This window comes from Flavobacterium sp. JAS, from assembly GCF_020991455.1.
GTDB lineage: Bacteria > Bacteroidota > Bacteroidia > Flavobacteriales > Flavobacteriaceae > Flavobacterium.
Map to the genome: position 1 here is coordinate 1 of NZ_JAJMOX010000019.1, position 57,605 is coordinate 57,605.

Genomic DNA, 57,605 nt, shown 5'->3' on the forward strand with positions numbered 1-57,605 from the left:
ATACTCCTCCAGTGAAACTTCCGTTCGATACACTTTGGAAAGCACTCCTCCTAGTGATATAAATACTTCCTTGTATTTTTTATCAGGGTCATTGGATTTATTTACCGACAGCACTAGGGCTTTTTCCTTTTCAGTGAGACCGAGCAGTTCTTGAATCTGATCAAACTTATTTTGATACTTACTTTGATCCAGCAAGATCTTACAGTCACTATTATTGATAATCGCCTGCTTCACAACTGGTGAAGAAATAATATCTTCAACCTCCTGGGTTACTACAATCGCTTCTCCAAAGAACTTCCTCACGGTCTTAAACAAGTACTTAAGGTATTCCGCCATTCCCTCTCTGGCTATAGCTTTCCAAGCCTCTTCTATCAATATCATTTTACGGATACCTTTAAGCTTTCGCATTTTACTGATAAACACTTCCATGATGATTATTGTCACAACCGGAAAGAGTATAGGGTGATCTTTGATATTATCCAATTCAAAAACTATAAACCGCTCTTTTAAAAGGTCTAGATTTTCGGTCGCATTTAGCAGATAATCAAACTCACCGTTCTTGTAATAAGGACGGAGCACGTAGAGAAAATTATTGACATCAAAGTCTTTTTCTTTTACCTTATCACTTTCCAATATGGGAACAAAGTCATCTTTCAAAAATTCATAAAAGGTGTTGAAACAGGGAAAAATATCTTTATTAATCTCCAATTTCTCATAATACAATTGAAGTGAATTGGACAAGGCCACGTACTCACTTCTATTAAAAGTTTCGTCATCTTTTTTCCACAGCGCCAACAGCAATGTTTTAATACTTTCCTTTTTCTCAGTATCAAGACTATCGCCTTCACTGATGTAAAAAGGATTAAATCTGATGGGATTCTTTTCATCATAAGTAAAATAGTAGCCGCCAACCATATCACATAACCCCTTGTAACTGTGCCCGACATCTACAAGTACGATGTGCGTTCCTTGCTCATAATAGCTCCGCACCATATGATTGGTAAAAAAAGATTTCCCGCTTCCCGATGGCCCCAGTATAAACTTATTACGGTTGGTACAGATGCCCATCTTCATTGGTTCATCACTGATATCAACATGAACCGGTTTTCCTGTCAGCCTATCCCCTAGCCGGATTCCCATGGGACTCAGAGAAGATCTGTAACCTGTTTCCATATTTAAAAAACAGACAGCCTGCTCTGTGAACGTATCAAAGGTGTCATTCATTGGGAAGTCTGCAGCGTTTCCCGGTATTCCTGCCCAATAAATTTGTGGAGCCCCTACAGTTTCCTGTTTCGCAGCAGAATCCATTTGAGCGAGCGCAGATGATATTTTGTTCTTGATATCCTTTAATTCTTCCAGGTCTGAAGTCCATGCCAAGACATTAAAATGAGCTTTAACTGGCAGTCTCTGCTGAGAGATAGCCTCATTTAAAAAATCGTTTGTGGCATCACGGGCTATCATATTTTCCCTGCTGTAAGCAGATAATGACTGTAATCTCAGTCTTTTGCTTTCGAGTTTTTGAATGGTCTTCTGCGCGTCTTCAATAAATATGTACTGGTTATAGATATGATTACACGATAATAACTGTCCAAGAGTCGAGGCAAATCCCACACTGAATTTTGTTTTATCTGTGGAATACCTGTCATAATTGATTCTTGACCCGCAAAGAGCTGGCAAGTCAGCTGCATCACCCAAGGTAAATAATTGACAATGCTTGTCTCCTATCTGTAGTCCTTCATTAAATTTAATGTCCTGATATACAAATGAGGTTTCACTTTCAGATAAAAAACAATATTTCTCCACAAGTCCAATATTTCTGCTCTGGCTTTTAAGTTTGTCGTTTCTTAAGCGGGTAAGTTTTACAAAACCGCTGTCTTCCATAATTCTCTTAAACTGGCCTGTGCAGTCAAGAAAGTCCTGAAGCAATTGTTTTTTCAGGGTTTCTTCAGGGGCTATTGAACTCCTGATCAGATTAGAAAACAGGGAACTGGAGTTTTTTCTTCCAGTCGGTTTTTTAGTGATTATAATATAGCAAGAATGATCCAAAAACGGTCTTTCGTTAAAAAACCGTTCACTACTTCTTGTTAAAAAACTGCTGTCATCCCTTGTAAAATCGGCCTTATATTGACTCTCCATAAACCAGTCCTGCTTGTGGAAAACACAAAACTTGGGAAGTATTTTAATTGCCTTAATCCAGGATTGATGAAACGCTTCATATTCCTGATCCGACATTGTGAAAATTTCAGGAAGTTCTGCCTTAAAAACTACCGTTACATCCCCTTGTTTGGACAAGATACAGTCGTGCTGAACATCCATAATTGGTAAAACATCATCTATCACTTTCTCCATCTCTTCTCAATTTTACCGTTAACCTTACTTAACTATCAGTTAATAAAAATTCTTCTGCTGTAGACCTTTACATTCTTTGGAATCTGTTTTTTGGCTATGGCTTTCATCATGCCATGTTCTCCAAACTGATGGCTCATTTTGTAAATTTTGATAACCATAACAGTTCCTGTAATGCCGATAATTGCAACACAGATTAGAGAAGGAATTCCAATAAAAAAAAGAATTGCAAAAACAATCATAAGCCCCACAACTCCTCCACCTAAGTACCATATGTACTGAGCTTTAAGACCTTTAAATTCAATAGATTGATTAATTCCTTTGTTGATTTGGTATACGCTGTTGCTCATTTTCTTAGTGTTACTATTTGCTACTTAAACACCGAAGAAAGATTTAATAACAGTCGCCACAACAACTAAAAAGACACAGCTCCCAAACCAGGCAGCAGCAACTTTTCCGGTATCAGGATCACCGGCATTCCATTTCTGGTACACTTTTACAGCGCCAATTAGACCAAGTAAAGCACCAACAGCATACATAAGCTCTGTACCCGCATCAAAATAACTCCTGACTTTTTGATTGGCTTCATTAATTCCGGCCACTCCATCCTGTGTATACCCATCAAACTGAATTAATAACAACAATAATAAAGTTCCTTTTGATAACATTCTAACTTTCGAAAAACGCTTTAAATTCCAATTCCATATTTTCATCACACATCATTTTAAAGTTTAAATTTTTCTTCAATAAAAAGTGGAGGAATACCGCAATTACAGCTCTATTTCCTTGTCACATTAAGCCATACCGCACCAGAGAGAAAAGGGAATATTCCTCCACTATATTTTTTAAGTAATCTCCTCCCAAAGACTATCTGCTACTTCATAAGTTAAAAGCAGATTTGGATGCATCGCAGATTCCGAGACAAGAATTTTATTTATATTCTCACGTAAAGAAGAAATCTTTACAAAAGGATATTCTGCCAGCAGTAATCTTAAATAATTTTGAAACTCTTCTTTAGATAAATTTCTTTCAAAACTTTCTTTAATTGCTTTTACGATGTGTTCAGATAATTCTTCAGCATCTTCTAACGTGTCAAATGAAGAGAAGAAATTTGCTTTTAAATTATCATCACCTGTAGAATTGTAAGTAATCCGCTTTTTTGTTTTTCTAAAATTTAGAAATTTAATTTGTTGTTTGCCTGAGATGATTTGCAGAAGTTCAAAATAATAGTATTTAAATCCCATAACAAGATACCAAATCATCAATAGTACTGTTACTGCAATTATATAATTGCTCCATGAAATATTCGTAAACATAGCCTTTTCATTTAATCGTTCAACATCCTTTTCATCCTATGTATAAATCATTAAAAAGTACTTAATGATTTATTTTACAAGTCAAAGTAACGAATTGAAATGTCTTGCTACAAGTCCAACTTTTGTTGTACCCCAAGTTGTACCTCTTATTTTAAAATACGATATAATCTTATTTTAAAAACTATTCTTTATTACAAATAATTTTTATTAATAAAGACTAGGGTTATGTAATTTCTTATATTCGCAAAACTAAAATTCAACTTATGATGTAAAGCCTTACCAATTTGGTACATTGCCCTAAATTGAGTTGAATAATTAATTAATTTAGATTCATGAAAACATCGGAAAAAGAGAAATTTACTTTAGTAGAACAATTAAAATTCTCTAGAAATTTAAGTTTTTATTTTATTGGAATATCCATTATCGGATTTGTAATTTTAATGGCACCTTTTATTCTTGATTTGTCAAACATTTCAAAATATGGAAATGTTGGTGATGCCGTGGGGGGATTATTAAATCCTGTTGTTGGAATTGGAGTAGGTTTTTTAACTTTTATGGCATTTATTGTTCAATACCAAGCAAATCAGCAGGTCAGAGATCAATTTGAACAACAAAGCGAGATAGATTATAGACAAAATTTTGAATCTACTTTTTTTAATCTATTATCTCTACATCATCAAATTGTTCAAAATTTTGATTTTGATCCACAATCGTTAAAACTTGATACAAATCTTATTAATTACATAAGTAAATATGATAGGTTTGATAACATTACAGCAGTAATAAATTCATCTCAAACCCTAGGATCTAGAGATGTTTTTAAATTTTCTCTAGAATTATTACATCAGCTATTACAAGATGATATCAATCTACTTGTTCCTCTTCATAAAAATAAAACGCAAGATAGAGTATTGATAAATCTCATTAAGCATCAAAATCGTCAAATTAATCTGGAATTTAATGCAATAAATAACTTTATAAAGGATACTATAATAAGCGATTCAAAAAGCGTAACTACAAGATTTCAATCAATTTATGATTTTGTATATTTTAAATTCAATAGTGACTATGGACACTATTACAGAAATTTATATAGAATGGTTAAGATGGTTGATGAAAGAAAATTTTCAAAAGATGCAACTATCGATTTTGAAATTAAATATTCGTATACAAGTATCTTAAGAGCTCAACTTTCCGATAATGAGATAGCTTGGCTATACTTTAATTGTATCTCTGATAAAGGAATTGAAAAATTCAAACCTCTACTTGAGAAATATTCCTTTTTTAAAATCATTAATAGAAATGCAATTGTATACAAATTGTATTCAAGACTTTATAATCAACAAGCGTTTAGAAAAATTAATAATAGTTCCCCTGCTTAAAATCCTTTTATATGTTTGATCATACGTTCTAAGGCTTTAATTGCAATTTCCTTGTCTCTTTCTTCCGCTACGTAAGATTTGCTACGCATTGCATCGTACGACAAATCTTTTTTCTGTGGTGTTGAAAGATGAGGAACAATTGTTTTGAAAATATAATTCATCGATTTTGCTTTAATTATTCTTGATTCGTCTGCAGCTCTTATTACTAAAGCCATCTGGTCGGTTGATAAAATACATTCAACTTTATTGTCCTTTAGTACACTAACAGAAAAATCAGCGCTTTTAAAAATCTCCTTGTCTTCGAAGGATAAATCTATTCTTCGCTCTAAATAACCTATCTCGTGCTTAAACCAGTTATTTAAAACATATTTAATATTGTGCTGGCTCGGATCAAACGTGACTTTTTCATTCGATATTAACTGGCTGAATTCTTTATAATGAAATAACAACCGATTCAATTTGTCATTCGAATTCCCTTGCGTACTAGTATCAGCAATAATTTGATCAATGTAATAATTGATATAGATTGGGCAATTGAAATTTTGTGCTATTAATAACTCATGCAGGCCAGAATTGAAATTACTCCTTTCACCGGAATCAGAAACTGTATCCAATTTTTTTAAAAGGTCCTTGAGATAAAAGATTTGTCTATATGTAATTTTACGTCCTGTATTAGATTGTATTTTTTTTGACAGTACATCAACTATAATTGCTATTATCCTAATATCAGAGTTATCAATAAACTTCCTATTTTTAAGTTTGTTTAATTTCAACGAAAGTTCTTTTCTATAGACTATTAAACATGTGACAGGTACTCTCTCGTCAAGACTTAAATAGTTCGAATAACGATTTTCTACGAAGGAAAGCATTTCATCCAAACTGCTGATTATGGTAGTAATAATCTTAGAGATAGAATCTGATTTAAACATTTCATCCTGCTGACTTTCGATTATAGTATCTAGAAGGAATATTATTGTGGAATGATATTTACGCACCAAAAGACGTATCTCACTCTTTTTATGTAGAGAAAAAAATTCTTTTTTAAGCTGAAGCTGAACTTTTTGCGATTCTATCAAAACATTTTCTGATATAAGAGATAAATCTCTTTCTGAAAGCAATTGGATATTTGCTTTTTTTGAATTAAAAGTTTCTAATATCAAAATATCCAGCCATTCTAAAGGATATATACTATTCATCATTCTATTGTTTTAATTTACACTTAATGCAGCGAAAACTAACGATGTCTAAATTTCTCGAGAGAATTCGAACGATATTCAGAAGGTGAAATAGAAGTATGTTTTTTGAAAAATTTACTAAAAGTATATACGCTGCTAAATTCCAATTCTTCAGCAATATCAGCAATTGATGTTTGTGGATCTTCAAGAAGATTTCTGGCTTCTATGATAATGGCATCTCCTATTATTTTTTTTGCAGTTCTTCCGGTTATCTGTTTTACAACTTTATTTAAATATCCTGAGGTAACAAATAAAGATCCAGCATAAAACTTTACGCTGTGCTGTTTAATGCAGTGAATAGTTACCACAGTTAAAAATTCCATAGTAAGACTTTCTTTTCTGGAGAAATTTTGCACTAAATCATTGCTGTATTTGGTGTAAATTAATCTCAGTTCATATAGAAATAAATTAAAACTGATACGTTGTAATTCAGTATCAAATACCTTCTGCTCTATATCTTTAACTACAAGATGAATAAGCTTATAAATAAGGGATAGGACTAAAAAGTCCTTTTCCTCTAATTTAATTCTCATTGTTGATTTTGCAATCAAAAAGTAAATAGATTCAACTAATTCTTTTTTTAAACAATTTTTAAATGCAAAATCTAGTGTGAAAGAAATTAAAAACAGCTGTAATTTATCATGAACTTCCAATAGTGTACAAAAAGAGTTTTTAGGAATAATCATTAAATCTCTTGCCGTTAATTCCTGTGTAATTTCTTTAAACTGAATTTTGAACTTACCCGATTTTATTAAAAGAATAGAGAAATTATTGACTATAAAAGATTCTTGAGCCGCTGTTTTTATCACATATTTTTTGATGATATGAATGTCTAAACCTTCAATGGGCAAGTCCTTTAGTTCAATATTTATTAAATCTTTGATCATGATTCACAATTCAAAAAACATTGGTTACATTAATTTTTCTATCGTCACTATAATGGAACTTTCATATGGTAGAAAAAACTAGCTCTGCTTTTAGAAAAATTCTTTAATTAAATTTCTTTATCTAATAACCCAATTAAGACCTAAGATTTTAAAATCAAAATCCATAATGACTACAATATCTTCTAAATAATTTTTTGAATTACTGCTATGACAGAAATAATAGATCTCTGACCAGGCTCAAAAAATGGTGGCGTTTTTCTATTTCCTACTGATGTTTCCCAGTCTTTATCTTTACGTTTAGCTTCATTTTGAAATGAGTATAATGAGACGGTAGAAACTGCAAGAATACTTTCTTTTTCATGATCAGTCAAAACTGTATTTTTTAATACCTCCTCTTCAAAGAATACTAGATAACTTGAAATTTCCTTAAAATCTTTTCCTTGAAGATTAATTAAATTTTGAATGAAGGTTTCAAGCTGAACTTTGGCTTCCATACCTAGCAATGAATTTCCTAATAACGTAGACAATTCATTTATAGGCTTATTGTTAATTCTAAGTATCTGTTGATACGTTATAGACTCCGCTTTATTTGACGCTACATATTGATCTAAAATAAATTGAATCATACTAGATAATTCTTCCACCGAATCCGGATATTTATTCTTGTTCAAATATGCTACAAGAGCGTCATTGTACTTTTTACTTGCTGTATTATTCTCAATAGAGATTAAATGTTCCTGTGATACAATAGATTTGCTATTTATATTTTCAGATGATGTATTATCATTTTCCGTTGAACAAGAAATGAACAGACAGAAAAAAACGATTACTAATAAATTTTTCATGATTTAAGATTGATTGAATGTGAATGATAAATAATACTCAGTTCAATTCGCCTGGGCTAGCAGAACTTTCATTTAGTACGATACTAATTTTTTTGCTTTTGAATTCAGGACAAATCTAAAAGCCGTATTATTTAAAAACAAGCCATTTATTATGGATTTTATAATTTTAGCATATGAATTTTACGAAAATCCATATGCTATTTTCTTACAAAAAGATACTGGTTTTCAATTGTTTATATTAAATTTGAAAGGCTCTTTTTATCAGTATTTTATCGCATTATTCTAAAATATCGCTACGGTATCCTAAATCATAATATGCTATATCATCAAAAAAAAATATTTTTAATAATCTGCTTTCTCTTGGCATTTCAAACATTTGCCCAGAAGAAAGCTTTTATCATTCCAGATACAATTGAAAATAAAGATTTTGATTATATTTTTGATAGAATCGAAGAATCTCAGAGAGATCCTGAAATCCAGGCACTCTATCTAAAATCATTTCTTTACAAAGCTAAATCTGAGAAAAATTCAGAAGAAATTACTAATGGGTATAAAAATTATCTGCATTACTCCAAGGACAACTTAAAACTTGTTTATGCAGACAGTATGATTTATACGGCCAGGATAACTGCAAACAAAGCCTTAATTGGTTCTGCCTATTTATCTAAGGGAATAGTTTTCTATGGAATGAAAAAACACAAATATGCTTTAGATAATTATTTGATCGCTAATAAATTCATTTCACAAACAGATGATCACTATCTGATACACAAGGTAAAATACAATATCGCTAGCATAAAATACTATTTAGGCTATTACAATGAAGCAATTTCATTGTTTAGAGAATGTATTGATTACTTCAAGAAAGATGACGTTAGGCCCTATCTTAATTCAATACACTTACTGGGACTTTGCTATAATAGAATAGGTAATTATGGATTATGTACTGAAATGAACCGAAAGGGTCTTGCAGAAGGTAAAAGGCTTTCCTGTGATGAAATGAATATTTATTTTATTCACTCCGAAGGAATCAACCAGTATTTCAAATCCAATTATCGAAAAGCTATCGAAGAAATTAACTATATTATAAAAAACATTAAAGAGGCAGAGGATTATAGCAATGAATCTGTGGGTTATTTCTATATAGGTGCCAGTTACTGGAAACTCTCTAAGCCAGATCAGGCTATATTTTATTTTATGAAAGTTGACCAAATTCTTGAAGATAAGGATTATATCCGAGCTGACTTAATTCAAAATTATAAATTGTTAATTGAGTACTACAAGTCAAAAAAAGACTTGGAAAAACAGCTTTATTATAGTAAAAGACTTCTTAAAGCTGATAGCATTCTAGACAATCAATATCGATACTTAAGCAAGAGAATTCTCAAGGATTATGACAGCCAGAAAATGCTTATGGAAATGAAAAAAATGGAACATTCACTTGAGTTGAGAAAATATAATGACTTGATTTTCGTGCTAATTCTTATCACACTTCTTTTAGGTATAGGGTTTCTTTTTTACCGATACAATAAAAATAAAAATAAGTACCGAAAAAACTTCCTGGAGTTAATGAATCGAAATGAAGAAACTAAAGCAGAGCCGAAAGCTAATACTAATAGTATTGAAGATATAAATCAGGATACTGTTTCCATTCTTTTAAAAAAACTCGAGAAATTTGAAAGAGAAAAAAGATATCTTGAAAAAAACATGACACTGCCCAAACTTGCTGTTCTATTCAAGACAAATATCAATTATCTCTATAAAATAATATATCACTTTAGAGGTAAAAAATTCACTGATTATATTAATGACCTAAAAATAGATTATTTAATTTATTTGATGAAACAAGATAAGAGGTATCGTAAATATAACAATAAAGCTCTCGCTGAAGAAGTTGGTTTTAGCACTACCCAACGTTTTGCGAATGCTTTTTATGCCAGAACAGGTATATCTACCTCCTATTTTATTAAAAACATTAAGAAAAATTCAGAGACAAATGAACAATAAAGCTTTTCACTTTATTACTGCTAAAAATAATAGGAAAAGGATAAATTTTAAAAATTAACCTTTTAAAAGTAATAAGAAATCACATGAAAATTTACTTAATATTTAGTGTCCTATTTTAAAATTAACTCATAAAATACCTTTGTTTCTTAATTAAAAAAAAAGAAGTATGAGTTTAAATTTTATTAAGATTCAAATTGAATCTCAGAAAAAATGCATTGGCAATTATATCAAGCATAATGCTATTAGGTACTGTAAAGACACAATTAAATCCGGTGAACTAGATCGATTTCATATCAAAGAAGTTCAAAAACTGTTGCTAAAAATAGAAGCCGTTGAAGACCCTTGGAATTGGAATGGAATTCCTAAATCTAAAGAATCTCTGGATGTTATTAGATTATTAGAAGAATTAGAACAAATTATTATTTAAAACAAAGGGATACAAATTGTATCCCTTTGTTTTAAAAATCTAGTTTTAGTTTTAATAATTGAATGTAAATCTACAAACTCCTTTACTAATTTACTTTAAATTCTTATCTTAACATATTTCCAATAGTTAGCAATAAACTTATTATAGAAATGATTAAAGGCCAAAATCTTGTTTTGGCCAAATATTTTGATACTTTTAAATCGTATTGAGCCTTCAATTCAACTCTGTCTTGCACTTTTTTCTCGTGTTCTAAATACTTGATCCAGCCTCTATAATTTACAATAACATTCCTCCCAAATTTAGTCAGAAATAATGTTGATTTTTTAGTTTTCAAATGATTTATCAATCCAAATTCTTCAATCATTATTTCAATATGATTTACATATAATTTATATTCCTCATTGGATTGAAAATGATCTGCAGATGCTATTATGTAATAATCTGATTTATAAACTTCAATCAGCAAACTTTCAATCTTTTGATGTTCTATTTTCATTTATTTTATCTTTATTAAACAAATATTACATCTACAAAAATTTCTATATTTTTATAAACCCACTTTCATTAAGATTCTTTTCAGAAATATAATCATAATTTTTAGTGTTATTTAATATGTAACCACTGTATCCAGATGCTTTTAATAATAGTATCGAAATAAGTTTTTGTAGCTTTAAACTAATATGAAACAACTCCCTAAATTCATATTCATAATGTAAGTTAACATCTGAAAAATCATCTCCATGTAAAAATTTATTCCTATGAATTATTATTAAATCTTCTTCTTCTTTAGTTAATTTATAACCATATAAAGAAAAGGGTTCAGAAAGTTTTTGGTTATTAGTTCCCTTGTTATAATTATAAAATTTATTTATAATCCTTTCAAATGTGGCATCATATGCCTTTTTTTCTGCAACTAATAAATTAGATGGCTTATTATCTCGCTTAATTTTATTTATACCTTTTACAATTAATTTAATTTGGCCCTTAATCTCCTTTTCTATTTTTTCATTATCTATTAATTTTTCAACTACAGAATTATTACCAAATAATGCTTTTGTAATATTTTCTAACGCAACGTATAAAATAGGAATTTTCATTTCAAGCGTTGTGGAATTATTATTTACAAATAGTATAACTGATCGTAATATCCCTCCTTTTGTCTCTATAAGCTCACATAGTTTAGAAAAATTTTCATGTGGAAATTCAACCATATATTTTCTTAAGGGGTCATTTGTAATTATTTTTCCAACCTCATTTTTTTTACTTTTACTTTCTATTCTGAACTTTTGAACACTATATGGATTGGTTGTATGAATTAGAAAACCATCATATTTTCCTCCACCTAGAATTAGCGTTTTTAAACTTTTTGGAGTTATTAATTTATTATTCGAATATGAAAATACATATGCGATTTCGCCATAGTACTTTCCTTTTAAAAATGCATATGATAACAAAATAGAATTAACAAATCTCATAAAATCATTAAACAATAGTATATCAAGGGAATCAATTACAAAATAATTTTTTTTTTCTTTTTTGAAGGTGTAGAAATCAAAATTAGCGCCAGATATCCTCAACTTCATTAAGGTTTCAAAATAACTTTTATTATCTATCTTAAATGACCATCCTGTAAAATTACCAAAAAGTCTTACTTCGTTTGGTAAAGGGATTATTGCTCTATAAAATCTATCTTTAGCGTAGAATGATTTTTTTTCTGTCGACAGAGATGATATTTCTGATACAACAACTTTTTTTAATCTTTTCCCAATAAAATTTGCTTTCTCAAAATCTGGAATGGAAATATGAGTTGGAATTACATCTTTACCTTCCGTATAAATCTTAAGATTACCATTATTTAATATTAATTCGGAATGTTTTCGAATTTTAAGTTCATCATGATGTTGGGTGCCAATTGGAACAATTGTTTTATATTTCAAAATATACCTTTCTCCATTAAATTCAAATAACGCAGGTCTAGAATTGAGTGCATGATTTTTTGATTTTCCAACTTGGAGTATTACTCTTTTTTTTACATCGAATTTATCAATTAATAAAAAGGAGTTATTGAGATATTTATCAATCATAGACATTTTATATTATTATAGTCCTTAGCTCTTTACATTAATGCTTAGCTATTTTATATTTAGTACTCAAGTATAATGTTTTTTTATATGTTAGAATACATTTGATCAAATTGATTTCTAATTACTCCCTCAACTTTTAATTCCGCTAAAAGATTTGTAAAATCATTCTCGATATCTTCAAATAATTTTCTTGGATTTATTCGAATATCCATTGTGCCTTGAAAGCGAATACTTTCCTCAAACTCGTAATTTATTATTATTTTCCCCTTAACCATTCCGTTATGAAATAAACCATTCCTAGCCTCATCATATAACGTTTTAAGCTCACCATCTGAAAATTCATTGGGGTACATTTTTTTTAAAGCTGATATAAAAAACTCTTTGCTTTTGTTTTTGCTGCTCTCGCCTCTTCGATATTGTTCTACGCCTTCAAGATATGATAAGCAAATCATTAAGACAATAAAGCCTCGATTCTCAATCGGAATTAACGCAGCAGCAGGGTTTAAAAACCATTCTCTCACTTGCTGTTCGTAAATTATGATTTTGTGATCAAGATTTGTAGGATCTAAATGTTCATTTGTTCTTTCATCAATGATAATAGGAGCATAATTTTCATCAAGCCATCCTATAATATTCGGTGCAATTTTTATCGGTTCTTGAAATCGCAATTTTTTCGACATATTTTCTTTATAATTTTTAAAAACCCTTTTATTTTATTGAATGTGAAGCAACAGCATATTTTAATGGCAAATTAGTTTTTTATAAATAAAATGAGCACAGTATAAATACCTGTTTGATTATTATTGATTTTAAAAAAAGATAAAAATCAAAATTATAGCTAGGCTTAAAAATATTATTATAAAAGATGTTACCATCAGAATTTTTTCGATCAATGTAATTACCCAAGCTTGTTCGTAATTTTTAAATTGCTGCAGACCTGCAACTCCTCTCCTATTAAATCTACGTCTAATAATGACATAACGAATCACTATAAATAAAATTAAAAGAGTAACTGCTAGAATAAAAGTTATTAATTCAGATTTATCAATGCCCATATTTTTAAAATTAGATTAAGGTATATTTAAACTAGCCTTCATGTTAACAATATGATATATACTTATTCAAAAATTATTGTCTAATACAAATCTCATTTCAGGAAAACCATTAACGGTTTGCTATTTTTTGTCTAAGTCGAAATTTTTTCCACCAGCCGATATTTAAATTCATTATGACTGCATAAATAATTTTATCTCGTTCTTGTCTCCTCATTTCACGATCATTTTCGTTCTCAATTGACACATGTGCAATTTCGAAATCAATTTCTTCGCGCATTTGAATTGCTTTACGAATTCTTGGATAATCGCGAAGGAGTCGAATGGTTTGATCTTGATTTTTTAATGAATCCAAACGATTACTTTTAATAAATACTTTGTTTTTATCATAAAAAGGTAAATAATCAATCATGCCATCAATCCATTCAATACTAACTGCTAAAGGCAAATAGCCATTTTCAAAATAAAAAAGTTCTTCACTGACAAATTCTATATATTCAGCAGATTTATCACTTTGTGAGCCACTACATTTTATAATTTCTTTAAAATTAGAAACACACTTTTCCATAGTTGTGAAGTGAATTTGTTTCTTTGAAGAAATATATGTAGCCCACAATCCTAATAAGGAAACTGTTGTAACACCATAAGAAATAGTTTCTACAAAGTCCTTAAAATTGTTTATTCCAAATTCCATTTTTCTATTTTTTCGTTTAAAATTCCAAACTACAGTTATACTGTACTTTTAGTATTAATTACATATTCTATTCTTGTCACACCATCTAGGGAAACCTCTTCTTCAGACATAATATTTTTTTCAAGACCTGTCGAAATTATTAATCTAGAAAAATCATTATAGCCTATTTTCTTTACTAAATCTTTTAAACTGAAATTTCCTAATTCAAATGTGTTAAACATTTCTGCTAGAGCATTGTTAAGTGATGACTTATTCTTACGGATTGGTTTGTCGTTTATCCAATTATATATCAAACTTTCAAATTCGTTTCTAGTGATTTTTGTAGATTTATCATTACGGTATAGTAATATACTATTAAAGATCTCGTAATAGTTCGCTTTGTCATTTAAAAAATCCTTTAATTCTTCTAACGAATCTTTAATTCTTTCAGCTTTAGAATTTAAGAAAATATAATATGCTCCTATTGCAAATGTCATGAAACCAAATAAAGCCACTGCTTCAACATCTTTCGCTGAAGATGTTTTTATAATAGGTAAAATATTACTTGATAATAGTGCTAATGTACCTGTAATAGCAGCAACAAGCTTAGCTTCGGACTGCAGTTTTTTATATTTACTACCGTACTTTCTGGAAACTTTATTGAAAATTGCGTCAGTTTGTAATTTATACTCGTTTTGTTTAGTTGTTTGTGCCCGATCAACATTCATAATTTCGACGACTTGTTTCACTAAGGAGATGTTGTTTTCCATTTGTTCAAAATATTGTATTACTATATCACGAGCATTATTAATAACTGCTGCTTCATTATGATTTTCATCTGCAGCTCTGGGATGAAATTTTTTAATTAGATTTCTATGCGCTTCTTTTACTTCTTCTTTTGAACTATTTTGCGATAAGTTCAAAATTTCGAATGCTTCTTTTATGTTCATTATGTTGTCTAAGGTTTTTTAAATGGATGGACTTGTCTTCGGAAAATCGAAGCACAAAAGCAAAAGTTTATAATAAAGTTCATTTAAAAATGGTTTATGAATTTTACACTTCAGCTAGTTTAATGAATAACTATTGTTACAGTCACTAAGTTTTCTGTTTTTTATTTCGTTTCATTCGTTAATCCGTAAAATCATGTCAGCGATTCTCTTTGTCTCATTATACGAAAATATTGGTTTAAAATATTTCACATAACTATTAAGCTCGTTGACAGTCAGAACCTTTACATACTGAAATTCCTCTTTTGGTTTTGTGTTAGTCAAAGCAATGAGATTTTTGATTGGTACTTTTTTATCACCCCAGTGATGCTTGTCTAAACCTATATGATAATTACTCTTCTCATTATTTAGCAAATAAAATAATGCAAAGCTTGTCCTTTTAACTTGCGCTACAGGTGAACGTAAGCTGAAATTTTCTAATGACTTTTCACTCCAATTCTTTGTCTCAATAACAAATATTCCAGATGGACCTACTAGTATATGGTCAATTTGAACAGACTTTATATAATCATTTTCTTTTCTATTATAGATTGCAGGTGAAAATGAAACTGCAAAGTCATTAATCAAAAAATATTCATCAGATAGAGATTCCAATGTCTTAACTACTTTTTGTTCTCCTATTGCGCCATAAATATAACTATTGAGCTCATCTATTGCTGATTTTTTTCTTTCAAGCTCTGATAAAGGATAATGAGCACTTTGCTCTACTGCTTCACTAAAATATGAAGTTATAAATTGATAACGATCGCTTTTGACTTGATAATCTTTAACAAGTTTGCTTATTGACATTTCTACTTCAATTTCAAAATTATTCTCTCTGCTTTTTATTTTTCTTTTATAGTTCCAATGTATTAAAGCGCTAGATAGTTTTTGAAAAAAATTTGTTGAAGCACGGTTTGTTGAATTGTTCAATTGTTGTTTCAGCTTATCAATTACTTTGACCAACATCTCAATCGATACCTCCCTTTGAGTTTCAATTGCGATGTCTAAATTAGGCAAATCTACATTGAGCATGTTTTTTTCTTCTTCAATCAGATTCTCGTGTTGAGAAATTAATTGCTCTCGTAAAATTGTATACGACTTTTGAAAATCAATGACCTCCTTTAATGACTTAAATTCATAGATGTTGTTTTGCTCTAAATGTAACTTTAAAGTCATTAGTGAACCAATTTTATTATATGTCTTGCACATTCTTTCTGTCGCTTATTAACTTTTGATTCTAAAAACTTATTATTGACTCGCAACTCATCTGATGCTTAATCGGTTTTTCGGCTAACTTAAGGCTAATCTCCTATTCTGCCTAGTTGTCCCAAATACAAAAAACATCTGTCCAGTAATCTAATTGCCCAAATCCGCAGTATCTGTTAACAGTTGTCATAATTCTTCTAAAGTTATAATTCTTCCAATATATTCAATATTCAATTCATGGATAGCGATCGGAATCTTTTTTAATCCCAAAAAATTTGAGATTTTAAATCTATGCCGACCATCAGAAATAGAGAATTGCTTATTAGTAGAGCCATTCAATGTTAATGTTAATGGATCAACATAGTCATTATTTAGCCATCTTTTTAATGTCGATACGACTCTGTAGTCACTTGCTATGTCATCGACAAATAATTTCGTAAGATCAAAATCACAGAATTCAACATTAACTAACAGATCCTCAATGCTGACGTTGAAAATTTTATAATCACCAAATTCAGGATGTTGTGAATAATCTCTAATTTTGTCTGTATGTTTTCCACAGGCCCATTTAGGTTCTATCTTTCTTAATTTTTCGATTTTAATTTTTCGAAACTCTGAAACTTCTACTTCGAATTCCTCTTTACTTGCAAGTCTTATTTCCATGATTATTGCTAAAGGCCCGCTACCACGCCGGTTATAAAATAAAATTTATCATTTTTTTGTATTTGCCAACTAATACGAAAACAAGCCAGACTTTCATTAAGTCAATCTTACAAATAAATAGCTGTTACCGGCTGGCATGTTCATCAATTTCCCAAAATCTACTATTTGTTTCATCGTTTACAAAGTCACAGATTTTATTTAATACTATTAAAAGAGATTCGTCAGTTTCATTTGTTCTGTGAAATCCAATAATCTTCTTTTGTTCAATATCATTTGTTATAAAAGCTATAGCTTTTAATTCCAAAAAACTTTCATCTTTCAATATTCCATTTTTTTTAAGTTTTTCTCCAATGTTAGGTTTTCCTTCAAATTCAATCCAAGTGTAAGTTGGATCACCTATTTCACCAAAAGCAACATTCCAAAGAATTCCACTATTTAGTTCACCATATTGAAATCCCCTGGTAATAGGCAAACCTTGATTTAAAGAAGCAGGAACTAATAATTGTGTCGTGTCAATTATCAATATTCCATTAGAGCCGAGGTAATTTATTTGCTTTGGTTTATATAAAGAAATTACTTTAGAAATAATTTCCTCAATTATTGATTTTATATCAAAATGACCAAAATTACTACCTTTTTTAAAAGGAGAAATTGAAACTGGATCACCAAAGAAAAGCCCTCTATGTGAATTTTTTATTTGTTTCTCTAACTTTACATTACTTTCAAAACTGTCTTTTTGAATTTCAATATAATTATTATTGCCGTCAGCAAAATTTAAAGTCTTTAAATCTGAAAAAATAAATGAATCTTTTGAAGAGATTTTAAAATCAGGAGTTTTATTCCCCTTTTCTTCTTTAATAAATTCAACGCTAACATCAGTTTTATTATTAATCAATTCAAACACTATTAATTCGTTATATGAATTGAAAATATCTTGATATTTTTTTGTGTATTCAAAAGTCAATCCTTTTAAATTATTACTAATATTTTTTAGTTTTCTTCTATAGTTCTCATCAATTAGTGCTTTTGCTTCAAAATGTTGTACAATTTCAATATCAATTAAACTGAGTATTGGGTTTAAAGTAATTGCATTAGTTTCTCTTTTTAGCTGAAATATTTGTTCCGATATTTTCATTTTATCGCATTTTCTTTAAGGTTGTATATAAACGTTTCGCCTTTAACTGAAAGTAGGAAATCAAAGTGAACTGAATTCTATAATGAAGATAAAATTTCTTTGTTAAAATATATCTACTGCTGATAACTGCGTGATTGCAGTTACAAGTTGTTATGTGAAGCTACTCCTTTTCTTTGTCTCTAAAATAGAATCCAATAATTGCACCAACTATACCACTTAATATTGAGGCGACGGTTGTTAAAATCTTTAAAACGTCATCTATTGGTAAACAAAGAAGCCACCAACCAATTATGATTATAATTGTCAATAGTCCTATATAACTATAAAGAGCTATATAAGCTATTCTTGTTCGTGTTTTTTCTCTCTGGATTTCAACTCCTGGTAAAGAGTTTACGGGATTTGATGATACAGCCATATTTATCTAGTTGTAATTCTTGTCCCTATTTCTATCTGATCTAGATTCATAGACTGTGGCGTTTGAACATGAAAATAATATTCTAGCACGTTTTCATCTTTAGGATAATTTATCTGCGTTTCGGTTGAAGATGCGTATCTATTATTTTCCAACCAAAAACTTTCTTTGACCAAAGCTACTCTTTTAGTACGCCAAATTTGTTCTAGAATCCCTAGTCCTTGCGAAATGACATCTCCTTCAGTTAAACCTTGATTCTTCATTTCTTCAACGAATTTTTCTGCTAGACCAGTTAATTTAATTGTTACAGTTTTTGCCATATGAGTAATTTTTATGTTGTAAATTATTTATAAATATCTCGATTCTCGCATAACTTACTGTAGCACAGTATATTTTACAATGAATTGATCCCATTCTTCCGATTTCCCAAGTCATCCTAAATACAAAACCAACATTCAATTAGGCAAATTGTCCAAATCCCTTGTAGCTGTTGTAATCGTTTTCTATTCATTTTTAAATTTGTCAAAAAAATAGTCGTTTCCACAAGGACATTCTGACAATAAGCTATCCTGATAGAAATTAATATAGGATTGCACAGCATTAATTGCTCTAATAAAGTCAAAATCTAGGATTTCTTTATAAGTTCCTTTATAACCAGTATTAGTTTTTTCCGCTGGTTTTAGATGTATAATATCATTTCGTAATTGTATTAACTTATCTATGGTTTTATTGTGTTTTTTATTTCTTGCTTGCTTGAAATCGATAAGTTTAATTTTTGGAACAACGTTATAAAGTTTGTAACTAACTGTAGGAAAAATTTTGTTTCCAGTTTTATCTATAAACAAATAATCTTCTGGAATTATTCTATTTGCAAAGCTTTCCAATGACGCCTGAAGATTTATTATACAATTAATGGCTGGCTGAAAAAAATCTCCTGACAAATTTAAATCTAAATTCCTCCCAGTTTCACCCGCTTTTGATGACTCTTCCAAAAGCTTAATCTTATAATGTTGTAGTCGTCCATAGGACATAACAGCATTTGAGAAGAAAATTGTAATTGGATCCACTTCGGGAAGTATAAGTTTTTTGTTTTGATAGATATAATCATAGCCATAAAGTACTTTACTATCCAGCATTATCATAATATCAAAATTTTCGTGCTCGGCCAATTTATTTGAACTCACATATTCTTGGCTATAAGTATTACTTTCTTCTGGAATACTTGCTGCATCCAATTTAGATGGATTAAAATCTATTTTAAATTCTTTTGAAGGTTTGAGTCTTACGTGTGACATCTGGTCGGATTTTGTTCTGAAAATGTTTATTACAATATGATTTTAAATAGCTTCATGCTATTTATAAGCTTTAATACCAAACTTACATAACCACTTTCATTTTCTTTTACGGTTTTCCATAATTGTACGCTTGAAGTGGCAAATTAGTTTTTTAATGAGTAAATATACCCCGTATAAATACGTGTTTTTATAATTTTAACTACATAAAAAAAAGATCGCAAGCATCATATTTATTCTTTGATTTTAAAGTACAATTTATTCACCCAACTTTTTAATTAAATTCCAGAGAGAAATTCAACTTTCTTACAATACCAAAGTTTTGCGACTTTGAAGAATTACTTTTTCATATCTTTAATTTTTAAATAAAAAAATAAATGAATAACTCCAGAGGCTTACTATATCCGGCACTACATAAATTTTATAGCGCATTAAACAGTTTGGAAAAGTTTGAAAAAGGTACAAACTTCTTCGATAATATAAGTTATCTGGATAATTTCTTTTCAGAATATAGAAATATCACCTTTGTGCTACAAAAATCTTTGGCCAAAACAGAGTTCATGTCTACATACGAAAACTTACGCGATCAACACCTAGTTAATGGTGTCGGTAAATGGTTTGTAGAAAAGAGGAACGAAGTACTTAAGCAACAACCTTTTAATTTGGAAAAAAGGATTATAATTACTATTTATTCTGGTAAGACTACATTGTCACTTCCTGAATTAATCTTTACCATCGATAATGATATAAAAATTTCGACTATAGTTGAGTCGCTTCGTACAAAATTTATAAGTTTTGGTCAATTAGAAGTGATGTTTTCGGCAGAATTTTTATTTTATGAGTATGGTCATAGTGAAGATTTGTATGATAATTTGATTTTTGGTATAAATCAAATGAAACTCTTCTTAGCTGACATGAAAAAATCAATCAATGAGGATTGCAAATTATCTAATGAACTCGAAAGGAAAATAAACAAGATGAATTTCTATCGAGTACCTAAAGATTTGCTTTTCATTGATGATTATGTATTCTATTGTAAAAAAGAATATTTTGAGAAAGCTTCAAGGGTTGCTATGTGGCCAGGCTCTAGTCAGACAAGAGTTCCAATTGAAAATCTAAATAAAACGTACCCTGGTGGCGACCTATTTAGTAAATTTGAACTGATGCATTTGGTATTTTTTCAAATGCAAAAAACGCTACTACCGACTTGCCTAATTTTATATAGTGATGAAACATTTGAATTAGATACTTTTGGATTTTCAATTAAAACTACTGTATATAGAAAGTTTAATGAAATAGCTAGACGCATCGATGCAGATAAAATAATTAATGTTCTTTTTGTTACAGAAATGTATACATACGATTTAAATGATATAAATAACCTAACCAGTCGTGAAAGGGTAAAACATGCTAAAAGCGAGATATTAGCATTTTATATGATTAATAATCATTTAGAAATTAAGTCCCATCAATATGACAAAGTCCAAATTGAAGATTTTAAATATATTGCTTCAATAATGTCTGCAAAATCTAGCGAACAAAAATTACCCAGATTTATGAATCCAGTTATGCAAGAGTTTACTCGTTTAAAATCAAAATCTAAATAAATTTAAGTTGGGTGATGCGTTATCAATTACTGAATTCACACGTATTTTCTGTTATATCCGCTAACGTTCCGGCAATACAGCGGGTTTTGAGCCATATTAAGCCTTATTCTCGGATTTACTAAATCATTCAAATATAAAAGCATTTTTCAGTACGCCAGTTATCAAAATCCGTTATAGCTGTTAGTGGTAGTTTTTTTTTAAACGTTATTCCAAAATGTTTTTGTCCATTTAATTCGAGTATTTTATTAATATCTTTTTTATTTGTTTCTACTTCTTGACTTTCGAACGAAAACTCTAGGTTTTCCATTTGTATCGGATATGTTGAATGTTGATTTACTATCAATCTATGTTTTGGGAGGTAAAAAATATTCCCTACGTTTACATCACTTACAAATACAGCACATACTTTTGTGAATTTTGGTTCGATAGAATTGAAACTATTTGTATTATAAAATGCCCAATCTACATCATATTTTAAATTAAAATTGAAATCAAGATTTAAGCATATTATGAATGGTTTATTTAATACACCATATCTTCTGGCTTTACTTTTAAAATTTTTAAGAATTTTATCTGAACCCTCACTTGCATCTTTTATGGTAACGGGAGAAAACTGAAATCCAATAGGCCCAATATCTTCTTTATTTTTAACAGCCTCTGATTTAATAAAAAGTGATAAAATTATAAGTAAATTATCATCTTCATATTTCAAATGTTTAGTTAGTAAAGTATTTTTTTCTCGAATTTCAATGTCAGCTGGATTTATTTTATTCAGTTCACTTTCAAATGCCTTCCGTAGTTTTCCAACTTTGGGAAAGTTATCCTTTTTAAATTCAAGTTTTTCCAATCCCAACCAAAAAATTGGGGAGTTCATTTTATTAAGTTCATTAATAAATTGTGCTTTAAAATTTTCATGTTTAACTTCTAACTCTGATAAGGAAGATACTGTTGTTGCTTCAATATAAAATTGTTCTTCCCCCCTTCTTGCTAAAAAATCTGGCTTCTTGCTTGAATTTTCTAGTAAAGGATGTGGTTCAAGAATATAGCCCTGACGAAAAAAAGTTTCGTGCACAAATAATTCATAAAAAGCATCGTTAAAACTATTTTTGAAATTTTGTTTAAGTTCTATTTTATTAACTTCTGGATAATTTTCGAACCACTTATTTAATAGTTCTCTAATCTTGGCAATATTAGCTTACTGATTATCATTATAATAATCAAATATATTATCTCCGAATGAAGCTCGGCGATAATCGTCACGTACTTTATCTTCAAATAATTTCATATTAAACGATTAGTTCTTTTTGCACATTTCTAAAGTTATTACTACCGTTCTGGCACTTGGCGAGCTTGGAATAAAGATGCGGAATTTTCGGTTAAACACAAATTTTCCACATACAACCCCTCTATAAATTCAGTCTAAAACTCCAATCTCGCCAAACGGCTGTTAGCTGCGGTCTTATCATAGAGATATAATTTCGGTAACCAATTCTTGAATACTTTTACTTTCAGGCTTTCTCTTTTCTAAGAAATGCTTCATCGCTTTAAAACATTCATCCATATTAGTAAGATGAGTATCTGTAAAAGTGATAGTTGTAATGCCAAACTGTTGAAAATATTCATTTCTTTTTTGCATTTCCTTACTCCATTTTACAGCTAAGTCTTTATTCATTTCGGTTTGTGTTTTCGTTTTTATTCCTGAAACCGCCATATGAGTAGATTGTGGGCTAAGTTCAAAACCAATACGCTGTCCTGTATGGCAATTCAAAATTGTGAAATCTAATCGAAATTTGTGTTTCTTTTTTAAGCCGTCGTATCTAAATTCAGGAATCAATATTGGTTCTAATAAGGAATTTCGTGAAGCTCTGATATAATTACAATAAAAATCAAAAATTTGCTTTTCATAAATGGAATTTGAAACTCGTTTCAATATTGATTGATAGAAAGTTAAAAAATCTTCTACATCTCGAAATGTTAAAACCATATTATTTTCAGGGTCAACAAGCCCTGTTTGTAGAACATGGCCAATAGTCCAGTAACCAAATTCAACTTTTCTTATTCTACCTGGTTTATTCTCCCAATAACCTTCAACTAAACGTGGAGCTATGAGTAATCCCCAAAATATAATTTCGTTTCCAAACCAGATTGACCATAAATTTTCTTGTGGTTTTTGTTTAGTGCGTACTTTATAATGTCTATAAAAATCTCTTTCTAAGAAAAGAAGTATATATTCTCTAATAGCATCAACTTTGAAGATCTTCTGCATCATATGTCCTCTTCCACTACCAATTAAATCTTTCAGTCCTGATAACCAACTGGAAATATAATCTTCATGTGTTGGCCAGGTTCCTTGAACCATATCTAAAGATTCTGACTTAGCAAGGCTAATAGTTCCATGAAAGGAATGCAATGTAGCTTCAAAACCTTTAATATATGAAAATTGTTTCAAGACACTTTCTTGACGTTTGTTTAATTCTTCTGTTATCTCGTTTTCTATTTTCTCAAAATACTTTGAATCGTTTATGTTTTTTGAAATCACGGGTAGTTATAAAATTATGATGGTTAAAGATTGGTGTTAAGATTATTGCGAACATTCTGGTTTTAGAATGGTTTTTGGATTAAGCAAAGCCCATTATTTACAAACCCAACTTCCCCTTTAGCCTATTGTCCAAATCCGTTGCATTATGTATTTCTTGATAATACCTTTTAGCTATACCATTCTGTTTTAATTTCGTCAATATTCATATCTTTCCATTTCTCTTTCCATAGTTCCCAATAAGGTATGTCATTAGATGAAGGTTCATTTGTGCATCTGTCGATTTGAACGATAGAAGGTAAAATAATTGATTCTCCAACAAGTAAAGCTTCTCCTTGTTTCAATGATGGCATTGTATCAATTAGAGTACCTAAAGTGTCTGGTAGAAGTTTTTTTACATAGCCTTGGTCAACAGGATTTGTTAAACGCATAGCAATAAAGTTATTGCATTGTGAAAATATTGTTTCTGAAATTTCAGATGGTCTTTGACTTGCAAGAAGTAAAGTGATTCCATATTTTCTACCTTCTTTTGCAATTCGCTCAATTGATTTTTTTGAGGAACGATATTTAACTAAATCACTGTTGGGAACATATTTATGGGCTTCCTCGTAAACAAGTAAAATAGGAATGTCATTATTTACTTTTTCATTTGGGTCTTTTGCATTTCTCAGTCTTTTGTAGAAATAACCATATTCAAAGACCATTCTTGAAATAAGGGAAACTGTAATACTTAAAACCTCAAAAGGAACACCGCTTAAGTCAATAACTGTAACGTTAGCATTTTTACCTTTTTGATAACCAATTAATTGATTTAGTGTTTCTTCAAATGATATTTTTTTCGAATTTTCTCCTAGTAAAAACGATAAACGATTGTCATTAATTTTATTTTCTAATCTATTTACAAAGTTGGTTAATTTTCCATACAAACTACCCTGAGTAGTTTTTTCTTGACCTTTTTTTGCTCCTGAAGCATATTCTTCTCCAGTTCCAATTGTTTCTGTATTTTTTTCAATTGCATATTTTAGAACATTATCAATGTCAAAAAATAGAGGTGAATCAAAATGAATTTTGCTTTTTTCAGTTTCCGAACCGCTAAAGTGCTTAATTCTGTCAGCTACTATAGCTTCTTTAAAAATAAATTTTTGATTATGGTCATTTGCTTCTGTATCCAAAAAAAACTCCTCTAATTCTTCACTATTTAATAGCCAATATGGTAACACCAAATTTTTTATGTCTATAAAATTTGCTGTTGGAAACGCTGACTTATATTCAGAATGAATATCAAATATGATAACGTGCGAGTTATTAATTGAAAATTCTCCGCTTTTTTCTGAAACAGCTTTTTGAATAATTGTAGATAGCGTGTGAGATTTTCCAGAGCCTGTTGAACCCACTATTGCAACGTGTTTATTAAAGAATTTATTTCCGTTTACTGATATTCGTATGTTGTGATTTGAGGATAACGAAGCAAAAGTAAATTTCTCATTAGGGGCAATAGATTGTTCGTATATCTTTTTAATTTCTTCTTCTGTTGCTGGTTCTACTTTTTTTGGAGGAATTGCTAAAGAATCTCCACCTCTAATAAACATTCCATTTTTTATCATTCCTAATGGAAGTGCTTCAATTGCATAATCTCTTTTTCCTGAGTCATTTACAATAATTGAAAAGTTTTCAATTATTGACATTAATATAGCATTTTCATTATCTGAAATTTTAAGGTATGAACCCACTTGCAAAACCTCTCCTGCTAATCTAAAGTCTTCAAGGTTGTCAACAACAATTTTTATTTTATCGGGGTAAACTGCAACTACCTCTGCATTTACTTTTTTAACTTCGTCTGCCATTTTTATATGATTTTTTTGATGTCGGTTAACAGTGAAAATTGAATATGAGTTTGTTTAACACTTGGATATGAAACATTAAAAAAGGGATTGGAATTGTAGAACTGATAAATCTCTTTAGTTTTGTTGATTTCTTTTACGGTTAAATCAATGTACTCTAATTTATTGAGTATTTTAATTTTAATGGAATTACTATTATTTGCTGATTTAGAAATTGATTTCGGATTAAATTCCGAACCATCAAAATCAAATCCATCAATAAAAATGAAGCCTTCTGAAAAAAGTTCTTTTTTTAAATCAAGTAACTCTTGTGGAAGAATATTATGTAGGTAAATGTAAGGACAAAATGGGTGCGGTTCTCTTGCTGAAAGTTTCGACCATTTTCTTGAAACTGTAAAGATTAAATCTTTTAATTCTGCTCTTACATAATTTGTAGTCGGTACTTCAATAATAAAAAATCGTTCAAAACTTGAGATGTTTAAATCTGTGAAATATTGAATTCTTAATTCCGCAAATAATTTTGCTTCTCCTTTATACGTAATGAACCATTCATTAAATAATACTCTCTTGAAATTGATTCTTTTTAAAAATTCCGACTTGCTTATTTCTCTTTGTACGATATTACTTGTAACTGCAATATCTTTTATTACTTTGAGAGCATTGTTATAGAAAAAATGTTCTGCTTCAAAAGCCTTACATCCAAAATGATTCATCAATAATGTCAATATTTTTGAAACCTGTGATTGATATTCTAAAGCTGAAATATCTATTTCAAGTAAAGAAATGAAATCATCTAATTCTACATCAGTTAAATTTAACTCTAAATGATGGTAACGTTTTATTTTGTTTTCGGTATAAGTTAGAAAATGGTCTTTTAGAAAAGTTGAATTTATTGGAAGGGTTAACTTTGTTTGACCAGATTGAAAAAAACCATAAAGTTTGTAATTTATTCTTTTTTTCGTTCCATTTTTTACTTCCTTATAGTGATTAAGCATAAGCTTTATTGGTTTTGCAATTACCGAATGATTGTACTCAGTTTTCGCGTAATACTTACATTGAACCGCGGTTTCTTCTGTTGCAGTGTTTATATCCACGTCTTCAATTCCCTCAACAATGATGGTATCGGAATCTTGACTTAATTCTAATAATTTTACTATTGCATAATCAAATTGATAGAAGTAACCTTTTATTGTATCAATTGCTGTTCTATCGGCCATATATGTTCAAATGTTTTCTGTTGTTTCCCTCTATTTTTTGGCATTTCACCCAGATCTTATATTCATGCCACAGAATATCTTAATACAAAACAATATCAGATGGTTTTATGCCATTTTCCAATTTTGAATATCAAACTTAGAAAACCCTTTTCAAGTTCTTTTACGGTTTTCCATAATTATCCCTTGAAATGGCAAATTAGTTTTTTAATAAATAGAGAGACCCCGTATAAATACGTGTTTTTGCAATTTCAAGTAAATAAAAAAAAGATGCCTAAGCATCTTTTTTTATTAATTACTCCTCAACTTGATATTTTTTTATATCAAATTCGAAATCAAATAATTCCTTAGGATGCACTTGCAAAGCACTAGCAAACTTCATTAAAGTTTTTAAAGTTAAATTTCGTTTACCGCTTTCATATTTACTAACCTCGGCAGAATCGATACCTGTCAAAAATTCAATATCCTGTTGTGTTTGGTTATTTTTTAATCTTATTTCAGAAATTTGTCTTCCAATATACTTTTGTAAATCTGCATTTAATTCCATTTCAATATGTTTTCAAGCAATTTCAGTTTTATTGATAAAAATATTATTGGGATATATGCCAGTATTTAAAAAATATTTTTATATTTGTTTCCTATTCAGGAATGAATTGTATTTTTGCGATCCTTCATATAAAATATTTGAAGCATTCGCTTTGAATCTCGGCTCAAAACTTGGCAGTTTAAACCACGAGAAGATAAGTAAAGATGCTCACGTCTATTGGCGTGGGCTCACTTATTCGTGGTGGTCATGCCAAGTACCAGAGACGTTTAAGATGAGTACCACGCCTTTTTTTGCTCAAAACTCTCTTATTATTCTTAGCGATATTCCTTCTTTTTTTGTTTTAAGTTTCGTAATAAAGTCGAACCTTTAAAAGCTTATGTCTGTGAATTAAAAAAATCCTCCTTATGCTAATTAAGTCGTCTACTTAATACATAAAAAATGGCCCTCTACTTCGTCGCCAAACAACCATAGAGGACCATAGTCAATCAAACCATCGTTTAACTAACCAATCCAATATTATGAATAATTTTTCATTTTACAAGGATGGGAAAGATCTTTATTGCCTATTTTTTTTGGGCTTACTCTTATCTTTTTCATCTGTTTATGCCAAAAAAACTTTTAGGTATAACTCGTCCCTTTTCCAACAGCATCAAATTCAAGGAACTATAACCGATGGCACAAGTCCATTGCCTGGTGTTACTATTGCTATAAAAAGCAAAACTAATTCTACAGCTATTTCAGATTATAATGGTCAATATAGTCTTTCTGCATCACCTCAGGATACTTTGATAGTCTCATTTAATGGTTTTAAAACCTTAATAGTACCTGTCAAAGGCCGTAAAAAAGTGGATGTACAATTAGTATACGATACCACGACCCTTCAGGAAGTTCGTGTCAATGCAGGTTACTACTCAGTAAAAGAGAGCGAGCGTACCGGAAGTATTGCTAAAATATCGGCAAAAGACATCGAGAAACAGCCCGTTACCAACGTACTGGCCACCATGCAGGGACGCATGGCCGGAGTGGATATCATTCAGGATTCAGGAACACCCGGTGGCGGTTTTCAGATAAAAATACGGGGAATAAACAGTCTTCGTGAAGAAGGTAATCAGCCATTATATATCATTGATGGGGTACCTTATTCTTCCGATATCATTGGGTACAGCAATACCACAACAGGCATTCCAACTCCTACAAGCCCTCTTAACAATATCAATCCCTCTGACATTGAAAGTGTCGAGGTTTTAAAAGATGCCGACGCCACTGCCATTTATGGCTCACGAGGAGCCAATGGTGTTGTGCTGATTACCACTAAAAAAGGAGTATCAGGAAAAACCCGTGTAACAGTCACCGCATCCTCAGGATTGGGAAAGGTTACCAAAATGATGAATCTGATGGATACTCCCCAATATCTGGAAATGAGAAGACAGGGATTTGCCAATGATGGTATTACTTCTTATCCAGCTTCAGATTATGATATCAATGGGACTTGGGATCAAAACAGGTATACCGACTGGCAGAAAGAACTCTTAGGGGGAACCTCAGTTATGACCAACCTTCAGACATCACTATCAGGAGGTTCGGATTTAACCCAGTATCTTCTTAGTGGCACCTACCGTACAGAAACAACTGTCTTACCTGGTGATTTTGGATATGATAAGGGCGCTGTTCATTTTAACATGAACCATGGCAGTGAAGACAGAAAATTTAAACTTACTTTTTCAACAGGATACACCTTTCAAAATAATGAACAGGCAGCCACAGATCTGACCCGTACTGCCAGAAACCTTGCTCCAAATGCTCCGGCCCTATATAATCCTGACGGGAGTCTGAACTTCGAAAACAGTACTTTTCAAAATCCTCTTGCGGCGCTTAGGGCTATAACTACAGCCAAAACAAATGATCTTGTAGCCAACAGTGTAATTAGTTATGAAATAAAACCACATTGGGAACTTAAAATCAATCTGGGCTTCACGGATCTAAAAAATACAGAACAACGATTATTGCCTTCTACCATGTATGATCCTGCTTATAAAATTGGCAGTAGCAGATCGTCAATGTATTCGAATCTTACCTCCAGACAATCCTGGATTATCGAACCTCAGCTTCGCTGGAACCATGAATTTAAAAGCAGTAAACTCGATGTTTTGATTGGTGCTACGGCGCAGCAGCAGAACTCCTCGAGATTATATCAATATGGCCGTGGTTTTACAAGCAATAGTCTCATTACTGATATTGCATCGGCTACAACAAAATCAATTTTCATAAGCGATCAAACCATTTATAAATATGAGGCCTTCTTTAGTAGAATTAATTACAATTGGGATGAGAAATACATTTTGAATCTTACCGCCAGAAGGGACGGTTCTAGTCGATTTGGTCCGGGAAAACAGTTTGCTGTTTTTGCAGCGGCAGGCGGTGCCTGGCTGTTCTCAAAAGAAAACTTTTTAAAAGAAAGCTCTATTCTGAGTTTTGGAAAACTCCGTGCCAGCTATGGAAGTACCGGAAGTGACCAAATCGGAGATTACCAATATTTAGACACCTATGTGTCTTCAGGACAAAGTTACAACGGCATCATCGGTATGGATCCTACCCGTCTTTATAATCCAAATTTCAGTTGGGAAATCAATAAAAAACTCGAAGCAGCAATTGAAACAGGTTTTTTCAGGGATCGTATTTTCCTTACCGCTGCATGGTATCAAAACAGATCTTCAAACCAGCTCGTAGGAATTCCGCTTCCCGGTACCACAGGATTCAGTTCCATAAATGCCAACCTTGACGCAACGGTTCAGAATTCAGGTTTCGAATTTACCCTTCGTACTGTAAATTTTAATGCAGGAGCTTTCAAATGGTCTACAAACTTTAATATATCACTTGCCAAAAACAAACTGATTTCCTTTCCCGGACTCGAAGGATCTACCTACTCCAACAACTATGTAATAGGACAATCTACAAACATTGTGAAAGTTTACCAATACAAGGGGATTAATCCACAAACCGGATTATATGAAGTTGAAGATGTAAATAAAGATGGTCAAATTACTTCTTTAGAAGACAAAAAAACAATCGCTGATCTGACACCAAAATATTTTGGAGGTTTGGAAAACCAGCTTCAATACAAAAACTTTCATCTTGACTTTCTCTTTCAATTTGTAAAACAGCAGAGTTACAATTACACTTCAAATGTACCTGGAGGCAGTCCGGTAAATCAACCCTCAGACATGACCAGTGCATGGACACATGCAGGTGATAATGCAACTTTCCAAATCAATACCTCCGGACAAAATTCAGATGCTGTAAATGCCTACTACAATTACATTGACAGCAATGCAGGTATTGTCGATGCATCTTACGTGAGGCTAAAAAATATTGCCCTGAGTTACGATCTTCCCTTAAAGGCAATAAAGGGCGTTAATTGCAAGGTCTTCTTACAGGGACAAAACCTGCTGACTTTCACACCTTACAAAGGTGGTGATCCCGAATTTAAATATACCGGTTATCTGCCTCCTCTAAAAGTATTTACAGCAGGGATACAACTCACATTTTAACCCTAACACTTAAAGCCATGAAAAATATACTTAAAATACCACCGGTTCTCTCTTTTAGAGATAAACAAAGGTTGCTTTATCAGTTCTTATTGCTTACACTATGTACATTGGGCTCCTGCAATGACTTTGTAGATGTAGACATTCCAAAATCCCAGCTAACAGCCAAGGCGGTTTTTGAAGATGTCGCAACAGCCAATGCTGCGATGGCCGGATTATATACCAAAATGCGAAACAACGGAATCCTTGCAGGAGATGCAACGGGTATCTCTTGCTATCTGGGTTTGTACGCCGATGAATTCGACTATTATCAGCAAAATGCCGTGAGCAATTTTTTCAACAACTCTTTATTTGCGGCAGACTTGGGGGTAAATGATATGTGGAATCAAAGCTACAACCAGATCTATTCTGCCAATTCTGTAATTGAAGGATTAAATAAATCCAATTCCATATCGGAAATCGATAAAAAACAGCCTCTTGGAGAAGCGCTTTTTATAAGGGCCCTGCTCCATTTCTATCTAGTAAATCTCTATGGGGATATTCCATACATAACCACAACAGATTATTTACAGAACAGCCGGGTTTCAAAATTACCTGCAGACCAAGTCTATCAAAATATCATAAAGGATCTGGAACAATCCATTGTATTGCTCTCAGAGAATTATACCTCGACTGATCGCATTCGTCCCAATAAAGGCACAGCCAATGCTCTTCTGGCAAGGGTATATCTCTATATGAAATCATATCCCGAGGCTTCCAATGCTGCATCTGCTGTAATTAATAATCCGCTTTATGTCAGAGAAAATGACCTTGATAAAATATTTCTTAAAACAAGCGCTACCACTATCTGGCAGTTTATGCCCTCAGTAGCCGGAGCAAATACATCAGAAGGAAGCCTCTATATTTTTACCGCGGGACCTCCTTCTATTGTAGCCCTTAAACCTGACTTCATAAGTGCTTTTGAGGCCAATGACCAGAGAAAAACACACTGGATTACACAGGTTACAAACGATGGAGAAACATGGTATTATGCTTCCAAATACAAACAGGAATCCAGTACACCAACTTCGGTGGAATACTCCATTTTGTTTCGACTCTCAGAGCAATATCTAATCCGCGCAGAAGCCAGAGCCTATCAGGGAGATTTAATTGGAGCCAAGGAAGATTTAAATACCATTAGAAACACCGCCGGACTTCCCAATACTACTGCCATAAGTGCAGAAGAAATTATTAAGGATGTACTCAACCAGCGTCGTTTTGAACTTTTTACTGAATTTGGACAACGTTTTTTTGATTTGAAACGAACAGGAAAACTAGATGAAACGTTATCTGCTTCTAAGCCCGGTTGGAATACAACAGACAGTCTCTGGCCAATTCCTGCTCTGGAACTAAATGCCAATCCAAATTTAAAACCACAGAATCAAGGATAGTAAATTACACGTTATGACCAATCTCTTTTTAATAAAAAGAAGCATTAACGTTTCCATTTTGAATTGGTTGCTTTTGCTGTTAACCTGCCCTTTTATGGGGCAGGCGCAGCAAAAAAAACAGCTTCAAGAAAGCGACTATATCAAATGGGGGACTTTAAATGTAAAGGCTCTTTCTGATGACGCAAACTGGGTCAGTTATCAAATGTCATATGAAAACCATCTCGATACTTTGTTTGTGCAGAACACTTATACAAACAAAACCTTTGCTTTTGTCGGCGCTCAGGATGCTCACTTTACAGGGAAAAACACATTCACGTTTTTACAGCCTGAATCCCGCTTAAAAATTCTTACCCTTAAAACAGGCAAACTCAAAACATTTGAAAATGTTAAGCGTTATGAACACGCATTAGACGGAAAGTACATCCTTACTTTTGATCAGGATTATGCCAAGAAAAGTCTTTTGAAAATTAGAAATGATAAGGGAGATATAATAGACAGTCTGGCTAACATTTCAGAGTACCGCTTAAGTTCCTCAAAAAAAGCACTGCTCTATACAAGCACAGTAAAAAAACAAATTGAAGTGGGGATAATCCATTTTCAGCCTTACTCCAGATCTATTATATCAAAAGACAGTATTGGCAAATTCTGCAATTTAGTTTGGCAGAATAACGCCGAATCAATTGCATTTCTGCATGAAACAGATTCCGTTTCAAAAGTGATCGATCTTAATTATTTCAGGATTACCGACAAGAAACTTTTTTCTTTTGATTATACTTCCCAAATAGGAACTCCAGAGAATCGAACTGTATTTGAAAATACTTCATTATCGATTTCTCCTGACGGGAAAAAAGTCTTTTTTATGGAGATTCAAAAAAAGGATTCCAAGAGAAAAAAAGATTCAAAAACAGTAGAAGTCTGGAATGGAAATGATAAATGGCTCTTTATAGACAAACAGCGTATCGAAAGTAAAATGGGGAATAGAAATCTGGCGCTCTGGTATCCTGAGACTAATCGATATTCAATAATAAATAATGATGAACTGTCCAATTTTATACTGACCAGTAAGCAGGATTATGCTGTTCTTTATGATCAAAACGCATACGGTCTGCAGTCCAAATATTATGACGAAGTGGACTACTATCTAAAAGATCTGAAAAATGATACCCAGAACCTGATTCTAAAAAAACAATCTTGTGATCCCAATCAAATAGGATTTGATCCACTGAGTAACAAAATACTTTATTATAAAGAGAAAAATTGGTGGATTTATAATCCTTTACAAAATACTTATATCAATCTTACAGATAAGATTACAACTTCATGGGATAACAACACAGAACCTTCCGCTCCACACCAGTTTATGGCCTATGGAAACCCTGGCTGGAGCTCGGATGGGAATAATGTTTTACTCTACGATGCTTATGATATCTGGCTTTCAGCAATAGACGGTTCTAAATGTATCCGGCTCACTCGTGGCCGTGAGCAAAATATCATATACAGAATTGCATCCTGTGAATTCAATAACAGCTCACTGATCAGTTATAACGAAAGACTGCAGGCATCTTTTGATATGTCAAAAGATCTGATCCTCTCTCTTGAGAATACAGAAAACCACTCAACTGGTTATTGCCTTTTAAATCCTGATTCTGATGTCAAACTAATTGATTATGGCTCTTATGATGTAAGTGAAATACAAAGAAGCACCAATAACTCTTATCTGTACAAAAAACAAACCTATGATCAGTCGCCATGGCTGGAAATCAAAAGAAAAACAGATGGTAAACCTGCTGTTTTATTTGCTTCCAACAAACAGCAAAAAAACTATTTCTTTGGTAAATCCGAGTTACTCTATTACAAGAGTCTCAGAGGAGAAAAATTAAAAGCAGCGCTCTTTTTTCCTGCTGATATTGATCCTTTAAAAAAATACCCAATGGTGGTCTATATCTACGATAACATGTCTGATGAAATCCACAAATATGTCAATCCATCTTTACAAAACAGTGAAGGCTTTAACATCACCAACTATACTCTTAACGGCTACTTTGTATTGTTGCCCGATATCCAATATGAATTAGGAAAACCAGGTATGTCGGCCTTGGCCTGCGTGACTACAGCAGTAGAAACTGCCACAGAAAAAAAATATATCGACAAGAGTAAAATTGGTTTGTTTGGACATTCCTTCGGAGGCTATGAATGTAATTTCATCATTTCGCAAAGCAATCTTTTTGCAGCTGCTGTATCAGGAGCGGGAGTCAGTGATGTTATCGGAGCTTATTTCAATATCAGCAGAAATGGCATTTTTCAGTCTGACATGTGGCGTTACGAAAGTCAACAGTGGCGTATTGGAAAATCACTATACGATGATAAGGAAAGTTATTCTAGAAATTCTCCCATTTTAAATGCTCAAAATGTAAAAACACCACTACTTTTATGGACAGGTAAAAACGATCGGATTATTCCATGGAATCAAAGTGTTTCCTATTATTTAGCCCTTAGAAAACTGCGTACTAAAAGCATTATGCTGGTCTATCCGAGTGAGGATCATTCACTTGAAAATCCGGACAATCAAATTGATCTTACCAATCGGATGATGCAATGGTTTGACTACTTTTTAAAAGATGATCTCAGACCTACTTGGATTACCAAAGGAGTATCTCTATAACTAAAAAAAATAATGCAGTTTCTACTTATAGAAACTGCATTACATTTTACGATTAATTTGATTCGTTTAATTGCGGTGCAATTGCATGGTACATGAATCAGCAGATTCTTTTCCAAAAGCTGTAAAGCTGCTGCTTAGACAAGTTGGACCTGCTCCCGGGCTACAGTTAACCTGTACTGCCTGGCAGTCATCCACTGCCGGATTGTGAATATAGGCGGTAATTAAAACATCCGCTTTACTCTCTTTTGCAGTATTGGTGCTAACAGCACCGGCGCTAGCCAAAACAAATGCAGCCACAGGCAGTACAAGTGCTTTAAAAATTGTAGTTTTCATAATCTTAAAATTTAAATTAATAAAATTTGATCTACTCTTTTCTACAGGTTTTCGATCATAACTCCTGCTACCGGCCGGTATCTTTTAAACTCATTATAAGTCACTTTTAAATTTTGATTTAAGGTTTTTTCCATATCCATATTTAAGTAGATAATGTCCCGAAATAATATACATGGCAGATCCGGTTGCAAAAAAATTATTCATGCGCAAACCTTCTTCATCATACACATAAAAACTCAGTACATAACGCTGTTTTACGATATCATAGACGTCGACAGCCGTAGCATGTTTCCATACGTCATTTCCTTCATACCTGCCTCTGAGCAGAGAATTTACAAAAAGCAGATTATCACAAAGTGTAGTATGGCGATTGACCATATATGGAGGCGCTGCAAGTTTAGTGTCTCCCGATTGTTTTAATTTTACCAATTTGAGTTTTGCTCTGCTGGTAGTATCAATAGTATTAGACCTATATTGAAGTTTTAAATTCTCATCCGCTGCAATATATTCGTTACGGTAATAATAAACATAGATAAGTTTACGTAATGATCTGCTGTATTGCATTGTTCCATCGGTATCAAAAATTCCATCAATCTGTTTCTCTAATAAATGCGGATTATATTTTATCTCTGAACTTGCATAGTCTTTACTTAGTCCCAAAATATTTTCTCCTGTATACTGTTTTTGAGCTCTTACAAATGCCTGCTTATTATCATTGAAAATGATGTCAGAAAATCGAAATTTACCAGTACTTACCACCTTTGCCTTCCATGCAGAAATAAGCCCTATGTAAATTACCGGAACACTCCCGTCAATTACATAAAAATAAGGAGGATTCAGACGAACTTCAACAGCCCTAAATTTGAAATTCTCACGATCGAGTGAAATCGTATGGCTTCTTTTATTTTTAAAATCGGAATCCACTTCTAAGATTTGAAGCGGAGCCAGACGATTGGCTAAATATATTTTATCTTTATGGTTACCAATAATATAATAAGAGGAATTCCTTAAGTCAATTCGGTCAATTTTTGCTGCACTGGCATTGGGGAAACGTCTAATAAATGGATTTTCTTTTTCCATAATATCTTCAGAAAAAAGAAACACTGCTGTTATAAAAATGACACCAGATAAAACAGCAGTTGCTATTGGAATTACAAGACGATTATTTTTGGTTTTGAGTTTTATAGCGGCAATGGCCAAGAAAATAAATCCGAGATTAAAAATTAAATGCGCCCTCCATCCCAACTTTTCTAAAATGCCTCCACAGGAACAGGGAACAAAAGAACTAAAATTTAGAATAATTACAATATATGCAGTAAACATACTCATCAAAACTAATGCGCCCCATAGCCCCAAATACCTTAATCTGGGAATGCTTATTAAAGTTGCCATAACAAGTTCTAAAACAATTACACTAATTGAGAAAAAATCAGCATAAAGGCTTAGAATAGGAGATTGTCCAAGTTGAGTCTGAAAATTCTCAAAGTCTAATAGTTTGCTCATTGCCGCATAGACAAACAATAGAATGTACAATAGACAAATCAGTTCGGTAATAATACTTTTAAAATTCAATTGAAATTTCATAGTCGAAAAGTTTATGTGTCTACAAAGCCTTTAATAGAATTGGAAAAATTCATTAACAAATGTAAACACCCTACCTTTCAAAACTAATATCAAAAACAAGCCAAAATTTGTCAAAAACAAGCCTTTTTTGTAAATGGTGTTTTACAAAAAAATGCTTTATAAATACCTTGTATCTATAAAGCACCTTGTTGCATTTTCTTTTTTTTAATTAAGATTTAATGGCCTCGCTCAGAGTAATTAATTTTTGATTGAGCTCTACTAGTCCTGCTTTCTGTAGACATTCCTCAGAAAGGTTTTTGAGCTCTGAAAAGCCCTCCTCTCCTATGCTTCCCAGCAGGATTGAACCATCCTTTTCATTTGTAAGTCCATCAGAGATAATATGACTTAATAGCAATACATTTTTTCGTGAAATTTTCAAATCAATCTTCACTACCTCAACCATGCCAGGGATACTCAAAACAGTATCAAAAACCTTGGCAACATCATTTTTTGTAATCATAATTCACGTGATTTAATTAATAATAATCTCCTGTAAAAATAAAACCTTCCCTTCAATTTACCCCATTCAAAATATAGCGGGGATTGGTCAGCACTTGCGACTTTTATAATTTAGTGCTCAGTTTAAGCTCTGCTCTGCTCCATTACAATTGGTATTACTTATGGATTATTCCTGATAATCTAATGTGATAAATGATTTGACCATGTTAGAAGAGTATAATTTCTTAGACAGAAACTCAAAGATTGCCACGTTCCTGCAATCTGCAAGATGTCCGGTTGTATCACAACCGATATCTTGCCGCCTCTTTACTCGGAACTCGTAGGCGGTGAAACCTCAAGGAAAATTGTTATTGAAAATGAAAAGTGAACATAATGAAAGAGCAAAACAAAAACAGGATCCGATGGATACATCTGAGATTAACCAATGCTGAATATGAAATACTGCAAAAGCATTTTGCCAAATCAACTTGTCTTAAACTGAGCGATTTTGCCAGAAAAAATCTCCTGCAGAAGCCCATTGTCATGAAATACAGAAATGAGTCTATGGATGACTTGCTCACTGAATTGATACAACTCAAAGCAGAGTTAAATGCTATTGGAAACAACTTTAACCAGGCTGTTAAAAAGCTTCATACACTGGTGCAGATTCCTGAATTTAAACAATGGATTAGGGTGTATGAACTCGAGAAAAAAGTCCTTTTTAATTCCATTGATCAAATAAAAAATCACATTAAAATTCTCTCGGAAAAATGGTTGCAGTTATAAATACAGGACGCTCTGTACGAAGTATTCTTCAGTATAATGAAAACAAAGTTTCTCTTGGTATTGCCCAATGCATAGGAGAAGGGAATTATCCCATAGACGTGGATCTGATGACTGTCGATTTTAAATTAAAGCTACTGTTAAAACAATTGGAATTAAATCAAAATGTCACCCGAAACAGTGTACATATATCGCTCAATTTTGATCCTGTTGAAACTTTCCTTTCCAAAGAAAAACTCATGGAAATTGCTTCTGTTTATATGACTAAAATTGGTTTTGGCCTGCAGCCCTATCTGGTCTACCAGCATCACGATGCCGGGCATCCGCACATCCATATTGTATCGATCAAGGTACAGGCTGACGGCAAACGAATTGACATGCAGAATATTGGTCGTAACGAGTCCGAAACGGCCCGAAAAGAAATTGAAAAGGCATTTGGTCTTGTTCAGGCAGATGGCAGAAATAAAACACAAAAGACAGAACTCAAAGCTGTAAATACTAGTAAAGTCCAATACGGCAGAGCTGAAACTAAAAAAGCAATAACAGGCATTTTAAACGCAGTAGTTCCTGCCTATAAATTTACCACAATTGGAGAGTTAAATGCTATTCTTAATTTGTATAACGTATCGGCTGAACGTGGCAAGGAAGACTCCAAAATGTTTCTGAACAGAGGACTCGTCTACAGGATAATTGATAAGGATAAAAAACCGATAGGGCTTCCAATTAAAGCCAGCAGTTTTTACAGCAAGCCAACACTTCAGAATCTGGAGAAAAAATTTGCAGTAAATAAAACAGCACGCGCTTTGGATCTTAAAAGGATCAGGAATGAAATCAATCTTGCTTTTTTAAACAGTAAAAGAACATCCTTTTCACAGCTCGAAACGATACTGCAGAAAAAAGGTATTACCATGGTTTGCAGAAAAAATGAACAGGGACTCTTATTTGGAATTACCTATGTAGACCACCTCACAAAATGTGCTTGCAATGGAAGTGTTTTAGGCAAAGAATATGCCGCAAAAGCCATACAGGAACGCTGTGAGAAGCCGCACTCGAATAAAAAAGAATCTATTATAAAACCAGACCTGTTCAAAAGCAAAGAAGAGATTCTTCAGAATAAAGCCAATGATGACACAAATGATAAACTCCTCAATAATTTATCATCTGATAATGGACTAAAAGAACTCATCGAGTCCATACTTAAATATGAATACATAGGAAACTACATGCCGGGGCAATTAAAAGGCAAACGAAAAAAAAGAAAGAGAAAAGCACAATCCGACAATCAATAAAAATAAAACCATGGCCATGCAGACAGGAGAAAATGATCAGGCGCTTAGAAAAATTTTAGATATGACAAGGCTCATTAGCATTATATTGTTAAGCTTGCATTTCTATTATGTGTGTTATACTGCTTTTAAAGAGTGGCAGCTGGTAAGTGTTTTTAGTGATGCAGTTTTACGCAACATTTACAATACGGGCCTATTGAATAATTTTCATAAATGTAAATTTTTTGCATTGGTTTTTTTAATTATTTCACTACTGGGAGCCAAAGGACGTAAAGATGAAAAACTCAATCACAAAACAGCCCTGGCTTACATCACAACCGGCATATTAATTTATTTTATTAGTTATCTTTCTTTATATCTGAAAACTGGCATAACCTTTAGCGCCTCAATATATATCGCAACAACCTCCGTTGGTTTTCTATTGATACTCTCAGGAGGAACTTTGCTTTCCCGAATTATAAAAAACAGGCTCAGCTCCAAAGATATTTTCAATAAACAAAATGAAACCTTCCCCCAGGAAGAAAGGCTCCTGGAAAATGAATACTCCATTAATTTTCCCGCTAGATATCATTTAAAAGATAAAGTCAGAAACAGCTGGATCAACATCATCAATCCCTTTCGTTCGCTGCTGGTTTCAGGAAGTCCCGGATCTGGAAAATCTTATTTCGTTATCCGTCATGTGATTACCCAGCATATTCAAAAAAAGTTCAGCATGTTTGTATACGATTTTAAATTCGCTGATTTAACCATTATAGCTTATAATGCCTGGCTAAAATACAAACACCTCTATGATGTTGAACCTAAATTTTATATCATCAACTTCGATGACCTGAATCGTACACACAGATGCAATCCATTGGATCCTAATGCTATGACTGACATAACCGACGCTACTGAATCAGCAAGGACTATTCTAATGGGACTTAACAAAGAATGGATCAAACGCCAGGGAGACTTTTTTGTAGAGTCTCCTATCAACTTTTTATCGGCCGTCATCTGGTATCTCAGGCGTTACAAAGAGGGTGAATTCTGTACCCTTCCCCATGTAATTGAACTTATGCAGTTGGAGTATGATATTTTATTTACACTGCTTCGAACCGAAAAGGAAATTGAAGTACTGATAAATCCATTTATAAATGCTTATCTAAACGAAGCTACTGACCAATTAGAGGGGCAAATTGCAACTGCCAAAATTGCAATGGCAAGACTTTCTTCCCCTTCACTGTATTATGTTTTATCGGGAAATGACTTTACTTTGGACATCAATAATCCAGAAGAACCAAAGATTGTTTGTATGGGAAACAACCCTCAGAAAATCCAAATTTATGGCGCCGTTTTATCCTTGTATGTCAACAGGCTCGTAAAGCTCGTTAACAAAAAAGGGAAAATGAAATCCAGTTTAATCTTTGATGAGTTCCCAACCATTTATCTCAACAACATGGACAGCCTCATAGCCACAGCCAGAAGTAATAAAGTAGCAACCTGTCTGGGCATACAAGACTTTAGTCAGCTCAGAAAAGACTATGGACGCGAGCAGGCTGATGTAATAATAAACATCACGGGAAACATCATAAGCGGTCAGGTTACCGGAGATACTTCCAAACAATTGTCCGAGCGTTTCGGTAAAATAATGCAGGATCGTGAAAGTATATCCATCAACAGCGGAGATACATCCATCAGCCGCTCCAAACAACTGGAATCCGCTATACCTCCTTCCAAAATTTCGGCTTTGAGTTCCGGTGAATTTGTAGGTATGGTAGCCGATAATCCGGACTGTAAAATTGAACTTAAAACCTTTCACTCAGAGATTGTAAACGATCACGAGGCTATTCGAAAAGAGGAAGAAAACTACAAAGAAATCCCTGCTGTACGTAAATTGGATAATGCCATGATCCAACGAAATTACCTGCAGATCAAACAGGATATTCAGGACATTGTTCATGCTGAAATGGAACGTCTTTTGGAAGATCCCTCCCTTTCTTTTTTAATATTAAAGAAATAAAAGCATAAATTTCTGATCGATTCTAAATGAAGTTTAATCTATTAACTGCTTTAGTTTCACTAACAATTCCATAAACCATAAATTCTCGTGACGATAATTAAGCTGGTTCACATGAGGTAACAAAAAAAGGTATCTTAAAATTAAGGTATCTTTTTTATAATAAAATGTAATATCTAATATTACTAACCCTAAAACACTACCCATACTTTCAGGGCCGAGACCATGATTCACAATCACACTAATGAACATGTAAATATGATCAATTTTTCCAGCCATTAATACTATCACTCTTTGCAATATACCGCAGCGTAGCACTACTTGTTATTGAGGTGATACAGTGTGATATTTTTTTTAGACCAATTGTATTAATAAAATAAGTGCTTACGCAAAATTGAAAGGTTTTTAATCAAATTTAAAATCAAATTCTAAAATTTCAGAATACTTTAGTCATCCTAAATCTTTTATTAAAGTTTAAAGAAAATAATCAAGAAATAACTGGTAAAAAAACAGCTTATTGATTTAGAATAATTATACAGAAAAATGAAATATATATTTTTTTTATTACTTAAATCCTCTTCTTATATGGCAATGGGCTACCTGCTATATACATTATACAATTGGAATTTAGAAAAATTTAGAAAAGGCAATAAAGAATCCATTTTTTATAAAGCAAAGATTATAAGTACGAAGATATCATTATACTGTATACTTTTTGTCCTGTTTTTGTTTACAATAAGCTCTTTATGGGAAGCAATAGAATTACTCATCAATCGGAAGTGATAATACTTTTGCAGCAGGAACGGCTTCAGGAGATTTGTTTAGATCCACTATTCGGGATTTGTAGCAGCTGGGCTATTTTAACAATGAAGCATCGCGAAGAACTGTCGCATTAATATTAAACAATTCCAGGGTAACTTTATTCAAGTCAAGTTCCATTCCATATGACTTTAAAAAAAATTGTTTTAGAGGAGCAAACCGATGAAAATGGAAAGAATACTGATGAAAAAATTAACTGCAATTAAAATGAAAAATATAAAACATGTATTATGCTCAATAATTCTGGTGTCTGTGGCTTGCAGACCAGGAAGGTTTTAAATAATTAAAAATCTCAAAATGATACTGCTGTTAATGAAGGCAATGCGAAATTTAAAACCATGAAACAATTAATTATAGCAATAGCAGGGATGCTTGCAGCTTCATGCTCAACAACAAAAACAGAACAGCAGATAGTGAAGGATTTTGCTAAGGAAAAAAATCTTAAAAACATACCGTATGCCAATGCATCTTATCTTATTAAGGAAGCTGGTTCAGACGAAAATGTCTTAAACATTTGCGAGCAGGCTTACTCAGATAAAAATCTTCCCTTAAATAAGAAAAGAATTGATTTTTCCCCTGCCAGTACTAAAAACTGGCCAATAGATGCTCAAGAGATCAGCACATTGAAGTCTGTTTATAAAAAAGATAATCAGCCTTACTATTGGAGCACAAAAAACCTCGGATCATTTGATATTCCCATTATTGAAAAAGAGGAACTGCTCGCGAAAATTCATGACGGAACCGTATCAATAAGCGCAACTGGCCATATTATATCCAAACCTATTCTGAGTTTGAACAAACAGTACGCCATTTTAAAATACTCCTCCCTATTTTATACCGGAGGTGAAACCGAATGTATCTATATAATGGAGAAAAAGCAGGTCAAATGGACCATCATATTAACGCTGGTTAAAAACTACGACTACGATCCTTCCTAACAGGCCTGTTTTATTTTCCCATGCGGAAAATGAAAATTTTACAGAAAACCTCAAAAATGGAATCAGGCAGAAAAATATGTTCCTGATTTCATTTTGATTACAGGGGACAATTATGAATAAACTGTAAAGTATTATAAAATTTTAAGCTGTTTGTTTTACTTATGGTTCTTTAGAGAATTCCAAGTCTAAGCATATAGAGAAACAATACCTGTTTATAAAATCTATTTTATTTTTTGCCAACTCATTTTATTTTACTTTCACTGCCTTAATAAGTCTCGCATTTCTTCTGTCTGCTCTGGCATTCTGAAGCGACAGCACCGCCCATATGGCTGCGGGAATCCATCCGATCAGCGTAATCTGTAGTATAAGACACAAAAGGGCGGTCAGAAGTTTTCCTCTCAGAAGAAAGGACAGTGAAGGAAAGAATATAGCAATTAAGGTCATCATAGTTTTTGGGTCTTATATTACAGTTAAAAGCAGAAAAATTTAAATCATCTCAAAATCATTAGACGTCACTCCGGTCATTTTGTTTCAAAAGAATAATAGAAAATGTAATTAAGAATCCAATACGACCTGATTCTACTTAATTTTTTTTTCCAGGGCCAGTTTGGCAATATTTTTATCATCGCTGCTATTGGATTTCCCTGCAGATTTGTCACTACAAGTTCCCATCCTTCATTATTGAGGTTACTTAATAAATAAGACGCTCCAAAGCCTGATTATTCAAATTAATTACGGTTTTTAAGACTTGATTATTTTTAAATCAGAAGGATTATATTTTCTTGCTATTGTAATAATTGAAATTGCTCTGCATTATAACTAGATGTTTTAATCACTCTTACTTCAACCTTCACTTGATGGGTCTGCTCTGTATCTCTTTGGTGTTGTGTTAGTTCCTCAAGAGCTTTTGTATAATCATTGGTCCAATCACCTTTATAATCTTTTTCCGTACAAATCACTCTGTATTGCTTAGTAACAGTTAGATCAATGTTTTTAAATTTTGTTTTTTTCATAATTGTTATAGATTAAAATTAAAATTAAGAGGCAGTACAAATCTTAATCCTACTTCATTACTCTCAAAAGCATTGATTTCAGTATTGTTACTTGCTATATCTTTAAAAGTGTAATACAATTCGGCATTAATGATGTTCTCCTTATCTTTATTTTTAAAGGAAAAGACAATCCCGGCACCGGCATCATAATTGGGTTTCATAATTTTATTGAAACTTGATTTTTCATACGCATGAACTCCAAAAATACTTTTAGAATTAAAAAAATAATAGTAGTCCGCCACTAGGTCAATCTGATTAATGTATTTAACGTAATCTCCTTCATAAGCAGTGTACTTCTCATTGATTTCCCTAACACTATTTCCATTGGCACCAATTTGAGTTGTATTATTTACATCAACATCATCCAATAGTAAAAAGTTACTCTTGTTTTCATAAGCTATTCCCACACTGTAAAATTGGGAGTTATCATTTTGACTGTATCTGTAATTGTTAAATAATATACTGCCGCCATAACTGACATAGTTTTTATCCGTAATTTGTTCTTCATACGGATTTGCCCTATTAACTAGTTTGAAAGCATCATTCCTTACTTTAGCCGATATTGAAATCCATTTTTGATGGGTCGCCGATAATTTTAATTTTTTGAATTCTTCTTTATATTTTGCGCTATAAACATTTCCTATCTCCGCTTCTTTTAATAATAAGCTTTTCAGTAAAGAGGGCTTTATTCTGACTACCGCTTTTAAACTATCAATAAATGTTTTAGTATCATCCATTAAACTTTTATTTAAGCCTTCTGTATCATTATTGATAATTTTATCTTTTGATTTAGCCATCAGAGCGTCAATACCAGCTTTTGTTTTGTCATAAACTGATTTATCAATTAAATCAATTGCAGTTTTATTAGTGAGCAAATATTTTAAAAGACTCTCTAGATTAGTTATTCTCTGATTGGCTAAATTTTTTTCATAGTCATTAAAATCATCCATATAAAAACTGTACTCAATTTTTGAAGGCTTAATTCGAATGTTGTACTGGGCTTCAATATTAATGTTAGTATTGAATTTATTATTCTTAAATACTGATGATACACCTTCTGTAATTCCCCCTTTAAATTTAAGATTCCAAATATTGTTTTTCTGGTCAAAAAACGAAGGGGTAAATGATACTTCCGTTTTTCCAATGTCAATGCCGGCAAATGATGAAATGGAACTATTATCCTGTCCTGTATTAAAAAGAATAAAATAACGGTCAATCAGTTTATTAATGTTGTCGTTTTCAAATTTCACTCTACTAGTACTGTCATAAAAAATTGTATCGGTTTGACAATAGAGATTGTTAACAATCATAAATAATATCAATAGTAGTTTTTTTTTCATATGTTTTAGGTTTAATAAGAATTAATATATAATACAACCATTTGAACTACACTAAATTACTTATTTATTTAACAGGATTATACATGGGTATCATTTAAATTAATTGGATTATATAGTGCTGTCATAATTTTGTTTTTAAATAATTAAATCAAAGCCAAAAATAGTCTGGTTTGGTTTGGTTGGTAAATATATATTTTTTTTTTTACAATAACAAGCAAAATCCTATTTTTTCTTAGAACAAAAAACAGCATACTATCCAGCAATACAGCTACTTACAAAACATTTATCTGAAAAGAAAACACAGACAAGCACAAAAGATGTCTTTTAATAATGTTCATCTTATAATGTATTTATCAAACTATTTCTTGGATGATTTAGAAAAACGTACCCGATTAGGCAGATAATTTATGGATTCAACTTCTCTTAAGGTAAAAGACCAATATTAGGAAAGCACCGGCCTTTTTTAACTAATTAAATAAGGGCAAATGCATTAGAATAAAGACACGGAGCAATCCTCAAAGGGATCGTAAATTTCTAAATATAACTGGGATATCGGTGCTGCAGTTAGTATAAATTATTACTTTCAGCAGTCTTGTCCTTAAACAATTCATGCTTTCAGCTATACCCAGTCGTATATATATTCTTGTTGCAATACTAGTTATAACTAAACCTTATCAAAACTTATTCTCTATAAAGTCTATAGACTTTATAAATTTAAAAATATAAATTACATTTGTGGTGTTAGATTTAAAGGCAGACAATCGTAACCTACCTTAAATCTACAAGGTGGCACACCATTCATCTCTATGATGGATGGCGGAGATAAAATTTATAACGTTTTATGAGAATGGGGGTTATTACAAACTCTGTAATGTTAAAAATGATGTTTCGCAAAAAAAAAAATATTTTATATGTAAATACGGTTAAGGCAAGCGCATTAAAGATCGAATTGGATTTTTTTTTAAAGAGACAAACGACGAGCTTCCTTCACTGAATTCTAAAAATCAATCCAAATAATGAAAAAATTAAACTCTTTAATCTTTTTGATGTTTTTTGTCAATTTGCTTTTTGCACAAAAAAAGCCCAATATTATCGTATTTATGGTGGATGATATGGGCTGGCAGGATACTTCTGTGCCTTTCGCAGATCAAATAACCGAACTCAATAAACGTTATCATACACCCAATATGGAGCGCTTGGCAGCACAAGGCGTGAAATTTACCAACGCGTACTCGAATTCAGTCTGTACCCCAACACGGGTGAGCTTTCTAACGGGTATGAGTGCAGCGCGGCACAGGGTAACAAATTGGACTGCGCCTGAAAAAGACAGATCGACAGATTTTAAGGATGATTTATTTGAACCACTTGACTGGAATATTAATGGCTTAAGCGAGAAGAATAACGTGCCGAATACTGTGTATGCCACACCTTTAGCTCAATTGCTTAACGATGCAGGTTATTTTACCATCCATGTAGGTAAGGCGCACTGGGGATCGCTCGGTACCTCCGGATCAAATCCACGCAATTTAGGTTTTAGTGTTAATATAGCAGGAAGTTCTATTGGGCATCCTCAGAGCTATTATGGTGAAGAAAACTACGGCAATGTGGTAGGTCAGAAGCTGGCTTTCAATGCTGTTCCCGGACTTGGGGAATATTATGGAACTGATACCTTTCTTACTGAAGCTCTCACAATAGAAGCTATTAAAGCCATAAGTGAGCCCATTAAACACAAGCAGCCATTTTTCCTTTATCTCGCACATTATGCTGTACATACACCAATTCAAGGCGATAAGCGATTTTTAGGGAAATACTTAGAGTCAGGGATAGATAGCACTGAGGCAAATTATGCCAGTTTGATAGAGGGCATGGATAAAAGTTTAGGTGATTTGATCAATGCATTAGAGCAAAAGAAGGTAAGTGAAAATACTGTCATCATCTTTATGTCGGATAATGGCGGTTTAAGTTTAGTTCCACCCCGCGGGGGCGAAAAATACACTCATAATCTTCCTTTAAGAGCAGGTAAAGGCTCATTATATGAAGGCGGAATCAGGGAGCCGATGATAGTTAAATGGCCTGGCAAAGTTAAGGCCGGAGTGACTTCCAACCAGCCTGTGCATATTGTCGATTTCTTTCCTACTATACTAGAACTGGCAGATATCAAAAATGCTCCGACAATTCAACACGTAGATGGTAAAAGTTTTTTATTCAATTTAAAAGAAACTTCAAAAATTGATTCCACACGGGCACTGATTTGGCATTTCCCGAATCGATGGACGAGCGATGAATCCAACGCATTTAGTTATGCAAGTGCGATACGATTAGGGGATTGGAAGTTAATTTACCTGATGAAGCATCAAAAACTGGAACTTTATAATTTAAAGAACGATCTGGGCGAACGTGTGGATCTATCACAGCGCTATCCTGAGAAAGTCAAAGAACTTGCAGTTAAATTAACAAATCAGCTTAAAGAATCAAACGCCCAAATGCCGGCTTACAAAAGTAATGGTAAAAAGGTTTTATGGCCGGATGAGGTGATCAAGTAAGTCATGAGGTGAATAGTGGTTTTAAGCAGCCAGCGTAAAGTTGACATGCATCATTACATTAATTTCTTGAAAGAATTTATTTAAATATCGGATAAGCTAAAAGAATAACGAAATGACAATTATGAAAAAATATTATTTCATAAAATTTCTTGCTTAGAAAAGTATCTAGTCAACCCGTAAAAACAAATCAAAACACTTAGTATTAATAACTTGTAAATAAATATCATAAAAAAAGAATGCGCTTTTGAGTCTGATATCTTATTATTTGGAGATAGCCGCAGCCAGCTGGCGAAATCTTTGGCTGTTAGAAAGACGACCAGGTCAACACCTGTTTCTGGTCCTTTTTGTTTGTTTTTTTTGATCTTGCATGCATATTCTTGCCTTACTTCTGAATCCTGGGTTCATTTATTCCACCTTATCATTTAGCAAGCTTTCGATCTGAAGATCACACTCGGTGATCTTCAGATCAAAGGAGGTTTACACCTCTTAGCTTTGCTTAAGCTCAGTCAAGTACTCTTGCGGCCAATCACCTGAGTGTGCCGGGGCTATTTCATTTAAAATCAAATCCATGTTCACATCACCTGCTGTAACAAGCGCAGTCTGTGCTCTGCCACGAAAAGCATTGCCGTGATGTGCTGCTGATCCCAGATTTTCTTTTAACCTATAGGCTTCGACTATACGCCCACCAGTCTTCCAGTTTGCCTCTATATTCTACGTATGGTAGCGATTATTGAGTTCGGTAATATGATATGCAAAAGACAATGACAGAGAAGGATCATGCCGGCCTATTTCATCCACCATAAATACAATCACATGAGCGCGTTTTTTACTAAATAAAGCGATGGAAATCACTACCAGTGCGCCAAATAAACTTATTTTTTTGTTTTATCAAATGAGTAATTGGGGTTTTCTATTGGTAATTTAGCATTAGTTTCTTTAAGGAAACCATCTAAATCAATTTTTAACCTAGTTGCAATGGCATCGTTACTTTTTATTATATTGTTACTCTCTGAAACATCCTTTTTTACATTATACAATTCATAATATCCCCCATTCTCATAGAATTTTATAAGTTTTAGATCGCCATCCATAACTGCACTATACGGACTTCCACCCTGATTTCCATAATGTGGGTAATGCCAAAACAACTTCCGTTTAGAAACCTTCTCTCCTTTTAACACTGGTAAAAGACTTTTTCCATCAATATGCGCTTTAGGCTGTAAAGGTAAGCCGGCAGCCTGCAATATCGTCGGATAAAAATCGGTAGATACCACCACGTCATCAGTTGTTGAACCAGGTTTCGTAACTCCCGGCCAGCGAATAATCAAAGGCTCTCTAATGCCACCTTCATACGCCCATCCTTTTCCGGCTTTCAATGGCAAGTTACTAGTTGGAGAGCCCTCTGAGGTTGATAAACCACCATTATCAGAAGTAAATATTATTAATGTCTCCTCGTAGACACCCGTTTCTTTAAGTGTATTTACAATCTTACCAACAGCTTGATCTAAAGCCTCAACCATTGCCGCATAAACAACTTGTGAATGGTTCGCTCTTACCTCCCTATCCTTAGTTTTGTCATATACATCTTTGCCGATTATTTCAAATTCATCCTTTAATTGCAAGCTATCCTTTTTGCGTTGATATTTTGCTATCAGAGCCTCTTTGGCTAACAATGGTGTGTGTACCAAATAAAAGGAATGGAACACAAAAAAAGGATGATCTGCCCCTTTCTGACTTTTAATATAAGCCGAGGTCTCATCAGATAAGCGTTCAGGTAAATACTCTCCTGCTGGTCCATCCGTTAAACGAGGGTTTGTATAAGGTGCAAAATATCCTTTTCCTGGATTTCCTTTGTCAACCCCGCCTTGATTTATATCAAAACCTTGATTTTCTGGCCAGAACCCTTCAGGCCCAAGATGCCATTTCCCCGCGAAAAACGTATTGTAGCTGCCTTTTTTTAATGCTTCTGCTATAGTAACTTCATCCAATGCCAGTCGATCAGTATACGCTGCAGGAAGCAATTCCGTATTGCGATCCCAAGCCTTTAACATTGGCGCACCAATCCAATCTGTAACGCCGGTTCTTACAGGAAACTTTCCCGTCATAATCGACGCTCTGGTAGGACTGCATACCGGGCATGCAGCATAGGCTCGCTTAAAGGTTTTCGAATCTTTCGCCAAAGCATCAATATTTGGTGTTTCATAGAATTTACTCCCTGCATATCCCAAATCTTGCCATCCTAAATCATCTACAAGGAAAAATAACACGTTTAATTTTTTTTTATCGGGTTTAGGCAACTGGGCTTGTGCCGCCACAGTAGTCAGACATGTAAAAATAATACTGACTACAAACCTGTTCTTAAGTAACTTCATAACTTTAGCATTTACTATTAAAATTAATAACCAGGATTCTGATCATTAGGACTCAGCTCCGGATTATTATCAATTTCCTGTACCGGAATAGGAAACAACAAAAAGTAATCGGGTATGGCAATGCCCTTTGCTTCCAGGATTACCTGTTTCACTGTTTTTGTTCTGACAAGGTCAAACCATCTTTTACCTTCCAACATAAACTCATAAGCTCTTTCTCTCAATACCAACTCCCTAAATGATTGCGCTGAAGGCGCAGTTAACGAAGTAAAATCTACCGGAGATGGCATATTAGGAATATAACCATATCCCCTTCTATGTACCATATTTAAACGCTCAATAGCCAGTGTTGTAGGCCCATTATTAGCCTGACTTGCAGCCTCAGCATAAATAAGCAGAGCATCTGAATAACGATATATCGGGTAGTCGTTACCATGTGAAGGCGCAAATCCGGGATCCTTAAATTTACCGAAACGAATAGGCTGAGTAACTTGATTCTGCACGATTACTCCTTTTCTGTCAGGATAAGAAGTATACAGATTAAAACCATATCTCAAGTCGTTTTTATCCCAGTTCTTTAACAATGGAGCATTTGGATAAGCGTACTCAGAACCATAGCCCGAAGAAGAGTACGAACTGTCTGGCATCGCATAGAACAAAGCAATATTACTTCCTGAAGAAGACCTGGAAAACTTGATAGAAAAGACGTCTTCTGTAGATGTAACTGAAGTAGGTCCAAAAATCTGTTCAAATCCTGCAGAGCTTGTAACCTGAACCAATGAATAAGCACCTGAAAGAATTACTTCATTAGCCTTATCTCTCGCTTCGGGCCATTTTTCAATATTGAGATAAATGTCGGCCAGCATTGTCTTAGCGGCCCACTTGCTTGGCTTCCCGGCTAGCGGCTGCTTATCAGGCAAGTTATTCTCAGCAAATTGCAGATCTTTTATGATCAAATTATAAACTTCTTCTACTGATGCTCTTTTAGCGCTAATTTCATTTACATTCTCTAATGGTTCGGTACGTATCGGCACGCCTCCCCAGCTTCTAACCAGATTCCTGTACGCTAATGCACGTAAAAATGAGGCTTCTCCCAGTAACGCATTTCTTTCCGTAGCATCCATTGGAATATTGGGTACATTTTTCAATACAATATTTGCGTTTCTAATCGCCACATAAAAGGATTGATATTGACCATCCGTGGTAGAGATCATTGGTCCCGCATATTGTGCAAAAGCAATTAAATATCCCCTGCCAGAACCATAGTCCTCTATAGAAGTAAATTGCGCGCCATACCTGTCACCATAAATTCTAAAGGGATTATAAATTGCATTTACAGCCGATATGGCCTCTTCTCTGGTTTTATAATATGTAGAACTGACAAGCCTGTCAGTTGGTGTTTCTTCTAATGATTCTTCACATGATGCACCTAACATTAATAAAACAGAAAGTGCAAGTATTTTTATATTTGAGTTCATAATATTCCCATTAAAATTTAGCATTAATACCGAAAGTGTACATTTTTGTGTTAGGGTATCCAGATTGATCAATACCCAAAGAAATAGAATTAGACCCTCCTCTTGTATTGACTTCAGGATCATAACCCGAATATTTAGTTATTGTAAATACATTCTGGCAACTTAGATATACATGTACATTTTTAATCCATTTATTACCATTAGTAAATGCCGGAAGGGTATAACCGATTTGAACATTCCTTAGACGAAGAAATGAGGCGTCTTCAATATATCTGTCTGAAGCTTTAAAAATATTGGTAGCACTTAATTTAGGATATTTCGCATTAGGATTAGGATTGCTTGCCGACCAATGGTCTGTATATACTTCTTTGAGCTGATTCTCTCCCCACCAGAAACTATTCCCTTGTGCGGCCAGATTCATGTTAAAAAGATCTCCTCCTTGCACACCTTGCAACTGAAAATTCAGATCAAAATTTTTATAGCTCATACTTGAACCTATATTGTAGGTAAAATCAGGATTTGGGTTCCCAATAATAGTCCTATCGGCCGCGGTAATACCACTTACCCCATCAATATCTTTATATTTAATTGCACCTTTGGCATCAAGTCCATCTTCTAAATAACCATAAAAAACACCTACTGGTTGCCCCACTCTTACCAAACTCACGGCAACTTCCAGCGGCTGAGGTAACTCCGCTCCAAAAACATCTCTTCCAGCAGAAAGTGCTACGACTTGATTACTGTTTTTAGAAAAATTCACGTTTACTTCCCATTTAAAAGAGTTATCAAATACTACAGCATTAACCCCCAATTCGACCCCATAATTTCTGATTTTACCAATGTTGCGGACACTGCTTGAATATCCTACTGAAATTGGAAGCGGAGCATTGGCTAATAGATCTTTAGTATCTTTTCGATAATAATCTGCCGTAAAACTTAATCTGTTGTTAAAAAAACCGAAGTCTAAACCGATATTAGATTGCGTAGTAGTTTCCCATTTAAGATCAGGATTCGCATAATTTCCGGCACCTGGTGCAAAACCGGTATATAATTGATCATTAAATATAACAGGATAAGAACTCAGTGTATTTATAGTTTGGTAGGGACTAACAGCAGTACTTCCTGTTTGTCCCCATGTTAAACGAAATTTAAGATCCGAAAAAACCTTTAAATTATCTATAAATTTCTCATTTATAGCTCTCCAGGCAAAAGCAGCTGAAGGGAAATATCCCCATTTATTATCTTTTCCAAATCTTGATGAACCATCTGTCCTGATACTAGCTGTAAATAAATATTTATCTTTAAATATATAATTAGCCCTGGCTAAATAAGAAATCAAATCCCATCTTGTTGAGCCACTTTGAGGAGTACCGGGAACACTCGCTGATTGTATATTCTCTGTTCCCAAAGCATCAGTTGAAAATCCTGTGGCATTCCCTGTACTAAAACTTTTAATTCTATTGGTTTGATAAGTAAAACCTGCTAAGACAGTTAAATTATGCTGTTCATTGAATTTATACGAATAAGTAGCTGTGTTTTCATTTAGAATATTTAAGTTTGAAACCTCTGTAATATTGGCCTGTCCAGTAGGGGTAACAAAAATGATACTAGGCGAATAGATATCTTCTCTTGATGTACTACTTTCAACACCTAATGATGATCGAATAGATAGGCCTTTAATAGGTTTATAAGTAATTGCCGTTCCAACCAGTACGTACTTGGTATTTATTTTATCCTTTCTTTCTAAAGCCAGTGCCAATGGATTGACTAAAGAATTAGGACTAAATGGGTAAGCCATCAAATTAGTATACTCCCCTTTGGCGTTAAGAGGAGATAATGTTGGTGGAGCTCCCAATAATCCATTTATGATACTGCTACCTTTGGAACCATTATCGCTATTTACTGCAGACTGGTCTGAGTTCGTTAAAACTGCATTGTAGTTTACACTAACTTTATCGCTCACTTTCTGATTCATATTTGCCCGAATAGACTGACGACGCAGATCTGACCCTACTAATATTCCATCCTGACTTAAACTATTACCGGAGATTGCGTATTGTGTGACTTCATTACCTCCAGTAATACTAACAGAAGTATTTGTCATTAGCGCATCTCTAAAAAGTTCATCCTGCCAGTCAGTTCCTTCTCCGAAATCATTAATCTGTGCTTGGGTAAAGTACGGTGCTATACCATCATTAAAGGCACGTTCATTGGCTGTCTGCGCAAACTCTCTTGCGTTCATCAACTCTAGCTTTTTTCTTAGTTTCTGAACAGAGGTATAGGTTTCAAAGCTAACTTCTGTTTTTCCTGATTTTCCTTTTTTTGTAGTAATCAGAACAACTCCATTAGCCCCTCTGGAACCATAAATTGCTGATGCCGATGCATCTTTAAGTATTTCAATCGACTGAATATCATTTGGGTTTAATGCGTTCGGGCTCCCGGCTAGGGCAAAACCATCTATTACATAAAGTGGTTCATTACTTCCCAACAATGAGTTCCCTCCACGAATCCTTACACTCACTGTACCTCCCGGTGCTCCAGAGTTCTGTACTACGCTTACACCTGCAGTTTTACCCTGAAGACCAGCTACAGCGTCAGTTACAGGATAAACATTCAGATCTGCTCCGGTAACAGTTGATATAGAGCCCGTCAAATCTTTTTTTCTCTGTGTTCCATAACCCACCACAACGACATCATTCAATTCATTTTTTAATTGCTCTAATTCCACCGTCATAGGACTTCCTTTTACAACTACTTCCTTCGATTTATATCCGGTATAGGTGATAACGATTGTATAAGGAAAACTTTGTCCTGTAACTAAATCGAATTCTCCATTTGAATTCGCTATTGTAGAGTTGGTTACCCCTTTAATCTGCACTGTAGCACTGGGCAATGTCTCCTTGGTTGTTGAATCTATAACTTTCCCATGTAGTCTGGAGTTGACCACAGGTTGGTTTTGTGAATAACTAACTGAAGGTACTGTGAGACCTAAAGCAAGTATCAATCGCAAATACGTCGGAAAACTATAAGAAATTACCGCATAAGCAATGCGGCAGTAAGTCGAAATCAAGATATTTGACTTCACTTTGATAAAATATAACATATATTTGTTAAGGTTAAATTAGTAACATTTGAAGCAGGCTCAACGCTAAATTAGATCCTGTTTCATTGAATTTATCCGGGGGAGGTACGCAATACCTCCCTTTTTTGTTCCAATAAATTATATTGAAAAAATAAGTTCTTAATAACATGTTACTACGGGGGTTGCGCTAAATCAGCGAACTTCTTTACTAAATTGCGGGTACTTTTTTTCACATTATTTATTATTTGTGGCAAATATAATCTAAAAAACATAAAGTCTACAAAACCGATAGAATTTATGTGGTTACCTTTTGTTAACCTGCAAAATGGAAAATTTAAACGATTTTGCAACCCAATGAGAGTATAGCGGTTTGCGTAATGAGGAGTTTGAATATTTTCATAGACTTTCTGCGCTCGTAATACAAGGCTCAGTACAGCGCCTTCAAGCAGACGAAAAGCCTTAAACTCTTCTGCCTGCATCAAATCTTCAAATATGTGTTTGAGAAGCGGGGTGCCAATATCTTAGCAGATGGCGTTTCTTAAAATCAGAAATTCAGTAAAACAAGGTCTGCCGGGTTTAGGTTTGCAACTTTATCAAAGAGATAAATCGTTAAAACGTTTCATCATTGACTACTTTTGTATCACAATCGTTATCCTAAATAATCAGAAATTTGTCTTTATAATTCAAATTTTAACTTCATGGAAACATTAAATCAAGTATTACAAACTGGAAAAACAACCACTGAAAATGCCTTTCGAATTTTTGACGAGCTTGAGCCTGCAACAATAGAATTATTAATTGGTCATTGGAAGGGATACTCATTAAATACAGACCATCCACAAGATGGCTCTTTAGAAGCAGCTGGATGGTATGGAAAAATTTTTGAAGACGCCCAAAACGTCAGTCCCTTAGTTTTCTATACATCATATGGAACGGATACATTTTTTGCCGATCCTGTCAAGCTAGCAAAGTTAGCTGCAGATTACCCTTCTGTTCAAGGAAAAGTTGGTGACTTTAGAGAAGAAATAGAAACAACCGAATATAAAGCACATCTTCGTATGACACAATACAGAGATAAAATTTCAGCTACCATGATTTACGACAATTTGCCCATTAATGATATATTTAAAAAAATTGATGAGGACACTTTATTGGGCGTTATGGATGCAAAAGGTGATCCTAATTCATTTTTCTTTATTCTGGTAAGAGACGACATATAACTCCTTAAAGGAATCTCACTATTGTAGTCAATTATAAATGCAGTGGGTACTTTTTTTCCAACAAAAAATTAAGCCGTTCAATTGTCCATATCCTTGCCCCAAATTTTAACCAGAAGCCTGAGCAGTATTAATTTCTCAGGCTTTTCTTTGCGGTCCAATAAACTTTATTTCCATTTCTTAAAAAATTTTAACACTTCTGTTTTCAAGAAAAAATGCTCAAGTTTCATTGAAGTGAATTAGTACCATTTATATACCTAAAAACTCCAATCTAAAAGCAATTCTTCAAAACGGATATTAAACCTGTACAACTCTTACTCCAACAGAAAAGTTGACTCTTGTTTTTACTCTTTTAAAATAAGCGGTTCTCTTCATATTAATTTAATCTTTAAACTGAAGGTTAAATTCGTTATTGACTATATATGAGATAATATATAATATACATTACTATTTTAACTCAACTAAGTCTAAAGCCAAATAACAAAGGCTTTAATCCTTAAAAAAAGCTCAATAATGACACAACTGAGTCTTGTTTGTTTTTCACTTTAGAAAACACAGACCATAAAGGAGGCACCAAACTTAAATCCTCCTTTTATGGCTGCCAGGGATAAAACTATTTAAACAATTCCTTGATTTAAAAGGAACCAACAATCTAACAACAATAGAAATTATCCCTATATAATAGTTGAAATCTTAACCTTGCAAAAACCCGCAATACACCCTTTTATTGAATTTTTTATATACGATTAATTGGAATTATTTCTTAGACTCACCCTGCCATAATTTGCCACTACAGCCAAACAAATTAAAGGTAAAATAAATGAAAAATTCACCTCAGGAATGAATCCTAAAAGGTGAACATCTGAAAATCCCGGGCCGCCCCAATCCAAAATACTTCCTTGTAAAACCGGCATTAATGCACCGCCAACAATAGCCATGACCAATCCTGCAGAACCAATTTTGGCTTCGTCC

At 33.0% G+C, this 57,605-nt stretch carries 47 protein-coding genes and 1 pseudogene; 13 read left to right on the plus strand and 35 right to left on the minus strand.

Features of this window, described 5'->3' with window-relative positions; translation table 11 throughout:
- From LPB88_RS22345 to LPB88_RS22360, 4 genes are all read right to left on the minus strand, one after another.
- Window positions 1–2,349: TraG family conjugative transposon ATPase (locus LPB88_RS22345; RefSeq protein ID WP_230717880.1), on the minus strand; the 2,349-nt coding region annotated here is incomplete at its 3' end.
- 35 nt (window positions 2,350–2,384) lie between these two features.
- On the minus strand, window positions 2,385–2,696 hold the full coding sequence (locus tag LPB88_RS22350) for a DUF4133 domain-containing protein (protein WP_230717881.1): 312 nt from the start codon (window positions 2,694–2,696) through the stop codon (window positions 2,385–2,387).
- A gap of 24 nt (window positions 2,697–2,720) precedes the next feature.
- Window positions 2,721–3,014 (minus strand): DUF4134 domain-containing protein, encoded by a 294-nt coding sequence (locus LPB88_RS22355; protein WP_230717925.1) that lies wholly within the window; start codon window positions 3,012–3,014, stop codon window positions 2,721–2,723.
- A gap of 177 nt (window positions 3,015–3,191) precedes the next feature.
- On the minus strand, window positions 3,192–3,662 hold the full coding sequence (locus tag LPB88_RS22360) for a hypothetical protein (RefSeq protein WP_230717882.1): 471 nt from the start codon (window positions 3,660–3,662) through the stop codon (window positions 3,192–3,194).
- Window positions 3,663–3,994: 332 nt separating this feature from the next.
- On the opposite strand from LPB88_RS22360, the gene LPB88_RS22365 reads away from it, so the two are divergent.
- Window positions 3,995–5,044, plus strand: coding sequence for a putative phage abortive infection protein (locus tag LPB88_RS22365; protein WP_230717883.1), 1,050 nt, complete (start codon window positions 3,995–3,997; stop codon window positions 5,042–5,044).
- Here LPB88_RS22365 and LPB88_RS22370 read toward each other — a convergent pair.
- The 3 genes from LPB88_RS22370 to LPB88_RS22380 all read right to left on the minus strand — a co-directional run bounded on the left by LPB88_RS22370 (window position 5,041) and on the right by LPB88_RS22380 (window position 8,011).
- Window positions 5,041–6,243, minus strand: coding sequence for a hypothetical protein (locus tag LPB88_RS22370; RefSeq protein ID WP_230717884.1), 1,203 nt, complete (start codon window positions 6,241–6,243; stop codon window positions 5,041–5,043). The genes LPB88_RS22365 and LPB88_RS22370 overlap by 4 nt on opposite strands.
- A gap of 35 nt (window positions 6,244–6,278) precedes the next feature.
- Window positions 6,279–7,166, minus strand: a complete 888-nt coding sequence (locus LPB88_RS22375; protein ID WP_230717885.1) for a helix-turn-helix transcriptional regulator — start codon at window positions 7,164–7,166, stop codon at window positions 6,279–6,281.
- 182 nt (window positions 7,167–7,348) lie between these two features.
- Window positions 7,349–8,011: a hypothetical protein gene (locus LPB88_RS22380; RefSeq protein ID WP_230717886.1), complete on the minus strand. Its 663-nt coding sequence runs from the start codon at window positions 8,009–8,011 to the stop codon at window positions 7,349–7,351.
- A 360-nt stretch (window positions 8,012–8,371) separates the two neighbouring features.
- Here LPB88_RS22380 and LPB88_RS22385 point away from each other — a divergent pair, with 360 nt between their 5' ends.
- Together LPB88_RS22385 and LPB88_RS22390 are read left to right on the plus strand one after the other, a co-directional pair.
- Window positions 8,372–10,018, plus strand: a complete 1,647-nt coding sequence (locus LPB88_RS22385) for a helix-turn-helix domain-containing protein (RefSeq protein ID WP_230717887.1) — start codon at window positions 8,372–8,374, stop codon at window positions 10,016–10,018.
- Between the two features lie 166 nt (window positions 10,019–10,184).
- Entirely contained in the window at window positions 10,185–10,445 is a 261-nt protein-coding gene (locus LPB88_RS22390; protein ID WP_230717888.1) for a hypothetical protein, read from the plus strand.
- Between the two features lie 103 nt (window positions 10,446–10,548).
- On the opposite strand, the gene LPB88_RS22395 is transcribed toward LPB88_RS22390, so the two are convergent.
- The 12 genes from LPB88_RS22395 to LPB88_RS22450 form a co-directional block, all read right to left on the minus strand.
- Window positions 10,549–10,941, minus strand: coding sequence for a hypothetical protein (locus LPB88_RS22395; RefSeq protein ID WP_230717889.1), 393 nt, complete (start codon window positions 10,939–10,941; stop codon window positions 10,549–10,551).
- Between the two features lie 43 nt (window positions 10,942–10,984).
- On the minus strand, window positions 10,985–12,529 hold the full coding sequence (locus LPB88_RS22400) for a hypothetical protein (RefSeq protein WP_230717890.1): 1,545 nt from the start codon (window positions 12,527–12,529) through the stop codon (window positions 10,985–10,987).
- Window positions 12,530–12,612: 83 nt separating this feature from the next.
- Entirely contained in the window at window positions 12,613–13,209 is a 597-nt protein-coding gene (locus tag LPB88_RS22405; protein ID WP_230717891.1) for a hypothetical protein, read from the minus strand.
- A gap of 129 nt (window positions 13,210–13,338) precedes the next feature.
- Window positions 13,339–13,584, minus strand: a complete 246-nt coding sequence (locus LPB88_RS22410; RefSeq protein WP_230717892.1) for a hypothetical protein — start codon at window positions 13,582–13,584, stop codon at window positions 13,339–13,341.
- 109 nt (window positions 13,585–13,693) lie between these two features.
- Window positions 13,694–14,275 carry a hypothetical protein gene (locus LPB88_RS22415; protein WP_230717893.1) on the minus strand — a complete coding sequence of 194 codons (582 nt, stop codon included), beginning with the start codon at window positions 14,273–14,275 and terminating at the stop codon, window positions 13,694–13,696.
- 35 nt (window positions 14,276–14,310) lie between these two features.
- Complete coding sequence (locus LPB88_RS22420; protein WP_230717894.1) at window positions 14,311–15,204, minus strand: DnaJ domain-containing protein; 894 nt, start codon at window positions 15,202–15,204, stop codon at window positions 14,311–14,313.
- A 171-nt stretch (window positions 15,205–15,375) separates the two neighbouring features.
- On the minus strand, window positions 15,376–16,419 hold the full coding sequence (locus LPB88_RS22425) for a nuclease-related domain-containing protein (RefSeq protein WP_230717895.1): 1,044 nt from the start codon (window positions 16,417–16,419) through the stop codon (window positions 15,376–15,378).
- Window positions 16,420–16,635: 216 nt separating this feature from the next.
- Window positions 16,636–17,112 (minus strand): hypothetical protein, encoded by a 477-nt coding sequence (locus tag LPB88_RS22430; protein WP_230717896.1) that lies wholly within the window; start codon window positions 17,110–17,112, stop codon window positions 16,636–16,638.
- A 124-nt stretch (window positions 17,113–17,236) separates the two neighbouring features.
- Window positions 17,237–18,247 carry a hypothetical protein gene (locus LPB88_RS22435; RefSeq protein WP_230717897.1) on the minus strand — a complete coding sequence of 337 codons (1,011 nt, stop codon included), beginning with the start codon at window positions 18,245–18,247 and terminating at the stop codon, window positions 17,237–17,239.
- Window positions 18,248–18,407: 160 nt separating this feature from the next.
- Window positions 18,408–18,662, minus strand: coding sequence for a hypothetical protein (locus tag LPB88_RS22440; RefSeq protein WP_230717898.1), 255 nt, complete (start codon window positions 18,660–18,662; stop codon window positions 18,408–18,410).
- A 2-nt stretch (window positions 18,663–18,664) separates the two neighbouring features.
- A complete protein-coding gene (locus tag LPB88_RS22445; RefSeq protein ID WP_230717899.1) occupies window positions 18,665–18,979 on the minus strand; it encodes a hypothetical protein in 315 nt (104 codons plus the stop codon).
- Window positions 18,980–19,162: 183 nt separating this feature from the next.
- A complete protein-coding gene (locus tag LPB88_RS22450) occupies window positions 19,163–19,954 on the minus strand; it encodes a hypothetical protein (protein ID WP_230717900.1) in 792 nt (263 codons plus the stop codon).
- 374 nt (window positions 19,955–20,328) lie between these two features.
- On the opposite strand from LPB88_RS22450, the gene LPB88_RS22455 reads away from it, so the two are divergent.
- The gene (locus tag LPB88_RS22455; protein WP_230717901.1) at window positions 20,329–21,558 is read left to right on the plus strand and encodes a hypothetical protein; all 1,230 of its coding nucleotides are present in this window, start codon (window positions 20,329–20,331) and stop codon (window positions 21,556–21,558) included.
- A gap of 127 nt (window positions 21,559–21,685) precedes the next feature.
- On the opposite strand, the gene LPB88_RS22460 is transcribed toward LPB88_RS22455, so the two are convergent.
- The 5 genes from LPB88_RS22460 to LPB88_RS22480 all read right to left on the minus strand — a co-directional run bounded on the left by LPB88_RS22460 (window position 21,686) and on the right by LPB88_RS22480 (window position 27,696).
- Window positions 21,686–22,630 (minus strand): hypothetical protein, encoded by a 945-nt coding sequence (locus LPB88_RS22460; protein WP_230717902.1) that lies wholly within the window; start codon window positions 22,628–22,630, stop codon window positions 21,686–21,688.
- A gap of 390 nt (window positions 22,631–23,020) precedes the next feature.
- A complete protein-coding gene (locus LPB88_RS22465) occupies window positions 23,021–24,097 on the minus strand; it encodes a hypothetical protein (protein ID WP_230717903.1) in 1,077 nt (358 codons plus the stop codon).
- Between the two features lie 167 nt (window positions 24,098–24,264).
- Window positions 24,265–25,938 carry an ATP-binding protein gene (locus LPB88_RS22470; RefSeq protein ID WP_230717904.1) on the minus strand — a complete coding sequence of 558 codons (1,674 nt, stop codon included), beginning with the start codon at window positions 25,936–25,938 and terminating at the stop codon, window positions 24,265–24,267.
- 2 nt (window positions 25,939–25,940) lie between these two features.
- On the minus strand, window positions 25,941–27,152 hold the full coding sequence (locus LPB88_RS22475) for a DUF4297 family anti-phage-associated protein (RefSeq protein ID WP_230717905.1): 1,212 nt from the start codon (window positions 27,150–27,152) through the stop codon (window positions 25,941–25,943).
- Window positions 27,153–27,444: 292 nt separating this feature from the next.
- Window positions 27,445–27,696, minus strand: a complete 252-nt coding sequence (locus LPB88_RS22480) for a helix-turn-helix domain-containing protein (RefSeq protein WP_230717906.1) — start codon at window positions 27,694–27,696, stop codon at window positions 27,445–27,447.
- A gap of 518 nt (window positions 27,697–28,214) precedes the next feature.
- Here LPB88_RS22480 and LPB88_RS22485 point away from each other — a divergent pair.
- From LPB88_RS22485 to LPB88_RS22495, 3 genes are read left to right on the plus strand one after another with little or no spacing between them, the layout of a single operon-like run.
- Window positions 28,215–31,244, plus strand: a complete 3,030-nt coding sequence (locus tag LPB88_RS22485; RefSeq protein WP_230717907.1) for a SusC/RagA family TonB-linked outer membrane protein — start codon at window positions 28,215–28,217, stop codon at window positions 31,242–31,244.
- A gap of 17 nt (window positions 31,245–31,261) precedes the next feature.
- The gene (locus tag LPB88_RS22490; RefSeq protein WP_230717908.1) at window positions 31,262–32,671 is read left to right on the plus strand and encodes a RagB/SusD family nutrient uptake outer membrane protein; all 1,410 of its coding nucleotides are present in this window, start codon (window positions 31,262–31,264) and stop codon (window positions 32,669–32,671) included.
- A 13-nt stretch (window positions 32,672–32,684) separates the two neighbouring features.
- Window positions 32,685–35,333 (plus strand): S9 family peptidase, encoded by a 2,649-nt coding sequence (locus LPB88_RS22495; protein WP_230717909.1) that lies wholly within the window; start codon window positions 32,685–32,687, stop codon window positions 35,331–35,333.
- Between the two features lie 66 nt (window positions 35,334–35,399).
- Here the strand turns inward: LPB88_RS22495 and LPB88_RS22500 are convergent, their stop codons facing one another.
- From LPB88_RS22500 to LPB88_RS22510, 3 genes are all read right to left on the minus strand, one after another.
- On the minus strand, window positions 35,400–35,666 hold the full coding sequence (locus LPB88_RS22500; protein WP_230717910.1) for a DUF6520 family protein: 267 nt from the start codon (window positions 35,664–35,666) through the stop codon (window positions 35,400–35,402).
- A 93-nt stretch (window positions 35,667–35,759) separates the two neighbouring features.
- Window positions 35,760–37,250 carry a MauE/DoxX family redox-associated membrane protein gene (locus LPB88_RS22505; RefSeq protein WP_230717911.1) on the minus strand — a complete coding sequence of 497 codons (1,491 nt, stop codon included), beginning with the start codon at window positions 37,248–37,250 and terminating at the stop codon, window positions 35,760–35,762.
- A 208-nt stretch (window positions 37,251–37,458) separates the two neighbouring features.
- The gene (locus LPB88_RS22510; protein WP_230717912.1) at window positions 37,459–37,749 is read right to left on the minus strand and encodes a hypothetical protein; all 291 of its coding nucleotides are present in this window, start codon (window positions 37,747–37,749) and stop codon (window positions 37,459–37,461) included.
- Between the two features lie 371 nt (window positions 37,750–38,120).
- On the opposite strand from LPB88_RS22510, the gene LPB88_RS22515 reads away from it, so the two are divergent.
- From LPB88_RS22515 to LPB88_RS22530, 4 genes are all read left to right on the plus strand, one after another.
- Complete coding sequence (locus LPB88_RS22515; protein WP_230717913.1) at window positions 38,121–38,513, plus strand: plasmid mobilization relaxosome protein MobC; 393 nt, start codon at window positions 38,121–38,123, stop codon at window positions 38,511–38,513.
- Window positions 38,498–39,799: a relaxase/mobilization nuclease domain-containing protein gene (locus LPB88_RS22520; RefSeq protein WP_230717914.1), complete on the plus strand. Its 1,302-nt coding sequence runs from the start codon at window positions 38,498–38,500 to the stop codon at window positions 39,797–39,799. Before LPB88_RS22515 ends, LPB88_RS22520 begins: the two co-directional genes overlap by 16 nt.
- 16 nt (window positions 39,800–39,815) lie before the next feature.
- Window positions 39,816–41,798: a conjugal transfer protein MobC gene (gene mobC, locus LPB88_RS22525; protein ID WP_230717915.1), complete on the plus strand. Its 1,983-nt coding sequence runs from the start codon at window positions 39,816–39,818 to the stop codon at window positions 41,796–41,798.
- A 1,154-nt stretch (window positions 41,799–42,952) separates the two neighbouring features.
- Window positions 42,953–43,552, plus strand: a complete 600-nt coding sequence (locus tag LPB88_RS22530; protein ID WP_230717916.1) for a hypothetical protein — start codon at window positions 42,953–42,955, stop codon at window positions 43,550–43,552.
- 246 nt (window positions 43,553–43,798) lie between these two features.
- Here the strand turns inward: LPB88_RS22530 and LPB88_RS22535 are convergent, their stop codons facing one another.
- The 3 genes from LPB88_RS22535 to LPB88_RS22545 all read right to left on the minus strand — a co-directional run bounded on the left by LPB88_RS22535 (window position 43,799) and on the right by LPB88_RS22545 (window position 45,944).
- A complete protein-coding gene (locus LPB88_RS22535; protein ID WP_370635905.1) occupies window positions 43,799–43,999 on the minus strand; it encodes a YqaE/Pmp3 family membrane protein in 201 nt (66 codons plus the stop codon).
- A 338-nt stretch (window positions 44,000–44,337) separates the two neighbouring features.
- The gene (locus LPB88_RS22540; protein ID WP_230717917.1) at window positions 44,338–44,565 is read right to left on the minus strand and encodes a hypothetical protein; all 228 of its coding nucleotides are present in this window, start codon (window positions 44,563–44,565) and stop codon (window positions 44,338–44,340) included.
- Between the two features lie 5 nt (window positions 44,566–44,570).
- Window positions 44,571–45,944 (minus strand): hypothetical protein, encoded by a 1,374-nt coding sequence (locus LPB88_RS22545; RefSeq protein ID WP_230717918.1) that lies wholly within the window; start codon window positions 45,942–45,944, stop codon window positions 44,571–44,573.
- A gap of 1,016 nt (window positions 45,945–46,960) precedes the next feature.
- On the opposite strand from LPB88_RS22545, the gene LPB88_RS22550 reads away from it, so the two are divergent.
- Entirely contained in the window at window positions 46,961–48,487 is a 1,527-nt protein-coding gene (locus tag LPB88_RS22550) for a sulfatase (protein WP_230717919.1), read from the plus strand.
- Between the two features lie 872 nt (window positions 48,488–49,359).
- On the opposite strand, the gene LPB88_RS22555 is transcribed toward LPB88_RS22550, so the two are convergent.
- The 4 genes from LPB88_RS22555 to LPB88_RS22570 form a co-directional block, all read right to left on the minus strand.
- A complete protein-coding gene (locus tag LPB88_RS22555; protein ID WP_230717920.1) occupies window positions 49,360–50,859 on the minus strand; it encodes a sulfatase in 1,500 nt (499 codons plus the stop codon).
- A 23-nt stretch (window positions 50,860–50,882) separates the two neighbouring features.
- The gene (locus LPB88_RS22560) at window positions 50,883–52,334 is read right to left on the minus strand and encodes a RagB/SusD family nutrient uptake outer membrane protein (protein ID WP_230717921.1); all 1,452 of its coding nucleotides are present in this window, start codon (window positions 52,332–52,334) and stop codon (window positions 50,883–50,885) included.
- 10 nt (window positions 52,335–52,344) lie between these two features.
- A complete protein-coding gene (locus LPB88_RS22565; protein WP_230717922.1) occupies window positions 52,345–55,437 on the minus strand; it encodes a TonB-dependent receptor in 3,093 nt (1,030 codons plus the stop codon).
- A 152-nt stretch (window positions 55,438–55,589) separates the two neighbouring features.
- A complete protein-coding gene (locus LPB88_RS22570; protein ID WP_230717923.1) occupies window positions 55,590–55,898 on the minus strand; it encodes a hypothetical protein in 309 nt (102 codons plus the stop codon).
- Window positions 55,899–56,114: 216 nt separating this feature from the next.
- On the opposite strand from LPB88_RS22570, the gene LPB88_RS22575 reads away from it, so the two are divergent.
- The gene (locus LPB88_RS22575) at window positions 56,115–56,636 is read left to right on the plus strand and encodes a DUF4334 domain-containing protein (RefSeq protein ID WP_230717924.1); all 522 of its coding nucleotides are present in this window, start codon (window positions 56,115–56,117) and stop codon (window positions 56,634–56,636) included.
- 743 nt (window positions 56,637–57,379) lie between these two features.
- On the opposite strand, the pseudogene LPB88_RS22580 reads toward LPB88_RS22575, so the two are convergent.
- Window positions 57,380–57,605: pseudogene (locus LPB88_RS22580) on the minus strand (MFS transporter); the annotation flags it as partial.

Excerpts from the sequence above, each read along its gene's own strand:
- LPB88_RS22350 (WP_230717881.1), bottom strand. The coding sequence starts at position 2,696 with ATGAGCAACAGCGTATACCAAATCAACAAAGGAATTAATCAATCTATT.
- LPB88_RS22355 (WP_230717925.1), bottom strand. The coding sequence starts at position 3,014 with ATGTTATCAAAAGGAACTTTATTATTGTTGTTATTAATTCAGTTTGAT.
- LPB88_RS22360 (WP_230717882.1), bottom strand. The coding sequence starts at position 3,662 with ATGTTTACGAATATTTCATGGAGCAATTATATAATTGCAGTAACAGTA.
- LPB88_RS22365 (WP_230717883.1), top strand. The coding sequence starts at position 3,995 with ATGAAAACATCGGAAAAAGAGAAATTTACTTTAGTAGAACAATTAAAA.
- LPB88_RS22370 (WP_230717884.1), bottom strand. The coding sequence starts at position 6,243 with ATGATGAATAGTATATATCCTTTAGAATGGCTGGATATTTTGATATTA.
- LPB88_RS22375 (WP_230717885.1), bottom strand. The coding sequence starts at position 7,166 with ATGATCAAAGATTTAATAAATATTGAACTAAAGGACTTGCCCATTGAA.
- LPB88_RS22380 (WP_230717886.1), bottom strand. The coding sequence starts at position 8,011 with ATGAAAAATTTATTAGTAATCGTTTTTTTCTGTCTGTTCATTTCTTGT.
- LPB88_RS22390 (WP_230717888.1), top strand. The coding sequence starts at position 10,185 with ATGAGTTTAAATTTTATTAAGATTCAAATTGAATCTCAGAAAAAATGC.
- LPB88_RS22395 (WP_230717889.1), bottom strand. The coding sequence starts at position 10,941 with ATGAAAATAGAACATCAAAAGATTGAAAGTTTGCTGATTGAAGTTTAT.
- LPB88_RS22400 (WP_230717890.1), bottom strand. The coding sequence starts at position 12,529 with ATGATTGATAAATATCTCAATAACTCCTTTTTATTAATTGATAAATTC.
- LPB88_RS22405 (WP_230717891.1), bottom strand. The coding sequence starts at position 13,209 with ATGTCGAAAAAATTGCGATTTCAAGAACCGATAAAAATTGCACCGAAT.
- LPB88_RS22410 (WP_230717892.1), bottom strand. The coding sequence starts at position 13,584 with ATGGGCATTGATAAATCTGAATTAATAACTTTTATTCTAGCAGTTACT.
- LPB88_RS22415 (WP_230717893.1), bottom strand. The coding sequence starts at position 14,275 with ATGGAATTTGGAATAAACAATTTTAAGGACTTTGTAGAAACTATTTCT.
- LPB88_RS22420 (WP_230717894.1), bottom strand. The coding sequence starts at position 15,204 with ATGAACATAAAAGAAGCATTCGAAATTTTGAACTTATCGCAAAATAGT.
- LPB88_RS22425 (WP_230717895.1), bottom strand. The coding sequence starts at position 16,419 with ATGACTTTAAAGTTACATTTAGAGCAAAACAACATCTATGAATTTAAG.
- LPB88_RS22430 (WP_230717896.1), bottom strand. The coding sequence starts at position 17,112 with ATGGAAATAAGACTTGCAAGTAAAGAGGAATTCGAAGTAGAAGTTTCA.
- LPB88_RS22435 (WP_230717897.1), bottom strand. The coding sequence starts at position 18,247 with ATGAAAATATCGGAACAAATATTTCAGCTAAAAAGAGAAACTAATGCA.
- LPB88_RS22440 (WP_230717898.1), bottom strand. The coding sequence starts at position 18,662 with ATGGCTGTATCATCAAATCCCGTAAACTCTTTACCAGGAGTTGAAATC.
- LPB88_RS22445 (WP_230717899.1), bottom strand. The coding sequence starts at position 18,979 with ATGGCAAAAACTGTAACAATTAAATTAACTGGTCTAGCAGAAAAATTC.
- LPB88_RS22450 (WP_230717900.1), bottom strand. The coding sequence starts at position 19,954 with ATGTCACACGTAAGACTCAAACCTTCAAAAGAATTTAAAATAGATTTT.
- LPB88_RS22455 (WP_230717901.1), top strand. The coding sequence starts at position 20,329 with ATGAATAACTCCAGAGGCTTACTATATCCGGCACTACATAAATTTTAT.
- LPB88_RS22470 (WP_230717904.1), bottom strand. The coding sequence starts at position 25,938 with ATGGCAGACGAAGTTAAAAAAGTAAATGCAGAGGTAGTTGCAGTTTAC.
- LPB88_RS22475 (WP_230717905.1), bottom strand. The coding sequence starts at position 27,152 with ATGGCCGATAGAACAGCAATTGATACAATAAAAGGTTACTTCTATCAA.
- LPB88_RS22480 (WP_230717906.1), bottom strand. The coding sequence starts at position 27,696 with ATGGAATTAAATGCAGATTTACAAAAGTATATTGGAAGACAAATTTCT.
- LPB88_RS22485 (WP_230717907.1), top strand. The coding sequence starts at position 28,215 with ATGAATAATTTTTCATTTTACAAGGATGGGAAAGATCTTTATTGCCTA.
- LPB88_RS22490 (WP_230717908.1), top strand. The coding sequence starts at position 31,262 with ATGAAAAATATACTTAAAATACCACCGGTTCTCTCTTTTAGAGATAAA.
- LPB88_RS22495 (WP_230717909.1), top strand. The coding sequence starts at position 32,685 with ATGACCAATCTCTTTTTAATAAAAAGAAGCATTAACGTTTCCATTTTG.
- LPB88_RS22500 (WP_230717910.1), bottom strand. The coding sequence starts at position 35,666 with ATGAAAACTACAATTTTTAAAGCACTTGTACTGCCTGTGGCTGCATTT.
- LPB88_RS22505 (WP_230717911.1), bottom strand. The coding sequence starts at position 37,250 with ATGAAATTTCAATTGAATTTTAAAAGTATTATTACCGAACTGATTTGT.
- LPB88_RS22510 (WP_230717912.1), bottom strand. The coding sequence starts at position 37,749 with ATGATTACAAAAAATGATGTTGCCAAGGTTTTTGATACTGTTTTGAGT.
- LPB88_RS22515 (WP_230717913.1), top strand. The coding sequence starts at position 38,121 with ATGAAAGAGCAAAACAAAAACAGGATCCGATGGATACATCTGAGATTA.
- LPB88_RS22520 (WP_230717914.1), top strand. The coding sequence starts at position 38,498 with ATGGTTGCAGTTATAAATACAGGACGCTCTGTACGAAGTATTCTTCAG.
- mobC (WP_230717915.1), top strand. The coding sequence starts at position 39,816 with ATGCAGACAGGAGAAAATGATCAGGCGCTTAGAAAAATTTTAGATATG.
- LPB88_RS22530 (WP_230717916.1), top strand. The coding sequence starts at position 42,953 with ATGAAACAATTAATTATAGCAATAGCAGGGATGCTTGCAGCTTCATGC.
- LPB88_RS22535 (WP_370635905.1), bottom strand. The coding sequence starts at position 43,999 with ATGATGACCTTAATTGCTATATTCTTTCCTTCACTGTCCTTTCTTCTG.
- LPB88_RS22540 (WP_230717917.1), bottom strand. The coding sequence starts at position 44,565 with ATGAAAAAAACAAAATTTAAAAACATTGATCTAACTGTTACTAAGCAA.
- LPB88_RS22545 (WP_230717918.1), bottom strand. The coding sequence starts at position 45,944 with ATGAAAAAAAAACTACTATTGATATTATTTATGATTGTTAACAATCTC.
- LPB88_RS22550 (WP_230717919.1), top strand. The coding sequence starts at position 46,961 with ATGAAAAAATTAAACTCTTTAATCTTTTTGATGTTTTTTGTCAATTTG.
- LPB88_RS22555 (WP_230717920.1), bottom strand. The coding sequence starts at position 50,859 with ATGAAGTTACTTAAGAACAGGTTTGTAGTCAGTATTATTTTTACATGT.
- LPB88_RS22560 (WP_230717921.1), bottom strand. The coding sequence starts at position 52,334 with ATGAACTCAAATATAAAAATACTTGCACTTTCTGTTTTATTAATGTTA.
- LPB88_RS22565 (WP_230717922.1), bottom strand. The coding sequence starts at position 55,437 with ATGTTATATTTTATCAAAGTGAAGTCAAATATCTTGATTTCGACTTAC.
- LPB88_RS22575 (WP_230717924.1), top strand. The coding sequence starts at position 56,115 with ATGGAAACATTAAATCAAGTATTACAAACTGGAAAAACAACCACTGAA.